Source organism: Sphingobacterium sp. WM (assembly GCF_029542465.1).
GTDB lineage: Bacteria > Bacteroidota > Bacteroidia > Sphingobacteriales > Sphingobacteriaceae > Sphingobacterium > Sphingobacterium cellulitidis.
In genome coordinates this window covers 1,787,818-1,845,488 of sequence record NZ_CP120709.1, presented here as the reverse complement: position 1 = coordinate 1,845,488, position 57,671 = coordinate 1,787,818, and the positions used below count along the sequence as shown (strand labels likewise).

Annotated in this window: 52 protein-coding genes and 1 riboswitch (2 of these 53 only partly in view); of the genes, 17 read left to right on the top strand and 35 right to left on the bottom strand. The window is 36.7% G+C overall.

Annotation, left to right across the window (positions count from 1 at the left end):
• The 5 genes in view from PZ892_RS07835 to PZ892_RS07815 are tightly spaced (at most 13 nt apart) and all read left to right on the top strand, a layout consistent with a single transcriptional unit that may run on beyond the window.
• On the top strand, positions 1 to 826 hold the 3' end of the coding sequence (locus PZ892_RS07835) for a SusC/RagA family TonB-linked outer membrane protein (protein WP_277712682.1). Its footprint begins 2,741 nt before the window's first position; 826 of the gene's 3,567 nt are visible here — the last part of the coding sequence; the start codon falls outside the window, past its left edge; its stop codon occupies positions 824 to 826.
• A gap of 13 nt (positions 827 to 839) precedes the next feature.
• A complete protein-coding gene (locus tag PZ892_RS07830; protein ID WP_277712681.1) occupies positions 840 to 2,312 on the top strand; it encodes a RagB/SusD family nutrient uptake outer membrane protein in 1,473 nt (490 codons plus the stop codon).
• A gap of 2 nt (positions 2,313 to 2,314) precedes the next feature.
• A complete protein-coding gene (locus PZ892_RS07825) occupies positions 2,315 to 3,175 on the top strand; it encodes a substrate import-associated zinc metallohydrolase lipoprotein (protein WP_277712680.1) in 861 nt (286 codons plus the stop codon).
• 9 nt (positions 3,176 to 3,184) lie between these two features.
• Positions 3,185 to 4,459, top strand: coding sequence for a DUF4302 domain-containing protein (locus PZ892_RS07820; protein ID WP_277712679.1), 1,275 nt, complete (start codon positions 3,185 to 3,187; stop codon positions 4,457 to 4,459).
• Between the two features lie 11 nt (positions 4,460 to 4,470).
• Positions 4,471 to 5,739: a DUF4302 domain-containing protein gene (locus tag PZ892_RS07815; RefSeq protein WP_277712678.1), complete on the top strand. Its 1,269-nt coding sequence runs from the start codon at positions 4,471 to 4,473 to the stop codon at positions 5,737 to 5,739.
• A gap of 97 nt (positions 5,740 to 5,836) precedes the next feature.
• On the opposite strand, the gene PZ892_RS07810 is transcribed toward PZ892_RS07815, so the two are convergent.
• The 4 genes from PZ892_RS07810 to PZ892_RS07795 form a co-directional block, all read right to left on the bottom strand.
• Positions 5,837 to 7,465 (bottom strand): IS1182 family transposase, encoded by a 1,629-nt coding sequence (locus tag PZ892_RS07810; protein WP_277712172.1) that lies wholly within the window; start codon positions 7,463 to 7,465, stop codon positions 5,837 to 5,839.
• A gap of 126 nt (positions 7,466 to 7,591) precedes the next feature.
• Positions 7,592 to 8,665: an acyl-CoA dehydrogenase gene (locus PZ892_RS07805; RefSeq protein WP_277712677.1), complete on the bottom strand. Its 1,074-nt coding sequence runs from the start codon at positions 8,663 to 8,665 to the stop codon at positions 7,592 to 7,594.
• Positions 8,665 to 9,288: a nicotinamide riboside transporter PnuC gene (pnuC, locus tag PZ892_RS07800; RefSeq protein WP_277712676.1), complete on the bottom strand. Its 624-nt coding sequence runs from the start codon at positions 9,286 to 9,288 to the stop codon at positions 8,665 to 8,667. The genes PZ892_RS07805 and pnuC overlap by 1 nt, the downstream gene beginning before the upstream one ends.
• Before the next feature lie 35 nt (positions 9,289 to 9,323).
• Positions 9,324 to 9,461, bottom strand: a riboswitch (TPP riboswitch).
• A 6-nt stretch (positions 9,462 to 9,467) separates the two neighbouring features.
• Entirely contained in the window at positions 9,468 to 10,964 is a 1,497-nt protein-coding gene (locus PZ892_RS07795) for a malate:quinone oxidoreductase (RefSeq protein WP_277712675.1), read from the bottom strand.
• A 235-nt stretch (positions 10,965 to 11,199) separates the two neighbouring features.
• On the opposite strand from PZ892_RS07795, the gene fabG reads away from it, so the two are divergent.
• Together fabG and PZ892_RS07785 are read left to right on the top strand one after the other, a co-directional pair.
• A complete protein-coding gene (gene fabG, locus PZ892_RS07790) occupies positions 11,200 to 11,943 on the top strand; it encodes a 3-oxoacyl-[acyl-carrier-protein] reductase (protein WP_094282599.1) in 744 nt (247 codons plus the stop codon).
• Between the two features lie 93 nt (positions 11,944 to 12,036).
• The gene (locus PZ892_RS07785) at positions 12,037 to 13,017 is read left to right on the top strand and encodes an acyl transferase (protein WP_277712674.1); all 981 of its coding nucleotides are present in this window, start codon (positions 12,037 to 12,039) and stop codon (positions 13,015 to 13,017) included.
• A 1-nt stretch (position 13,018) separates the two neighbouring features.
• Here PZ892_RS07785 and PZ892_RS07780 read toward each other — a convergent pair whose 3' ends face one another.
• Positions 13,019 to 13,888 carry a neutral zinc metallopeptidase gene (locus tag PZ892_RS07780; RefSeq protein ID WP_277712673.1) on the bottom strand — a complete coding sequence of 290 codons (870 nt, stop codon included), beginning with the start codon at positions 13,886 to 13,888 and terminating at the stop codon, positions 13,019 to 13,021.
• 151 nt (positions 13,889 to 14,039) lie between these two features.
• Between PZ892_RS07780 and PZ892_RS07775 the strand changes: the two genes are divergently transcribed.
• Genes PZ892_RS07775 through PZ892_RS07765 form a run of 3 tightly spaced genes read left to right on the top strand, consistent with a single transcriptional unit; the run spans position 14,040 to position 15,743 of the window.
• The gene (locus PZ892_RS07775) at positions 14,040 to 14,615 is read left to right on the top strand and encodes an alkylphosphonate utilization protein (protein WP_094282597.1); all 576 of its coding nucleotides are present in this window, start codon (positions 14,040 to 14,042) and stop codon (positions 14,613 to 14,615) included.
• A gap of 29 nt (positions 14,616 to 14,644) precedes the next feature.
• A complete protein-coding gene (locus PZ892_RS07770; protein ID WP_277712672.1) occupies positions 14,645 to 15,346 on the top strand; it encodes a thioredoxin domain-containing protein in 702 nt (233 codons plus the stop codon).
• A 19-nt stretch (positions 15,347 to 15,365) separates the two neighbouring features.
• Positions 15,366 to 15,743 (top strand): DUF423 domain-containing protein, encoded by a 378-nt coding sequence (locus PZ892_RS07765; protein ID WP_277712671.1) that lies wholly within the window; start codon positions 15,366 to 15,368, stop codon positions 15,741 to 15,743.
• 51 nt (positions 15,744 to 15,794) lie between these two features.
• Here the strand turns inward: PZ892_RS07765 and PZ892_RS07760 are convergent, their stop codons facing one another.
• The 5 genes from PZ892_RS07760 to PZ892_RS07740 all read right to left on the bottom strand — a co-directional run bounded on the left by PZ892_RS07760 (position 15,795) and on the right by PZ892_RS07740 (position 21,455).
• Positions 15,795 to 16,514: a menaquinone biosynthesis protein gene (locus tag PZ892_RS07760; protein ID WP_277712670.1), complete on the bottom strand. Its 720-nt coding sequence runs from the start codon at positions 16,512 to 16,514 to the stop codon at positions 15,795 to 15,797.
• Complete coding sequence (locus PZ892_RS07755) at positions 16,507 to 17,133, bottom strand: histidine phosphatase family protein (protein ID WP_094258057.1); 627 nt, start codon at positions 17,131 to 17,133, stop codon at positions 16,507 to 16,509. The genes PZ892_RS07760 and PZ892_RS07755 overlap by 8 nt, the downstream gene beginning before the upstream one ends.
• A gap of 12 nt (positions 17,134 to 17,145) precedes the next feature.
• The gene (mqnE, locus tag PZ892_RS07750; protein ID WP_182498704.1) at positions 17,146 to 18,345 is read right to left on the bottom strand and encodes an aminofutalosine synthase MqnE; all 1,200 of its coding nucleotides are present in this window, start codon (positions 18,343 to 18,345) and stop codon (positions 17,146 to 17,148) included.
• 61 nt (positions 18,346 to 18,406) lie between these two features.
• Positions 18,407 to 20,230: an ABC transporter ATP-binding protein gene (locus tag PZ892_RS07745; RefSeq protein WP_277712669.1), complete on the bottom strand. Its 1,824-nt coding sequence runs from the start codon at positions 20,228 to 20,230 to the stop codon at positions 18,407 to 18,409.
• Positions 20,231 to 20,399: 169 nt separating this feature from the next.
• On the bottom strand, positions 20,400 to 21,455 hold the full coding sequence (locus PZ892_RS07740) for a LacI family DNA-binding transcriptional regulator (protein WP_277712668.1): 1,056 nt from the start codon (positions 21,453 to 21,455) through the stop codon (positions 20,400 to 20,402).
• Positions 21,456 to 22,039: 584 nt separating this feature from the next.
• On the opposite strand from PZ892_RS07740, the gene PZ892_RS07735 reads away from it, so the two are divergent.
• From PZ892_RS07735 to PZ892_RS07725, 3 genes are read left to right on the top strand one after another with little or no spacing between them, the layout of a single operon-like run.
• The gene (locus PZ892_RS07735; protein WP_277712667.1) at positions 22,040 to 23,203 is read left to right on the top strand and encodes an aminotransferase class I/II-fold pyridoxal phosphate-dependent enzyme; all 1,164 of its coding nucleotides are present in this window, start codon (positions 22,040 to 22,042) and stop codon (positions 23,201 to 23,203) included.
• Positions 23,204 to 23,235: 32 nt separating this feature from the next.
• A complete protein-coding gene (locus PZ892_RS07730; protein WP_277712666.1) occupies positions 23,236 to 24,075 on the top strand; it encodes a prephenate dehydrogenase in 840 nt (279 codons plus the stop codon).
• Between the two features lie 7 nt (positions 24,076 to 24,082).
• The gene (locus PZ892_RS07725; RefSeq protein WP_094258063.1) at positions 24,083 to 24,586 is read left to right on the top strand and encodes a GNAT family N-acetyltransferase; all 504 of its coding nucleotides are present in this window, start codon (positions 24,083 to 24,085) and stop codon (positions 24,584 to 24,586) included.
• A gap of 46 nt (positions 24,587 to 24,632) precedes the next feature.
• Here the strand turns inward: PZ892_RS07725 and PZ892_RS07720 are convergent, their stop codons facing one another.
• The gene (locus PZ892_RS07720) at positions 24,633 to 25,226 is read right to left on the bottom strand and encodes a hypothetical protein (RefSeq protein WP_277712665.1); all 594 of its coding nucleotides are present in this window, start codon (positions 25,224 to 25,226) and stop codon (positions 24,633 to 24,635) included.
• 271 nt (positions 25,227 to 25,497) lie between these two features.
• On the opposite strand from PZ892_RS07720, the gene PZ892_RS07715 reads away from it, so the two are divergent.
• Positions 25,498 to 27,381 (top strand): alkaline phosphatase, encoded by a 1,884-nt coding sequence (locus tag PZ892_RS07715; RefSeq protein ID WP_277712664.1) that lies wholly within the window; start codon positions 25,498 to 25,500, stop codon positions 27,379 to 27,381.
• A gap of 51 nt (positions 27,382 to 27,432) precedes the next feature.
• On the opposite strand, the gene PZ892_RS07710 is transcribed toward PZ892_RS07715, so the two are convergent.
• The 11 genes from PZ892_RS07710 to PZ892_RS07660 form a co-directional block, all read right to left on the bottom strand.
• Positions 27,433 to 27,957 (bottom strand): hypothetical protein, encoded by a 525-nt coding sequence (locus PZ892_RS07710; protein ID WP_277712663.1) that lies wholly within the window; start codon positions 27,955 to 27,957, stop codon positions 27,433 to 27,435.
• A 10-nt stretch (positions 27,958 to 27,967) separates the two neighbouring features.
• Positions 27,968 to 31,072, bottom strand: coding sequence for a CusA/CzcA family heavy metal efflux RND transporter (locus PZ892_RS07705; protein WP_277712662.1), 3,105 nt, complete (start codon positions 31,070 to 31,072; stop codon positions 27,968 to 27,970).
• Positions 31,073 to 31,075: 3 nt separating this feature from the next.
• Positions 31,076 to 32,182: an efflux RND transporter periplasmic adaptor subunit gene (locus tag PZ892_RS07700; protein ID WP_277712661.1), complete on the bottom strand. Its 1,107-nt coding sequence runs from the start codon at positions 32,180 to 32,182 to the stop codon at positions 31,076 to 31,078.
• Complete coding sequence (locus PZ892_RS07695) at positions 32,179 to 33,435, bottom strand: TolC family protein (protein WP_277712660.1); 1,257 nt, start codon at positions 33,433 to 33,435, stop codon at positions 32,179 to 32,181. The genes PZ892_RS07700 and PZ892_RS07695 overlap by 4 nt, the downstream gene beginning before the upstream one ends.
• Positions 33,436 to 33,502: 67 nt before the next feature.
• Positions 33,503 to 34,837 (bottom strand): HAMP domain-containing sensor histidine kinase, encoded by a 1,335-nt coding sequence (locus PZ892_RS07690; protein ID WP_277712659.1) that lies wholly within the window; start codon positions 34,835 to 34,837, stop codon positions 33,503 to 33,505.
• Positions 34,834 to 35,523 (bottom strand): response regulator transcription factor, encoded by a 690-nt coding sequence (locus tag PZ892_RS07685; protein WP_094282011.1) that lies wholly within the window; start codon positions 35,521 to 35,523, stop codon positions 34,834 to 34,836. Before PZ892_RS07685 ends, PZ892_RS07690 begins: the two co-directional genes overlap by 4 nt.
• A 136-nt stretch (positions 35,524 to 35,659) precedes the next feature.
• Positions 35,660 to 37,219 carry a ribonuclease Y gene (gene rny / locus PZ892_RS07680; RefSeq protein ID WP_094258071.1) on the bottom strand — a complete coding sequence of 520 codons (1,560 nt, stop codon included), beginning with the start codon at positions 37,217 to 37,219 and terminating at the stop codon, positions 35,660 to 35,662.
• Between the two features lie 267 nt (positions 37,220 to 37,486).
• Positions 37,487 to 37,777, bottom strand: coding sequence for a cell division protein ZapA (locus PZ892_RS07675; protein WP_094258072.1), 291 nt, complete (start codon positions 37,775 to 37,777; stop codon positions 37,487 to 37,489).
• A gap of 49 nt (positions 37,778 to 37,826) precedes the next feature.
• Positions 37,827 to 38,135 (bottom strand): hypothetical protein, encoded by a 309-nt coding sequence (locus tag PZ892_RS07670; protein WP_094258073.1) that lies wholly within the window; start codon positions 38,133 to 38,135, stop codon positions 37,827 to 37,829.
• Between the two features lie 28 nt (positions 38,136 to 38,163).
• Positions 38,164 to 40,557 (bottom strand): phenylalanine--tRNA ligase subunit beta, encoded by a 2,394-nt coding sequence (pheT, locus tag PZ892_RS07665; protein ID WP_277712658.1) that lies wholly within the window; start codon positions 40,555 to 40,557, stop codon positions 38,164 to 38,166.
• Between the two features lie 178 nt (positions 40,558 to 40,735).
• Positions 40,736 to 41,923 (bottom strand): SAM-dependent methyltransferase, encoded by a 1,188-nt coding sequence (locus PZ892_RS07660; RefSeq protein ID WP_277712657.1) that lies wholly within the window; start codon positions 41,921 to 41,923, stop codon positions 40,736 to 40,738.
• Positions 41,924 to 41,973: 50 nt separating this feature from the next.
• Here PZ892_RS07660 and PZ892_RS07655 point away from each other — a divergent pair, with 50 nt between their 5' ends.
• Positions 41,974 to 42,762: a Cof-type HAD-IIB family hydrolase gene (locus tag PZ892_RS07655; RefSeq protein ID WP_094258076.1), complete on the top strand. Its 789-nt coding sequence runs from the start codon at positions 41,974 to 41,976 to the stop codon at positions 42,760 to 42,762.
• A 78-nt stretch (positions 42,763 to 42,840) separates the two neighbouring features.
• Positions 42,841 to 43,578 carry a DUF3575 domain-containing protein gene (locus PZ892_RS07650; protein WP_277712656.1) on the top strand — a complete coding sequence of 246 codons (738 nt, stop codon included), beginning with the start codon at positions 42,841 to 42,843 and terminating at the stop codon, positions 43,576 to 43,578.
• A gap of 66 nt (positions 43,579 to 43,644) precedes the next feature.
• Here PZ892_RS07650 and trxB read toward each other — a convergent pair whose 3' ends face one another.
• The 10 genes from trxB to pyrE form a co-directional block, all read right to left on the bottom strand.
• Positions 43,645 to 44,616 carry a thioredoxin-disulfide reductase gene (gene trxB / locus PZ892_RS07645; protein ID WP_094258078.1) on the bottom strand — a complete coding sequence of 324 codons (972 nt, stop codon included), beginning with the start codon at positions 44,614 to 44,616 and terminating at the stop codon, positions 43,645 to 43,647.
• Between the two features lie 16 nt (positions 44,617 to 44,632).
• Positions 44,633 to 45,577: a 3'-5' exonuclease gene (locus tag PZ892_RS07640; protein ID WP_277712655.1), complete on the bottom strand. Its 945-nt coding sequence runs from the start codon at positions 45,575 to 45,577 to the stop codon at positions 44,633 to 44,635.
• 104 nt (positions 45,578 to 45,681) lie between these two features.
• On the bottom strand, positions 45,682 to 46,707 hold the full coding sequence (locus tag PZ892_RS07635; RefSeq protein WP_277712654.1) for a cytochrome c peroxidase: 1,026 nt from the start codon (positions 46,705 to 46,707) through the stop codon (positions 45,682 to 45,684).
• Positions 46,708 to 46,772: 65 nt separating this feature from the next.
• Entirely contained in the window at positions 46,773 to 47,639 is an 867-nt protein-coding gene (locus tag PZ892_RS07630; RefSeq protein ID WP_277712653.1) for an MbnP family protein, read from the bottom strand.
• 65 nt (positions 47,640 to 47,704) lie between these two features.
• Positions 47,705 to 48,082, bottom strand: a complete 378-nt coding sequence (locus PZ892_RS07625) for a hypothetical protein (RefSeq protein WP_277712652.1) — start codon at positions 48,080 to 48,082, stop codon at positions 47,705 to 47,707.
• Between the two features lies 1 nt (position 48,083).
• A complete protein-coding gene (locus PZ892_RS07620; RefSeq protein WP_277712651.1) occupies positions 48,084 to 50,075 on the bottom strand; it encodes a TonB-dependent receptor in 1,992 nt (663 codons plus the stop codon).
• Between the two features lie 2 nt (positions 50,076 to 50,077).
• Positions 50,078 to 51,001, bottom strand: a complete 924-nt coding sequence (locus PZ892_RS07615) for a hypothetical protein (protein WP_277712650.1) — start codon at positions 50,999 to 51,001, stop codon at positions 50,078 to 50,080.
• 145 nt (positions 51,002 to 51,146) lie between these two features.
• Complete coding sequence (locus PZ892_RS07610; protein ID WP_277712649.1) at positions 51,147 to 51,449, bottom strand: hypothetical protein; 303 nt, start codon at positions 51,447 to 51,449, stop codon at positions 51,147 to 51,149.
• Between the two features lie 987 nt (positions 51,450 to 52,436).
• Positions 52,437 to 52,835 carry an SRPBCC family protein gene (locus PZ892_RS07605; RefSeq protein ID WP_094282002.1) on the bottom strand — a complete coding sequence of 133 codons (399 nt, stop codon included), beginning with the start codon at positions 52,833 to 52,835 and terminating at the stop codon, positions 52,437 to 52,439.
• Between the two features lie 3 nt (positions 52,836 to 52,838).
• Positions 52,839 to 53,486 carry an orotate phosphoribosyltransferase gene (gene pyrE, locus PZ892_RS07600; protein ID WP_094258087.1) on the bottom strand — a complete coding sequence of 216 codons (648 nt, stop codon included), beginning with the start codon at positions 53,484 to 53,486 and terminating at the stop codon, positions 52,839 to 52,841.
• Between the two features lie 22 nt (positions 53,487 to 53,508).
• On the opposite strand from pyrE, the gene PZ892_RS07595 reads away from it, so the two are divergent.
• Complete coding sequence (locus tag PZ892_RS07595; RefSeq protein WP_277712648.1) at positions 53,509 to 54,096, top strand: NUDIX domain-containing protein; 588 nt, start codon at positions 53,509 to 53,511, stop codon at positions 54,094 to 54,096.
• 54 nt (positions 54,097 to 54,150) lie between these two features.
• On the opposite strand, the gene PZ892_RS07590 is transcribed toward PZ892_RS07595, so the two are convergent.
• The 3 genes from PZ892_RS07590 to PZ892_RS07580 form a co-directional block, all read right to left on the bottom strand.
• On the bottom strand, positions 54,151 to 54,795 hold the full coding sequence (locus PZ892_RS07590; protein ID WP_277712647.1) for a gluconate 2-dehydrogenase subunit 3 family protein: 645 nt from the start codon (positions 54,793 to 54,795) through the stop codon (positions 54,151 to 54,153).
• A 10-nt stretch (positions 54,796 to 54,805) separates the two neighbouring features.
• Positions 54,806 to 56,539, bottom strand: a complete 1,734-nt coding sequence (locus PZ892_RS07585) for a GMC family oxidoreductase (RefSeq protein WP_277712646.1) — start codon at positions 56,537 to 56,539, stop codon at positions 54,806 to 54,808.
• A gap of 347 nt (positions 56,540 to 56,886) precedes the next feature.
• Positions 56,887 to 57,671, bottom strand: partial view of an ATP-binding cassette domain-containing protein gene (locus PZ892_RS07580; protein WP_094258091.1) — the end only. It continues 841 nt past the right edge of the window; 785 of the gene's 1,626 nt are visible here — the last part of the coding sequence; the start codon falls outside the window, past its right edge; it ends in the stop codon at positions 56,887 to 56,889.

Below are 57,671 nucleotides of genomic sequence, written 5' to 3'. Positions count from 1 at the left end.
GCACTCCCAAGGTATAGAGGTTTTATTTAAAGCAGACATTATTAAAAAAACAAATTGGGGCTGGAAAACGCAAATAACGAACGCCTTTAATAAAAACACAATTACCTCTATCCGGAATGAGCCATATATTTGGAATTTAGTTAATTCCGTTGGTGCGGCAAAAGAAGGATACCCCCATAGAGGATTATTTTCCATTGACTTTGTCAAATTGAATGAACTAAATGGTACACCTATTTATGTGAATGAAAATGGGAATATTTCCAACAATATTTACCTTCAAAGTATACAAACTGATTATTTAAAATATGAAGGTTCGGTTGACCCATTATTCACTGGAGGTCTTTTTAACACCTTTAATTATAAGGCATTTAATTTAAGTTTTTTAGTGACTTATAGTGCTGGAAATAAAGTTAGGCTAAACCCAATCTATAAAAACTCCTATTCTGAATTAGATGCGATGTCCTATGATTTTTTAGATAGGTTTATTTTACCGTATGATAATTTTTCACCTTCTATAGCTTCATCGAGGACTAATTCTTGGCTTCCGGGGAATCAAGTTTATAATGCCTATAATTATTCAGATGCACGTGTTGCTGATGGTGGATTTATTCGTTTTAAGCAAATATCATTGGCCTATCAATTACCAAAAAAATTATTACAACAGATAGGTCTCAAAAGTTCCTCAATCACATTAGTTGGAAATAACCTATTCCTACTTTACTCAGACCCTAAATTAAATGGGCAAGACCCAGAATTCTATGGATCAGGTGGTGTAGCCTTGCCTATTCCTAGACAATTTACCCTATCCGTAAAAGTTGGATTATAAAACATTGATGATTATGAAAACAAACCTATTTTTTATTTCAATATTCAGTTTGGTATTAGTCGGCTGTTCAAAATATCTTGACACCTCACCTGACCAAAGAACTGAACTAGATACACCCACAAAGATTGCAGAATTATTGACCTCAGCAAATCCACGAGCGAATTACATTCCATTTATGGAAACGGCTTCCGATAATGCAGGCGATAAAGGAGAAAGATCAGGAGTAACTGACCCCTTAAACAGAAGTGCATGGATCTATGAAGATATTATTTCAAATGATGAGGACTCACCAAATTTTTATTGGTTTGCGGCCTATAAGGCTATTAGTGCAGCGAATCATGCGTTAAGAGCAATTGATAAGCTTGGATTAACAGAAGAAACTAAACCTTTGAGAGGAGAAGCACTTGTTGCAAGGGCGTATGCTCATCATATGCTAGTGATGTTGTTTGCTCAGAATTATGAACCAAATGGGGATAATGAATCACCTGGAATTCCCTATGTAACCATGCCGGAAACTGAAATTGTTCAGAAATATTCGCGGAATACTGTTCAATATGTATATGATCAAATAGAGAAAGATTTGGTTGAAGGAATCCCTTTAATAGTGGATAATCGATATAAAATCACTAAATACCATTTCACACGAGCGGCAGCACATGCCTTCGCATGTAGGTTTTATCTTTTCAAGGGAGATTTAGATAAAGCACTTGAGCATTCAAATTTAGCTTTAGGTGATGATCTTTCGAATTTTATCAGACATGTCAATGATAAGGATTTCCTACAGCGGGAATACTTTTTAAAGCAACAATGGTATACGATTGCCACAAATCCGAGTAACCTTCTTTTGATTGAGGCGCCAAGCCTTTGGGGAAGGAACTTGGCTACGAATCGCTATGGATTTACAGCAACACTATTAAGCGATTTACTCGTTAAGAAAAACGTAACGAATGGAGCTTTTGCATATCCTATTTTTGGAGGCGATAGTTTTGTTTACCATGTTCCAAAATTCAGGGAAATGTTTGTAAAATCATCAATAAACGCGAATTATGGTATTGCTATCAACATTATCCCTGCATTAACAAGTGATGAACTTTTGTTAAACAGGGCGGAGATTTATGCGAGGAAACAACAATTTGATAAATGCATAAAGGATCTAAATACCTTCATCAGTAAAAAAATATACTTCCATGCAGACCAACCGGAATATATGCCTTTGCTACACAATGTAAATGCTAGGAAAATTAATGCCTTTTATGGTTCAGAGAACTTAGAGTTAAATCTGATTAAGACAGTATTGGATTTCAAAAGACGCGAATTTTTATTCGAAGGGATACGATGGATGGATATTTTAAGGATGAAAATACCCGTTCAACACAAGGCGTACGATGAAACAGTAACCTATATTTTATCGGCAAATAGTCCAAAGCGAATGTTCCAATTACCTCAAGAAGTTATTATTTCAGGTTTAGAACCAAATCCAAGATAAAAATGAAAAGCTTAAATATTATTCGAACTTACTGCTCATTATTCTTCATACTTCTATTAAGTGTCAGTTGTTCCAAAGAAGAATTACCTAAGGAACCAATTATTGATTTAGGTGGAGAGAGCTGGAAGAAGATGGAAATTGATGAATATATCTATTCACAGTTCGTGAAACCATATAACATGGAAATCAAGTACAAATGGAATCCCTATGAGGTGAATTTTTACAGGACCTTAGTTCCACCTATTGAAGGGAATGTTATTCCGGTTTTAAATACGCTTACTAACTTATGGCTGAAGCCATATGAGAAGACCGGTGGCAAGAACTTTTTCCGGAGATTTCCAATTTCAAAAGTAGTGTTAGTAGGAAGCCCAGAGTACCAAGAAAACGGTGCTATGGTAGTAGGTACTGCTCAAGGAGGGTCAAAAATCAACCTTTATGATATCAATAATTTTTCGACAAAATACAAACAGCTAATTGTCTCATTGATGGGAACTGTTCATCATGAATATGCTCATATATTTCATCAATCTATCCGATATCCTGAGGCTTGGGGCAAAATAAGTGCTCATTTATATACAGAGACATGGTTTAACACCACGGATGAAGTTGCTAAAACACAGGGTTTTGTATCCGCTTATGCCAAGTCGTCTGATAAAGAGGATTTTGCAGAAACCATTGCCTATTTATTGGTATTAGGTCAAGAAACTTTCGACCAAATGATTCGGGAGAACATTTTTGCAGAAAAAACATTTCGAGCGAAAGAAAAGATTATTGTCCAATATTATAAGGAGGTCCTAAATATTGATTTCAGAAAACTACAAGCTGAAGTAAAATCATCGATGGATAAACTGGTTACCAATTAATTATATGTTATGAAAACGAAACTTTTAATATTCAGTGTATTCTTATTTGTATTTTTTTCCTGTAAAAAGGATGATCTAGATTTTAATAGACCAGATCAGAAAATGGAAAAATTAAAAACAGAATATGAAAAACAATTGATAAGTGCAAAAAACGGATGGATCGCCTATTTATTTCCAAAAGGTGGTGGAGGATATACATTTAAGTTTAATTTCAACGAAAACAACAGGGTAAAATCTGGTTTTTCAGTATTCGAAGATTACGCGAAAAATTTAATTGAAAGCTCTTACCGTATATCCGTTGACCAATTGATTTCTTTAAATTTTGACACTTACTCCTATATTCATTATTTAGCTGACCCAGACCCCTATATCAATGGAGGAAACCCCGGAGAAGGATTAATTTCAGACTTTGAATTTTCCTTTATCAGAGTTACCACGGACACTATATTTTTAAGGGGTAACCATAATGAATCTGATATGATGCTTATCCGTGCCAAAGACAATCAATCAGAGAAATTTTTATTGGATGTATATAATAACCAATTAAAAGTCGATGCTTTTAATACGATGAAGGGGTATTACAATAAATTAACTGTTAATGGCCAAACCCATACAATCGCAATTAATACCTCTACAAATACTGTAGGATTTTATTATGAGGAGGATGGGGTCCTAAAGCACCATAACAGTTATTTTGTATTTACGGATAAAGGAATTTTATTGAAAGACCCTTTAAAAACAAAGAATCTTAGCATATCAGAAATCTCTGAAATAGTTCCAAAGCCATTAGAAAATAAAATATCACTCAAAATAAATTTAAAGGACACGTATATCGTAGAGAATGGTAATAAGCCAATTTTCATAGATAATGATGCACCTAAAAGAATGGTATTAGCTAACCGTCGATATTTTTCAGGAACAGGTTTTACGTTAAATGGTAAAATTGATGCATTTGGAATTCGCAATTTCACACAATTCAGTGCACTATTATTTATTCCTCGATTATATTTAGACCCATTAGATGCCTTTTATTTTGTTTATGATAATTCAAGTTTCTTTTTAGGTCCAATATTTAATTCTATTTATTCGAATGATGGAAAGTTAAAATTCAAGATATACTATTTATTGAACGGCATTAATCCTGACGAAAAGTCAGAAACTATTGCCAGAAACACTGCTATACAATGGTTCGAAAAAGAAGGTTACTATGTTTTTCAAATAGGTCCTGGCAGCTATGATCTAGTCAGTGTTAAGGATGGTACTTCATGGATTCGTTTCACCTAATAATTAAAGTAATGAAAAGATTTATTATATATTTTTTATGTATTTTTTTATTTGCATCCTGCGAAAAGAATACATTAAAAACCTTTGAGATTGAAAAGGTCTGGAAAGATCCTCAAGAAAAGATGGATTATTTTAAAAAGGAGATATTATCAAATAAGGATGGTTGGGAAATTAGAATTAACAATGGTTTAAATGGAGGAGTAACTGCAGGTTATATTCGGTTTGACAGTGAAAATAATGCTCAGTTTTTGGTTGACTTTTCAGACTTATATAGTTCGCTACAGAAGACTGAAGTTGATCTTTCCGTAAAAGAACGGAGTCCAAGTTTGATTTTTCCAGCAAATTCCACATTTGGCTATTTTACAACTTATACAAAGAGTATAGATTCGATTTATAATTTCAACAAGGTAATCAATGATACAATTTATCTGGAAGGAGTAGCTCAGAAATCCAGTCTGAAACTTATAAAATGTAATGCCCAAACTGCAAATCAGTTTATAAAAAATCGTTTCGAAGAGAATAAAAAAACCATCAATAGTATTTTTCACGCTGAGAAATTCTTTTTCTACTTAAATACGCTGAACAATTCATATGATCTTGAAATGGATACTATTAATAGATTTATGAAATTACAATATAAGTCTGCGGATAGTATTTCCATTGCGTCGAGTTATTACTTTTTTAATGGAGTTGGAATTACCTTAGAAAAACCAATAACTCTGGATGGTCAGAAAATTGAACATTTAAATCTTCCGGAAATAAAAAGTGGGAAACTAAATTTTCAAAACACATTTTCAATCAGTAATGAAAGTAAGCCAAAGATTTATGATCCAAAATCGATTGATAGATTTTTGCGAAAAGAACCACCTATAGTTTGGAGTTCTTTTGAAGGGTTTAGCACAAGAAAACAAAATGATATTGCTAAGATGAAAAGGATTCCACGCTTCACGGAATTTGTAATTTACCCTCGCTATGGTCTTGATTCAGCAATTAATCAAGAATATGGATTTGTAGGATTTATTTTAGGGGATTACTTTGGGGAAGGGATTGAAAATCCAATTGTGGATAAAACTGCTGAGAATTTGGTGAAATTCCGTCCATTAGGTGGTATGGGACCTCGAGCAAAAGAACCCAATACTGTTCATGCTCTAAAAGAAATTTTTAAGTATATATATAATCCTAAAGGGTTTTATATTATCCCTTATAGAACCGGCTATTATTTAGTTGATGCAAGGGATGCCTTAACATGGGCATATTTTGTCAACTTAGCAAACAACTAGCTTTAATACCCGAAATTAAAAAATGAAGAAGGTGTCTAAAAAGGCACCTTCTTTTGTTTTAATACCTTTCTTGATCTCAATTATATTTTAAACAATATTAAGCTGCAAGTCGATTTTCTGTACTTTTCATCACGCTGATAGCTTGATTTATCGCAAATAGGGAGTTGTTGCCACCAGGTTTACCAATTAAAGTTTTGCTTTCCCACTTTTTTGCCCATTTTCTTAGGTTATGGGCAATAGCCATCAATCCGAACTCCACAGTAACTTTCTCGAGTCCTTTCATACTAAAGCGGGTAAACTTGTTGTTGCTTTTCATCTGTCCAAATACCGCTTCGACTTCCACGGGTCTTTTGCTTCGATGGTATAGCCCTTGTGTCGATAGTAGTCTTTCTCTAGCTTTAGCCTTGAGCCAAGCAAGGCGGTGATTGACTTCAATCAGACGATTGCCCTGTGCTTTATGACACCCATCACGCATCGGACAGCCCTCACATCGCTGAGCTTGATAGCAGCTCACCTGGGCGGCATATCCGTTGGTACTGACCCTGGTTGTTTGTCCGACAAAGCTTAGTTTCTGTCCTGCCGGACACACATAAAAATCCTCCTGATCATTGTAATATAGGTTCTGTACCGAAAAAGGATCCTGCTTATGCTTTCGCTTCTGCTCCATATGGAAGTAATTGTACTTGATAAAAGCGGTTATATCCTGTCCTTCCAACAACTCATAGTTCTGCTCACTGCCATATCCGGCATCTGCGACGATTGACTCACTTTGTTTTCCGTAACGGGACTCAAAGCCTTCCAAATGTTCCGGTAGGGTTGTCGTGTCTGCGGTAGTCTGATGGATACTGTAATGGGTGATGAACTGTTCCTCGGTACTGATCTGTGTATTGTAGGCGGGTTTGAGTTGACCGTTCTTCATGTGATCCTCTTTCATGCGCATAAACACAGCATCGGTATCGGTCTTACTATAACTATTGCGATCCCCTAGTATTTTCAGCTGTTCTTCATATTTCTGCAATCGTGGCAAGTAGTCATCTTCGAGTTTCTTAAGCTGCTTATCGGTAGACTTATTGGCCACTTTGAGCTTTGCATTGATCGCTTTGATCTTTTCCTTCAGCTGCGTGCTGTCGATAGCCTTGCTAACTTCTTGATTGCCTAATGTAGATTGGTCTTGGGTAATCTGCGCATCAATATCGGCAAGAACCGAAGCGATGTTCGCTTCTAACTTTACCTTGTTTTTCTCAACCGATTTCTTCCATACAAACGTATAACGACCAGCTGCAGATTCGATCTTGGTACCATCAACATACTGAACTTTCAGGCTGACGTACTCCATTTCATGTAACATCCGGACGATACTTGCAAACAACTCCTGTATTTGCCCCTTAAGACGCTTCCCCCTGAAATAGTTGATCGTACGATAATCAGGGGTACTGTTGCCAGAAAGCCACATGAAATAGATGTTCTCTTGTAAGGCGCGTTCAATCTTTCGGCAAGAATAGATATTGCTTAAATAGGCGTAGAACAACACTTTGATGAGCATCCGGGGATGGAAACTAGTAGTGCCTCCCCCTTTATAAAGTCGGATAATATGATCCAGATCCAACTGATCAACAACCTGATTCACCAACCGAACAGGATGGTTCAATGGAATACGATCAAAAATATTTTCAGGAAATAGACTCGGACTATTGGATGGAAGAGCTTTGAATTGTATGTTTGCCATATTGTTTTTTGGGTGCACCTTAAGATACTAAATCTTAAGGACAAAAAACAGAAAACCCCGCCATTTTTTAATGACGGGGTTATTTTTTTTTAGAGACCTTTTTAGACAGCCCCTTCATTTTTTATGTTATACATTCAACAAACTATGCTGACTTGCTGTAAAAATATTTCTGAATACAATATTTAACTCATTCTCTCTTTGGGCTGCTCTGATTCCGAGTAATGGTAAAAGCTCGGCACAATCCATACGAATATCTTTTGCAATTTCTCTGGAAAGTGTTGCAATATTCTCGAATAAGCTAGCATCAACTTCAGCATTTGCAATTGCCTTTTCCCATAGAAAAACGGCATTATGTTTTACTTCCTTAACTTTATTTTCAAAGCTTGTTCTGATTTGATCAAGTTGTTTGAATCTTTGTTTGCTATTCTTTTCTGCCCAATTAGGCTCTTTAGATTTTTCGAAGTAGTATTTTTCGATCAGATCTAAGAATCGTTTAAACATCCCGACATAGTTCATCAAAAGGGTTAGTTCAGCAAAGGGCATAAATGGAATATTAAACAATGCTGAAGCAGAAGTTTTATTGTTAGGGTCTAGCATAAATGCATTTTCCTTTTTTACCTTTAGATTCTGAATAGAGAATGAATGGCTTGCTGTACATTCCAATCCGAAGGTATCCCAATCATATTCAATCAACACATTTTCCCGTGGCACTAAAAAGGAATAATAAAGAGGTTCTCCTGAATCTGTTTTTACAGTTTCTCCATCTTTTATGATTTCAGCATTAAAAGTAAAATGAGTTAAATGGGGTGCACCAGTTGCATAGCTCCAAAAGCCTGACACTACATAATGATCTTCCAGGTCAATGGCCTTCCCTCCGACTCTTCCACTTCCACCCAAACATATTTTAGGATCTGACCATAGTTTTTCAGAGAGTTTAGGGTCAATAAAACCTGCAAACATATTTGCTCCAGCACATAAAGTTACTGTCCAAGCAAATCCGCCATCATAATAGGCTAATTCTTCGAGTAAATCCAGACCTTGAGGAAATGGCATTTCAAGACCATTTAAATTTTTGGGAACCCATAAATTAAACCAGTTATTTCGGTAAGTAAACTCTAACTGCTCCTTTGTTAGGGATTTATGTTTAATACCTAAAGGCTGTAATTCCTTAATGATATTGATTTGTTCTTGACTAAGCATTAATTGAAATTTAATTGATCTACGTTTTGTGATTGCATAATTTTCTTCCATTTAAAGAATCCGAAAATCGCGATCACGAATAAAAATGTTGTTAGGGCAGCAAATAGATAGAGGTCTTTATGAATCAAAAGTGGGATTGCAAAAAGGTTACTGATATTTAATAAAATCCAGTTTTCAATTTTTCTTTTTGCCAGTAACCACATTCCAGCCCAAGCGGTTGAAGTCACCCAGGCATCCCAAACAGGAACATCTGAGTCTGTAATACTTCGTAGCAGGAAGTAAAACAATAAGAAGCCTGCAAAGACAATCGTTAGGACAATTTTCCATTCTGTCTTTGTTGTGTAGGATATTGGTTGCTCCTTTGCGGTTTTATTGCTCATCCAGAACCACCAACCATAGATGCTCATGACCAGATAATAGATCTGTAAGGCAATTTCTGCATATAATCCGGCAGAAAATAAAACCATCATTCCGGAAATAATTCCAAGGATTCCAAATAAATAATTTGAGACCTTATTGTTTTTGGACAATAGAACCTGGATGATACCACAGATTACGGAAAACCTTTCTAACCAAGAAGTTTCCTTTAAAGTATGAAAAATATTATTTAAGATTTCCTCCAATTTCGCTGAATTGATTATGCACTTATGGAGACAAGGGAAAGGATATAATTTATTCCTACGCCAGCATTACCTGGATCAGGTTCATTTCGATGGATCATCGAAAATGGGTATCATCTCAGCCTAAAAATATGTCTCGCCAGAAGCGAGACATATTAGCACCCCATAAGATATTATGAATATTATTTATCTATCTGCAAAATAGCAGAAGTACGATTTCTAGTTGATTGACACAATTCTGCGTCATCATTTAATTTTTTGCCCCATGAAGGAATCATTTCGCGTAATTTCTTACGGTAAGAATCGGATTTAGCGCGATCAGGGAAACATCTTTTCAACAGGTTGATCATGATAGCCACCGATGTAGATGCACCTGGAGAAGCGCCCAATAATGCAGCGATAGAACCATCTGCACTGGATACAACTTCAGTTCCAAATTCTAGGATACCACCATGTTTAGGATCTTTTTTAATTACCTGAACACGTTGACCAGCTTTTTCAATTTCCCAATCTTCCAATCTAGCCGTTGGCATAAATTGTTTCAATGAATCCAATTTATCCTGCGGTTTTTTCATGACCTCAGTAATTAAATATTTTGTTAGAGGTAGGTTATCCAATCCTGCAGAAAGCATAGGACGGATATTTGAAAGCTTAATAGATGCAGGTAAATCGAAGTAGGATCCTTTTTTCAAGAATTTGGTTGAGAAACCAGCATAAGGACCGAAAAGTAAAGCTTGTTTACCGTCGATATAACGAGTATCTAAATGCGGTACAGACATTGGTGGAGCACCAACAGATGCTTTTCCATATACCTTGGCATGGTGTTGTTTAATGATTTCTTCGTTATTACATCTTAACCATTGACCTCCCACAGGGAAACCACCGTATCCTTTTGCTTCTGGGATACCCGATTTTTCCAATAATAACAAGGAGTGACCACCGGCACCAATAAACACGAATTTTGCTAGGATTTCTCTTTTCTGGCCTGTTTTTAAGTCTTTAACCTCAACTTCCCATCTTCCGTCATCTTCACGGTCAATATCTTTTACCTCTTGATTCAAGGACAATTTAATATTGTCTTTACCATCCAAGTAGGTAATCAAATCTTTTGTTAGAGCACCAAAGTTCACATCTGTTCCGATGTCCATTTTGGTAGCGGCGATAGGCTCGTCCACTGCTCGTCCTTCCATCATCAAAGGCACCCATTCGTTCAACAAAGTTTTATCCTCAGTATATTCCATACCCTTGAATAAATTTTGTTTCGTCATGGTTTCGAATCTTGTTTTTAAGAATTGTACATCTTTTTCACCAAATACCGCGGACATGTGAGGCACACGGCGGATAAAATGGTTAGGATTCTTGATAATGTTCTTTTCTACTAGGTAAGACCAAAACTGCTTTGAAATCTCATATTGTTCAGCAATACTAATTGCTTTATCAATTTTTACTGATCCATCAGCTTGCTCTGGAGTATAGTTTAGTTCACAAAGTGCGGAGTGTCCTGTTCCGGCATTATTCCACGCATCTGAACTCTCGGCAGCAACAACATCCAAACGCTCGATTATCTCAATATTAATATCTGGACTTAGCTCATTAATTAACGTACCTAACGTCGCACTCATGATACCACCACCAATCAGAACGACGTCTACTTCCGTTTTCTTTGTTTTCTTACCCATGGTTTTTAAATGAAATACAAAATTAATATTCGGTTTATATTATAGCGAATAAATTTGTCAGAAACGTTTCAAATATTTGTGATTTTATCAATAAATACCCTTTCTCTTATTCAATTCTACCATAATCCCATTTTTTTGCAGGAATGAACTTTCTATTCCTACACATTTTTTGTATTATGCAGTTTATTTGTCACTTTTGTGGACATTCTATTATTGAACATAAATAATTAATTATATGAAATTGTTAGCCGGAAAAACCGCCTTGATTACTGGGGCATCCAAAGGAATAGGTCGTAAAATAGCGGAGGTATTTGCTGAGAATGGAGCAAACGTTGCTTTTACTTACCTATCTTCTGTAGAAAAAGGCCAGGCTCTAGAAAAAGAACTTGAACAATTTGGAACAAAAGTAAAAGGTTATCGTTCCGACGCTTCCAAATTTGATGAAGCTGATAAATTAATCAATGATATCGTAGCTGATTTTGGAACTTTGGACATTGTTGTAAATAATGCTGGAATCACAAAAGACGGTTTGTTAATGCGTATGACCGAAGAAAATTGGGATGATGTAATTAACATCAACTTAAAATCAATTTTCAATGTTTCTAAAGCAGCATCTAAAGTGATGATGAAGAACCGCAAGGGTAGCATCATCAATATGAGTTCTGTTGTTGGGGTTCAAGGAAATGCTGGACAAGCTAACTACGCAGCGTCTAAAGCAGGAATTATTGGATTCTCCAAATCATTGGCAAAAGAATTAGGCTCAAGGAACATCCGTACAAACGTTGTTGCTCCAGGATTTATCCGCACAGAAATGACTGACGTTTTAGACCCTAAAGTGGTTGAAGGTTGGGAAGCAAATATTCCATTGAAAAGAGCAGGTCAACCAGAAGATGTAGCAAATGCTTGTCTTTTCTTGGCCTCAGATTTATCATCATACATCACAGGTCAAGTAATTCCTGTATGTGGTGGTATGTTATAAGAGTATTTAATTATTCAAACAAAAAGAGACTTCTATTTGGAAGTCTCTTTTTGTTTGAAAGCTTTTGCTGTTTGTTGTTGTATATTTGCAGCAATGGAAATAGCTAATAAGATATTCAATATACAATCTGAGGAAGAATTCAATCATTGTGCCCTTGAAGTTTTCAGATTTCAAGCTCAAAACAATAAGATCTATCAGCAGTATATTGATATTTTAGGTATTAATCCGAAAGATATAATCCACTATAAAAATATTCCTTTTTTACCTATCCAATTCTTTAAATCCCAGGATATAATTGTGGAAGGATTAATTCCTGAAGTTACCTTCTCGTCATCAGGCACTACAGGCATGATCACTAGTAAGCATCTTGTTGCAAAATCCAGTTTGTACATTGAAAGTTTCAGAAAAGCATTTGAGGAATTCTATGGAGATGTGAAGGATATAGCGATTTTAGCCTTGCTCCCATCCTATCTTGAGCGTTCTGGATCTTCGTTGATCTATATGGTTGATGATTTAATCAATAGATCAGAGAAAGCTGAAAGTGGTTATTTTTTGTATAACCATGAAGATCTTTTCAATCGCCTAAGCGAATTAAGGAATTCAAAAACAAAAACTGTGTTGTTTGGAGTAACTTATGCGCTCTTAGACTTTATCGAGAATTTCAATATTGATTTTCCTGAATTAATCGTCATGGAAACCGGTGGTATGAAGGGTAAGCGAAAAGAAATGATCAGGGAAGAGTTGCATGAAATTCTTTGTAAAGGTTTTAATGTCCCTAGTATACATTCTGAATATGGCATGACAGAATTGTTGTCTCAAGGATATTCAAGTGGAAATGGGCTTTTTAAAACACCGAATTGGATGAAGATATTAATCCGTGACACCAATGATCCGCTAACACTTTTGGACAACAAAAAAACAGGAGCAATAAATGTCATTGATTTAGCCAATTATTTTTCCTGTTCTTTTATTGCGACTCAAGACTTAGGGAAATTTCATTCCGATGGGTCCTTTGAGATATTAGGTAGATTTGACAACTCTGATATCCGAGGTTGCAATCTTCTTGTTCAATAATTTATTGTAAGCTAGGGTCTTCAAAGGTATTTCCAGCATTAATATCGCCAGTTTCATATCCTTTTTTAAACCAATACATCCGTTGTTCAGAAGTACCATGGGTGAAGGATTCAGGATTAGCTTGTCCATAAGCTTGTTCTTGAATATGGTCATCTCCTACAGCTGCAGCTGCACGCATCCCATCCACGATATCATCATAGTTAATCTCCACATCAGTTAGTTTATTTAAGTGATGCGCCCAAACCCCAGCATAGAAATCCGCTTGAAGTTCAGTCATAACCGAAATCTTATTGTTTTCACGTTCGCTTAATTTAGAGCGAAGGGCATTAGTTTGAGATAATACCCCAAAAATATTCTGAATATGGTGACCAACTTCATGCGCAATTACATAAGCAAGCGCAAATTCACCCTTAGCACCATATTTTTGAGAAAGCTCACGATTAAAGCTTAAATCCAAATATATTTTCTGATCTCCTGGACAGTAAAATGGTCCAAATGCAGACCTTCCAACCCCACAACCTCCGGTTTCAATACCTTCAGTATAGACCAGTAACGTCGGTTGAGGATAAGATTTTCCATTATCTTGAAAGATTTTAGCCCAGACATCGTCGGTACTAGTTAATACAACTCTGGCGAAATCCATCAATTTATCCTCCTCAGGAGTAGATTGATATTCTCCTTGTTCATTAACAGATCCTTGCTGTCCCGAACCTTGCATCTGGTTCAATAAATCGTTGGGGTCTCCACCCATCAAAAAGCCGATAATCAATACTATTACACCACCTATTCCCCCAAGAGTCAACTTTTGCCCACCAGACATCCCTCTACGATCTTCGATATTACCGCCGCGGCGGCCGCCTTGCCATTTCATAAATATTTCTTTATTTAATTTTAGTTTGTATTTGGTTACACTACAAATTCTTTGCCATTGCTATTATCTGGAGGCAATGTTGCTTAAAGGTACAATTCATTCCCCTCATTTAAAATGCTTATCTTTGAAATCATTATATATTACCAAACATATGTTATTAGACGATCTGAAAAATAGAAGTGAGAACCAATGCGAACTTTGTCGCTCGACCGAAAACCTTGATATTTACGAAGTTCCTCCTACCTCAAACGCTTCCTTAGATAACAGCATTTTGATCTGTTCTGTTTGCAAAGGGCAAATAGAAAAAACTGAACAGATAGATCCTGAGCACTGGAAAGTTCTTGGAGAAACCATGTGGTCAGAGCACCTTCCGGTTCAAGTGGTTGCTTGGAGAATGTTGAGCAGATTGAGAAATGAGGCTTGGGCAGCAAATAATTTGGATATCCTTTACCTTGATGATGAGACTCTAGAATGGGCTAAGAAAACCGGAGACCATGAAGCCGAAGCTACAGTTGAATTTCATCAAGATTCTAATGGAACGCGATTATTCGAAGGTGATACCGTTGTATTGATCAAGACATTAGATGTAAAAGGTTCAAGTATTTCAGCTAAATTAGGAACGGTTGTTAAAAATATTCGACTTGTTCCTGACAATACAGAACAGATTGAAGGCAAGATTGAAGGCCAAACAATCGTTATATTAACAAAGTATCTTCGCAAGGGCTAATCCTTGGTTATACTAGAAAAACATTTGTAATGAAAAAAATATTATTTACCGCATTGATTGGAATTGCTTGTTTACAAGTGAATGCACAAGAAAAGATTGATGCTAAGAAAATGGAGGAGGTTATTGCTAAACCTCAGACACAACTATTAGATGTAAGAACAGCTGGTGAGTATGCCGGTGGACATATCCCTAATTCGGTAAATGTGGACTGGAAAGAGAAAGAAAAATTCGAAGAATCGATCAAGAATTTGGACAAAGATCAACCAGTATATGTTTATTGCTTAGGTGGTGGTCGTAGTAAACAAGCTGCTGAATTCTTAACAGAAAAAGGATTTAAGGTTTATGATTATTCCGGTGGAATGATGGATTGGAGGAGTGCAGAAAAACCTGAAATAAAACCAGATAACGCGAAGGAAGCCAAAGAATTAAGCACTGAAGATTTCGATAAGATTATCAATTCTTCTGAATTGGTTTTGGTTAATTTCTCAGCAGTTTGGTGTGCTCCTTGTCAAGAACTAAAACCAACAATTGATAAAATTGAGAAGGAACAAGCTGGAAAGGTAAAAGTTGTTCGTATAGATGCTGACCAGAACAAAAATCTGATGAAAGTGTTGAATGTGCGTGGTATTCCTCAACTAATCCTTTATAAAAATGCTGAACAAGCGTGGAATAAAACAGGTGTAGCTACCGAAGCTGAGATATTGGCGCAAGTTAAGAAAGCAAAGAAGTAATAATAAATTTCAACATATAGTGAATCAAATCGCATTAATTTCAGGTGCCGTTTTAGGGATTTTATCCATTATCCTAGGAGCTTTCGGAGCTCATGCACTTAAGAAAGTTCTTTCAGAAGAAAGGTTAAGTTCCTTTGAAGTAGGTGTTCGGTATCAGATGTATGCCGCAATTACATTACTTATTATTGGTTTCCACCTAAACTTCGATTCAGGTGTAGAAAACTGGGCTTATTATGGAATTTTCTGGGGCTGTATCTTATTCTCTGGAAGCATCTATATCCTTAGTTTTAAAGATAAATTAAAAGCAAACATGAAATTTATTGGCCCAATTACCCCATTGGGAGGCCTGTTAATGATTGTCGGTTGGTTAATGCTGTTGATTTCATTCATTAACTAAAAAAAACTAGCACATAAAAAAAATGGCTTCCATTCAATTGGAAGCCTTTTTTTATAACTCTCTATACCATTCAAGGAATTTTTCTATTGCTTTTTTCTTTGCCTCATCTAAATGATAATTCAAGCTTTCATTTAGATAATGATGGTAGTCGAAATTTGGAAATACTGGCAATCCTGGAATGACATCATCTGGTCTAGAAACACCGTCTTTCAAAGCCTCATTAAATTTCTGTTCAAAGCTATCAGGTAGCTTTTTATTCGATACCCAAACTGCATAAGCGAACGGCAATCCGGTTAATTCTTTCCAGTAATGTCCCATATCATAAGCGTAAGGAACATTTTCCTTTTTTCCAAAGGTACGATCACCAATCAGGACATACGCATCAGCCTCACCTTCTGTCACAACCTTGACATCTTTCTTCCAATAATGCTTCAGTAAAATCCTAGCTAATCCGTTAGAAGTTCTGGATTGCTTATCCAATAATAAGGTTTCAATCTCTTCAATTGGTTTGGAGGAAAAAATAAAAACCGAATCAACATAGTCTAGAGATCCAATACAATAATCTCCAATAAAGTGATATTCTTCTAAATTCGTGAGCGCAGCTACTGGGATAATTCCCATGTCCGACTCGTCTTCAATTACTTTTCGAGCACACTCTGATGGGTAATCCACCGAGAGCTCGATATCATTCATTACATCTGAATTTCTTATTCCTTGTAAAAAAGGGAGTGTATTGGTATAAGAAACTGCAGATACTCTAATTTTATTCATTTAACAAACCTTCTAAATGCTTCGTATTATAATAATCAACTATAGAAAAATTGTTGTCAGCGAATTCTAATTTATATAATGCAGTATTCGTATGGGGGAAATCATCCATTTTACAAACGGGGACATCTGTTAGGTGGCAAAGCATAATTCTCAATGCCCGACCATGCATACACACTAATATGGTTTCTTCTTCAGGTTGTTGCAGCATGTAATCAATAGCTTCCTTTTGTCTATAAACCAAGGCATTGGGAGATTCACCGTTTTCTATCGCTAGATCAAGATCATTGTTTCTCCATGAGTTTACAACTTTTTCAAATCCTGAAAGAATATCTTCAGTCTGCTCCTGACCTTCATAGATTCCCCAACTAATTTCATCCAATCCAATCAATTGTTCCATTGGAACTCCATTTTTCAAAAATGGCGCGACCGTTTGATGTGTCCGAATTAATGTGGAAGTGTATATTTTGTCAAAGGGGACATTTTTATAGGAGTCGTAGAAAGCCTGTGCCTGTTTTAGTCCATTATCATTTAAAGGACTATCAACACCCCTACCCTGAACTATTCCTTTCAGATTAAGATCAGTTTGACCGTGACGGATAAAATAAAATGTTTTTTTCAATTTGACCCAGACTTAAGAATTTACCACTGGCAACGAATAATATTGTTTTTTCGGGCTAGTTTCCTCAAAAACAAAGTCTTTATAATCTGTTACCACATTATAAAGCGTATCACGCTCAATAGGATGTCTTCCTACATTTTTAATCAGTTCCACTAATTCTTTAGTACTCATTGCCGGAGTTTGCTCTTCAGCACCAGCCATACTATAGATTTTTGTGGTATCATCCAAAGTACCATCAATATCGTCCACCCCAAAGCTCAAAGACATCTGTGCTGTATTTCTAGAAATCATCGCCCAATATGCTTTAATATGTGGGAAATTGTCCATATAGATCCTTGCAATAGCATAGTTCCTCAAATCTTCGATTACAGAAACCTCAGGAACATGATCCATTTGGTTGTCTTTGTTTCTAAATTTCAAAGGAATAAATGTTTGGAATCCACCGGTTTTATCCTGGAGGTTTCTCAAACGATCCATATGGTCTACGCGATGCCAGAATTCTTCAATATGTCCGTATAGCATGGTTGCATTGGTGTGCATTCCTAATTTATGAGCTTGCTCATGGATATCCAACCATTGATCTGCTGTACATTTATCATGAGCAATCTTTTCACGGACTTCCGGATGGAAAATTTCAGCTCCTCCTCCAGGCATAGAATCAAGCCCGCAGGATTGAAGAAATTTCAATCCGTCATAGTGACTAAGTTTTGCTTTTTTAAAGATGTAATAATACTCTACTGGTGTTAATCCTTTGATATGGAGTTCCGGTCGATGTTCTTTACATCTTCTAAAAAATTCAGCGTAAAATTCTAGATTTTGTTTAGGGACAACACCCCCTGTGATATGAACTTCAGTGACTGGCTCGCCATCGTATTTTTTCACGATGTCCATCATGCCATCAACATCCATTTCCCAACCGTCGGTTCTATTCTTAATCAATCTTGAATAGGAACAAAACTTACAGTCATATACACAAAGATTAGTGGGTTCAATATGGAAATTACGGTTGAAGTAGGTGTAATCTCCGTGTTTTTTCTCTCTGATATAATTTGCTAATACTCCTAAATATCCTAATTCTGCGTTTTCAAAGAGGTAAACCCCTTCTTCAAATGTAATACGCTCGCTATTAAGTACCTTCTCTGCAATTAGCTTTAATTCTTCTGATAAATTTTTGTCGTTCAATAAAAACGATAATTTTTCTGTTGCTTCCATTTCGCAGTCCTTACTATACAAATGTATGAAAACATAGCCGAAAAAGCTAAAATTTGAAGCTCTAAGCTTCTACAAACTGTTGCATATCAATCAAACGTTTATATAGACCGTTTTGCGAAATTAATTCCAGGTGAGATCCAACTTCAACAATCTGTCCGGCTTCTAAAACAATGATCTTATCCGCATTTTGAATCGTACTCAGTCTATGTGCAATAACCACCGTAGTTCTGTTTTCCATTAATTTATATAATGAATCCTGGACCAAGCGTTCTGATTCCGTATCCAATGCCGAAGTAGCTTCATCCAACAACATAATTGGAGGATTCTTTAGTACCGCACGGGCAATACAGATCCGCTGACGCTGTCCACCTGATAATTTAGACCCCCTATCTCCAATATTTGTTTGATAGCCTTGCTCTGTACCCATGATGAAATTATGAGCATTGGCAATTTTCGCAGCTTGAATAACTTGTTCTTCTGTGGCCTCAGCATTTGCAAAAGCTATATTGTTGAAAATGCTATCATTAAATAAAATAGATTCCTGATTTACAACCCCAATGATTCTTCGCAGGGAATCTTGTTTTAAATCTTTGACATCAAGTCCATCAATGGTAATTGAACCAGAAGAAGCATCCATAAATCTCGGAATCAAATCCACCAAGGTAGATTTTCCACCTCCAGAAGGACCAACAAGTGCTACAGTCTCCCCTTTATTGATGGTAATATTGATATCCTTCAATACTTCAGTTTCCTCATACGCGAAATTCACATTATTGAATTCAATCTTACTATCGAAACGATCAATATCTAGGGCATTCGGTTTATCAGCAACTTGATTTTTCTCATCTATCAATTGTAATACTCTTTCCCCTGCCGCGATACCATTATGGATATTACTGAAAGCATCCGTTAATGCTTTTGCAGGACGCATTACTTGAGAGAAAATTGCAATGTAAGCGATAAATTCTGAAGCTGCCAAATCTCCTTGACCACTTAAAACCAAATGACCACCGTATAATAGGATTACAGCGACCATCCCTACTCCTAGAAGTTCAGAAACTGGAGATCCCATTTGTTGACGACGTACCATCCTTCTATTGATCTTTGCGTACTCATCATTTTCAGAATTAAATCTGCCTTTAATAAATTCAACTGCATTGAATGATTTAATGATCTTAATCCCTGACAGAGCTTCCTCCAATAAGGTGATCATATTCGCATAAACACGTTGCCCTTGTTGAGCTTGTTGCTTTAAAGTCTTCACAATCTTTGAGATAAAGAATGCAGAAACAGGAATAACCAATAATGAAAATAAGGTAAGTTTAGCCGAGATAAGAAATAACATAACAACATATGCTATCAATTGAAGAGGTTCTTTAAACGCCACCTGAAGAGTTCCGGTTACAGAAAATTGTACGACCTGCACATCGGAAGCTATTTTAGAGATGATATCTCCTTTTCTTTGATTTGAGAAATAACCTAAATGAAGGTTCATCACATTATCAAATACTGACTTTCTTAAATTTAATAGGGTATGAATCCGGAGGTTTTCCATGATTCTTTGGGAGAGATATCTGAATAGATTACTTATAAAAACCGATGCTACAATAACAATACAGATATATTTTAAAGCATCATAGGGACCTAATCGGTTATTAAGATCATAAGCGAAATAATTAAAATAACCCATTACATCAAAACTTTCAGGTTTGGCAACTGGTTCAATGACCGCATCCTGAGAGTTAAAAAGAGTGTGTAATAAAGGAGCTAAAAGAGCTAGATTCAAGGTGCTGAACACCACCATTATCAAAGTACATATGATATAAGGTATAGCATATTTCTCAATGGGTTTTGCGAACGAAAGTAGTCTAAAGTATGTCTTCATGCAGATTACTAAGATTACAAATGTAAGAAAAAATGTAACCTAAGCTGTTTTTCAGCGTCAATGGCATCAAAATGTTGCAATCAAATGTCAATAAACTATTCCTAATAACCTCTTTATTACACACTGTTTCAATTACTTATATATACTCAAAAGTACTCGGTGAATAAAATTAATTTTCATAGTACCGATAATTCTCTCTAGTCACTATATCGATTGGCATATATTGCAATTTCACCACTTTTCTTTTGGCAATAAAAAATTCATACAGCGCCAAAAATGCTTTATAACCTTGCTCCAAAGGCTTTTGACAGATTAGAAAATCTATAAAACCATCTTTCAAAAACTCAATATTTCGAGTATGGTATCCATTTCCCACCAATTTTATATCTACAATACCTCTTGTTTTCAGATAATTGGCAACAAGGTAAGCCCTGGAGTTGGTAACATAGATTAATTTGGGGTTCTTAGTTTTTAAATAATCATCCATAAAAACTGCGAATTCGCTAGGATCGGAAATCTCAATGTTGTAACTATCTATTGAGCAATGGTATTTCCCATCCAGAAAATATTGCTCAAATCCTCTTATCTTTTCCATCAAATGTTCAGTATTATCATTTTCTCGCACAACATTCACGACAAGGATTTCATCTTTGGGGTTGATTAAATACTGACATAAATGACCTACAACGCGTCCTGACTGCACCAGATCCTGACCAATATAACTTAAAGGATGAACTTTTGGAATTTGAGACTCAATGAATACAAATTGAATTCTTCGTTCAACACATTTTGCAGCAAACTCCCGAGTCTCATTAATAAAAATCGGAGCTACAATAACTCCGTCAATATGTTTATTCAATAACTCCTCTGTCTGTTCTATAAAACTCAATCGATCATCACGATCAAAAAAGTAATATCGCAAATCCACTCCAAAATCTCCAAATTCAGATAATGCTTCCTCTATTCCTGTCACTGGAGCATTCCAATATTCTGCTTCACTACATTCCTTTGGAATCAAAATCCCAAATTTGTAAACCCGTTTGGAAGCTAGTCGCTTCGCCAAGATATTCGGCTTATAATCCATTTCCTTTATTATGGACAATATCTTTTCTTTCGTTTTTTGTGCAACTCCCGTTCTATTATGAAGAACTCTATCAACTGTAGCTATAGATACATTTGCCCTGCGAGCAATCTCCTTGACACCAGATAATTCAGATACTTTCATACGCCTTGATAATTAAAGAAATTTTTTTACTTTTTATTGTTACTAATCAACGTTCAAACGAAAATACACTTTTAAATCATTAAATATTATTTTCTTTAGAATTAAATTTATATTAAAACACGTTTTTTTACAATAAAATAAATTTGAAGCCAAAGTTAATTTCTTAAAACGTATATTATTTTATCTTTTCAACGAATTATTTCGCGAATAAAATCAATTTTTACATATTATTCAGGAAAAATAATGACCAATATCAAAAATAACGGTTCATTTGATATAAACGCGACATTACCAAAATATCTTGTAATAAAATAAAATACACTAGAATTTAAAATGTTTAATTTACATATAATTTACCTAATAATTATTTACACAATAAAATTCGACCGAATAAAGCCAAATTTTACTGCTGAAAAATAGAAGGTTCGCAAGAAGAAGATCAGGAAAAATTAGAGTCCTAGGAGAATCATTAAAAAATTCCCTAAAATCAGTCATTAATTATTCAAAAAGTGGGTTTATTATTTATGATAATTGAAATAAAACCATTAAGATTTTATAATTTTATCGGCAAATTAAATTAAATAATGGAAATAGAAGTAGCGAAACGACTTCAACGAACGGAAGAATACTACTTTTCGAAGAAGTTAAGAGAGATCGATGAGATGAACAGGAACGGTGCGCAGGTGATCAACCTAGGCATTGGCAGTCCTGATCTCCCTCCGCATCCTGAGGTTATCCAAACCTTACAGGCGCAGGCAGCATTGGCAACTACTCATGGTTATCAAAGTTATAAAGGTGCAGCAGCACTTAGAATAGCCATGGCTGATTGGTATGCTCGATATTATCGCGTTACACTAAATCCTGACACCGAAATCCTACCATTAATTGGATCTAAGGAAGGTATTGTTCATATCTGTATGACTTATCTTCAAGAAGGCGATGAGGCTTTAATCCCTAATCCGGGATACCCTGCCTACTCAAGTGCAGTAACCATAACAGGTGCTACACCGATAAGCTATGAACTAAAACCTGAAAATAATTGGCTACCAAACTTTGATGAGCTTGAGGCCAGGGATCTGAGTAAGGTTAAATTAATGTGGATTAATTATCCGCATATGCCGACTGGAACGCTGGCAAATCGCGAATTCTTTGAAAAGATCATTGAATTTGGTAGAAAACATCAAATTCTAATTTGCCATGATAACCCATATAGCTTTATTCTGAACGATCATCCACAAAGTATTTTGGAAGTTCCGAATGCTCTGGATGTAGCCATAGAGTTAAACTCTTTAAGCAAATCTTCAAATATGGCAGGCTGGAGAATTGGGATGCTGATTGCTAATGAACATAGAATCGGTCAAATAATGCGGTTTAAAAGCAATATGGACTCTGGTATGTTCTTACCCTTGCAATTGGCTGCAGCAAAGGCTTTGAGTCTTGATAAAGAATGGTACACACAGTTAAATGAAGAATATAAACTTCGAAGAGAAAAGGTTTTTCAAATCATGGATCTTTTAAATTGTACTTACGATAAAAACCAAGTGGGTTTATTTGTTTGGGCAAAAATTCCTGAAAGCTTTGAGAATTCTTATAAACTATGTGATGATGTACTTTACAATGCAAAGGTATTTATTACTCCAGGCGGAATCTTCGGTTCTGTCGGTGAGAAATACATTCGCATTAGTTTGTGTGCCAAAACAGCGGTTTACGAGCAGGCTATTGACAGAATCAGTCAAGCATTAGCTTAAACCTATTTATTAATTATTGAATCATATTTGAAATGAATATAGCAATTGTCGGAATAGGACTGATTGGAGGTTCCATCGGTATCCGACTTAAGGAAACAAATTTCTTCGACAAGATTATTGGGGTCGAAAAAAGTGAAGTAAATCAGAAGAAAGCATTGCAATTAGGCTTGGTGGATGAAATCCAGACACTATATGAGGCAATGAAAACCTGTAAGGTTATCGTATTGACAATTCCGGTTGATGCAATTATGACCTTACTTCCTAAATTATTAGATATTGCAACCGATCAGGTCATCATTGATATGGGATCTACAAAATCTAATATTCTAAATTTAATAAAAGATCATCCAAATCGTGGAAGATATGTTGCTGCCCATCCGATGGCCGGAACAGAATATTCAGGTCCTGAAGCAGCAATTCCAAACCTTTTTAAAGATAAAATGATGGTGTACGTGGAAGCATTCCGCTCTGATGAAGATGCATTTGAACTTGCTGATGCCGTTACTGAACAATTAGAAATGCAAACCTCATTTATGACAGCAGAAGAACATGATATGCATACGGCTTATGTGTCTCATATTTCCCATCTGACCTCTTTTGCCCTTGCTCTAACCGTCTTAGAGAAGGAAAAATCACAAGGTAGGATCTTTGAACTTGCAGGATCTGGTTTCCAATCAACGGTCCGTTTGGCAAAATCTTCTCCTGATATGTGGACTCCTATTTTTAAACAAAATAGAACCAATGTTTTGGAGGTATTAGAAGAACATATTAAGCAATTGCAACATATCTACGAAAAAATCCAAAATGAAGACTATGAGGCAGTGCATAAATGGATAAAAAAGTCCAATAAAATTAAACGAATCATTAAATAAGTGTTATATGTTGGAGAGAAAAACTTTAAGCAATGATTTAGTGAAACTCATTCCCATGATCAAGAATGATTATGAATGGGTATTCGCTGCTGCCTCTGACCCCGCAATTTGGGAACAACATCCGGATAGTAACCGCTATACTCCTGTTGGATTTACCAGATATTTCCAAAAATTGATCGATACGGATATCCCCTATTTGATCATTGATAATAAAACAGACCTGGTCATTGGGGCAACCTCATTTTATCAATATGATAGAAATGAAAAGTCCATCGCAATTGGGTATACATTCTTAGCCAAGGAATACTGGGGCGGGGAATATAACCAATCGGTAAAGGATCTAATGATTGATTTTGCCTTTGAAAAATTAGATACTGTAATATTTCATGTGGCAGCAGAAAATACTAGATCTCAAAAAGCGTTGGAGAAAATTAATGCCAAGAAAATTCATGAAATTGAAGAGAAAAGCGGACTGAAATACGTTTATGCAATCTATAAACAAGACCGATAATAATCGATTTCAAAGATATAATTCGAACAGTAAAAAGGAGAAATGGTTAACCATTTCTCCTTTCTATTAATATCATCAGCATCAAGCTCAAAACAAATCGTTCATCATCCACTTCTTTGTCTGTCAACTTGTTGACGATAAATTTCCGACCAAAGAATGATGGCTCCTTAGTAATCTCAAATACCGCCTCGTCATTATTATCTCGTAGAAGGTAGGAAGGGTTAAAAACATAACCTGAAAGCATCCCTAATAAAGGCAACTCACCAAAAAGCCCATCCCAAAATTTCACCCAAGGATTCTTTTCCTTTATGGTATGGTCTTGTTGATCATTCGCATCCATTAAATTAAAAGTGGACCGCCAAAGAGATTTAATCGATTTTCGCCTTACTTTCCCTATAACCTTCCCATTCTGATCAGTGATAGTGAAAGTCTGTTGAAAATCAATTAATTTATTCGATTTCAATTCATATAATAACTCAGCCTTGCTCTCATCCCGATAGACCATAATATGATCACGAATGGTAAAAATCTTCTCGCGAACATAATAGATGCTATTCCCTAAAGCATCTTTTGCCGAAAAATCATTCGCCAAACTTGTTACGCGAAACCGAAAATGTAATGGGTATTGAAGGTCTTTCATAAAATAAAAATAGAGAATAGATTTGATAATTTTCTAACCCCTTTTTTACATTTTATTAATAAGCTTATTGAGCACTTTACCTAAACCTAATTTAATATTAATATTATCATAACATCCCCACTCTACTTTTGCTCTTAATCTTAAAACAATTGTAATATAAGTTTGAAACTATTCAGAATCTTAAAGTTCGCTTTCAACCTTATTTATTAAATTTATTACAAATTGAATTCTAACTAATTTTGTTTAGCTGGAAATTCATTAAAATCAACAAATGAAAAAATTAATCTATAGCCTAAGCTTGGGAATAGCGCTTTGTAGTAGTCCTTATTCCTTTGCTCAAGTAAAACCAATTGCATTTCTACCTAATGCTCATTCCCATAACGATTATACTCGTAATAATCCCTTCAATCAAGCCTATGGCTTAGGTTTTGGCTCTATTGAAGTAGATCTGTTCCTAAAGGACAATGAACTCTATGTTGCGCATGACCCTGAAGATATCACAAAAGAAAAAACCTTTACAAAACTCTATCTACAACCGATTTTAGATGCTTATAAAAACAGTACGGATGGCTATTTATTTCCAAATCAAGGTCAGTTGCAGCTTCTGATAGACCCTAAAACCGAAGGTGCACCTATCTTGGACCTGCTGACTAAAATCCTTAAACCCCATCGCGAATTATTTGACAGCAAAAACAATCCTAAAGCGGTCAAACTCATTATTAGCGGAAATAGACCAAAGCCTACTGATTTCCATAAATACGATGATATTTTTTATTTCGACGGAACATTAAATGAAAAATACAACAAACAGGAATTGGAAAGAATCGGTTTGATCAGTGCTAGTTTTGGCTCCCTATCCAAATGGAATGGTCTAGGTAGACTTACAGACAAGGATTTGTCAATCGTAAAAGGCAAAGTGGACTCTGTTCATAATATTGGTAAAAAAATACGCTTCTGGGCAGCCCCAGACACAAGGACAACTTGGCTTGAATGGCAGAAAATTGGAATTGACTTTATCAATACCGACAAACCTTTTGAGCTTAGTGAGTTTTTAATCAATGCACCGAAAACCACTTATCAAGAAAAGGAGGTCTATCAACCCTATAAAATCAAAGAAAAATTCCAGGCGGGATTGAAACCTAAGAACATTATCCTTCTGATTTCTGATGGTGCTGGACTATCCCAATTATGGGCAGCAGCATTAGCAAACAGAACGCAATTAAATGTTCTAAACATGCCCTTCACAGGTTATCTGATTACCCAACCTACTGATAATTACCACACGGATTCAGCTGCTGGAGGAAGCGCAATAGCTACGGGATATAAGACTAAAAATCGCCATATAGGCGTGGATAGCCTTGGAAATAAAGTTCAGAATATTCCTGATCGATTATCATCTATAGGAATGAAAACCGGTATTATCTCCAATGATGAACTAATTGGAGCTACTCCTTCTGCTTTCTTTACCCACGTACAAGAGAGAGATTTTTCAGATCAAATCGCACGCGATATCCTGGATTCAAAACTTAATTTATTAATGGCAGGAAATAGTAATTCATTTAAAAAGAACAATGGCGAACTATTGACTGACTTAAAGAAAAAAGGCTTTGAGGTACACGAAGGTTTAGATAACCTTAGCAAATCCAAGGCTAATCAAACCATTATTTTTGAAGAAGATAAAGTCGATCATAAATGGAATAAACTGGATAAGGATCAATCTGATTTAAAAACTTCATATAGATTTATCGAGCATGCTTTGCAACCTTCCATTGAGCACCTGAACAAAAACAACAATAAGGGATTTTTTCTTATGATTGAAGGTGCTAAGATTGATGGTGGAGGCCATAGTAACTCAACAGGCTTTAGCATCACTGAATACCTAAGTTTTGACAAATTAGTAGGTCAGGCATTGGAATATGCAGATAAAAACAAAGAAACTTTGGTTATTGTTACTTCTGATCATGAAACTGGTGGAATGATAATTCTGGATGCAGATTCTAAAAATGGAAAAGTCTCAGCAAACTTCGCTACAAATGACCATACTGGAATCCCAGTTCCTTTGATGGCCTTTGGTCCCGGAGCAGAAAACTTCCAAGGATTTAAAGACAACACTGAAATAGCAAAAATTATTTATCAGCTTAAGAACTTAAAGTAATATTCATAAAAAAAGGATGGCTAATAACCATCCTTTTTCATTTTAAATATTTTAATACTTCCATTTAAGTTTATCAAACACTTTTGACCATAACCAAATCGGACCTATAGTCAATAAACTCAAAAAAGAAGCATTCCCTTTTTTCACTTTCGAACTGCTGAAAAACAAACCTAACAAGCTGATAACAGTTATAATACTGCAAACCAAAATCACGCTTGGTCCACCATCTCGCTCTACGTATTCCAATTGAACAATGAAATAACTCATTATCCCAATGCAGAATAACACGGCATAGGATAAGGTTGGAGCTAACTTCAAATAACTGTAAACCACAATGGCAATGAAGAATGATCCCCAATTTAAAAAGGTATGAGCATTCATTTTAACTAGAAAATCAAATTGAGGAAATGGAATCATCCAAATCAAGCCCATAATGGCAAAGAAAGCCAAAAACAGAAAAATACTATAAACTATAAGATTACCTTCCCCGTAAGTTTGGTCCAACTCATTAAAATACCGCTCAACAGGTCTTGTATTTTCTACTTTTTTATTGCTTTCTGGCGCCTTTTTCTTCATGCCTGCAAAGTTAACTATTCTTAGCTAACATTTCACTCTTTCTATAGGCATAATAGAAGACCACAGGCAATACCGCAAAAGATAAAATCAAACAAATCAATAAACCGCCCACAATCATAATAGCGAGGGGCTTTTGAATCTCAGAGCCCATACCACTGGATAATGCTGCTGGCAATAAACCCATCGACCCCATCAAAGCAATCATTACAATCGATCTAATCCTGCTCTTAACGCCCATATCAATAGCTTCTCTCAAGGAATTCTTTTTGAGGTAATCCTTCATTACCGCAATCAGAATAATTCCATTAATGGTATTTACTCCAAAAAGAATGATCAATCCAATACCTGCAGAAATTCCAAAGATTGTCCCAGTAAACCATAAGGATAGAAAACCACCAATAAAGGCAAATGGAATCGTAATAGCAGCAATCGCAGTATCTTTCATATTACCAAAATTGCTATACAATAGAACTAATATCAATAACAAGGAAATTGGAATCACCGTCATCAACTGCTTCGTAGCCCTTTCCTTACTTTCAAACTCACCTGCCCATTCCATATAATTCTCTTTTGGAAGCTTGATTTCTTTCGCCACAACCTCCTTCGCCTCTTCAATCGTACTTCCTAAATCACGTCCTGAAATACTGAATCCTATTCCGATATAACGGCTATTCCCTTCACGGTAAATAAATGCTGGCCCAGTCACATAACCTATACTAGCAATCTCCTTCAAGGGAATATTCTCGCCCGTACTACTTGGGATAAGGATATTCCCAATTTTTTCTGGACTATCCCTGTATTCTTTATTGAAACGTAATACTACATCGAACTGCTTGTCTTTCTCATAAAATTTCGTCGCAGCCTGACCACCAATCGTCATGGCTATCACCGCTTGAACATCTTTTGTAAAAACACCGTATTTCGCCATTTTGGAATCATGCAACTGAATCCGCAATTCTGGTAAACCAATATTCTTATATACGTTAATATCCGTGATCCCTCGAACCTTAGCAATTGAAGCAGATACCTGATTCGCATAATCCTCTAATCGATACAAATCATCCCCAAATATTTTTATCACCAATGAACTCTTAACCCCAGCTACATACTCCTCAACGTTATCTTGGATAGGTTGGCTAAAACCAAAATTAATTCCCGGATATTGATTTAACTTAGTCCTCAATTCTTCAATAATATCCGCTTTGCTCAATCCTCTATCCCATTCACTTTCATCCGTCAACTGAACGTTGAATTCAATATTGAAGAATCCGGTTGGATCAGTTCCATCGTTCGGACGACCCGTTTGGGTTAATATAAAGTCGATTTCAGGACAGGTGGAAACCATCAATTCCTTCATCTCCTTGGTCAAACGGCTGGATTCATCCAGGTTAATGCTATTCGGTAAAGTCGCTCGGATATAAATCGCTCCTTCGTTCAACTGTGGTAAGAATTCCGAACCATAGTTCATAAACTTTATTGAACACAAAGCTAATAACCCAATAAATAAGCCTAAGGTCACTCGCTTATACTTCAAGGCATAGCTATATAACCCATATATGCTCTTATGAAAAAACTTCGTAATGAAATTTTCCTTCTCTTCCATGCCCTTTGTAAATAACAACTTACACATGGCTGGAACATAGGTAAGACTTAGAATCAAAGATCCTAATAAGGCATATCCTAATGTAAAAGCAAGTGGTGTAAACATCTTACCCTCAACTTTCTGAAAAGAAAAGATAGGCAACAACGCAACAATCAATATCATTAAAGCAAAGAAGATATAAGATGCTACACTTCCCGCACTCTTCTTGATAACACCCATTTTTGACATCTTCGCAAAGCGTTCTGGACCAACTTTATGAGATAACGTAGCCAATGCCACGAATACAGTTTCCACAATAACCAAGGTACCTTCCAATAGTAAACCAAAGTCCAAGGAGCCCATTGAAATTAAATTCGCTGGTAAGCCCTGAATCTTCAACATGATAATGGCAAATAAAAAGGAAAGCGGGATAACCGATGCCGCAATAAATGTGGACTTCCAATTATACAGGAAAATAAATACGATTAATGATACCAGCAGTACCCCCTCGACAATATTCTTTGAAACCGTTTTTACGGTACTGTCGACCAGTAAAGTCCGATCAACGGCTGTTTCAATCTTAATCTGATCACTTAAGGTCCTGCTGTTAAGTTCCTCAATCTTATCTTTCAACCGCTCAATAACCTCCGATGGGTTCTCCCCTCTCAACATCACCACAATCCCTTCTACAACATCGTCCTGCTCATTAAATCCAACTTTACCTAATCTCGGTTTGTTGGAAATTTCAACCTCCGCTACATTCTTGATCAAAACCGGCGTAGAACCGTTTAACTTGATGGTGATATTGCCGATATCTTCTATCTTATCCAACAAACCTACACCGCGAACTACATAGGCCTGATCCCCTTGCTGAATTACATCTCCACCAACATTTATATTGGACTTAGAAACAGCTTCGAATACATCTGAGGGTGTAAGGTTAAAATTCTTTAATTCTGTCGGATTGATCTTGATTTCATAAATCTTCTCCTCGCCCCCAAAGCTGATCACATTCGCAACCCCAGGAACGGAAAGCAATTCCCTCTCAATTACCCAATCCTGAATTGCCGAAACTTCCTTGATCGGCAAATCACTCTTTAATATATACCTAAAAATCTCACCTGTAGCCCCTGAAGGAGGTTCCACTGATATGGATGTACCTTCAGGCAAATCAACAGAAGCTAGTTTATTGGAAACATATTGTTGCGCATAGAAATCCTCTACATCGTCCTCAAACTGAACCGTCACTACCGACAAACCAAATAACGAAATCGAACGAATATTAGACTTCCTCGGAATGCTGTTCATCTCTTTAGAGATTGGCAAGGTCACTAGCTTTTCAACTTCCTCAGCACTTCTACCTGGCCACTGCGTAATAATTCTGGCTCTCGTATTCGTAACATCAGGAAATGCTTCAATGGCTGTATGCTTCAAGGCATAGATTCCCGCAAATAATAATACAAGAGTGGCAAATAATATGAAAGTGGTATTCCGTAAGGAAAACGTCACTAAATTCTGAACAAACTTCTTCATCCCTTACAAATCCTTTAGCTGTTCAAAAATTAATAATGCGTTACTTCCTATAATCTGATTAGATCCTGATAATTTATTCCTTACATAAGTGAACTCTTCATTACTTGCTATGATATCTACCTTTTGAGGCTCTATATGACAATCATCCTTATATAACAACATGTAATACTCATTATTACTAAAAACCAAAGCCTTGTTTGGAATAGCAAAAGCCTTTTCATCCTTCCTTTGCTTATCAATAATAATGTCTGCACTTAATCCAGGCATCAGGTTCAAGTTCTGGTTCTCAAGCACCACTCGTGCTTTCATAACATGCTCATTCGCATCAAAAACATTGTAGATCTTGTCAATCTTTCCAGTATAAATTTGATCCGGATACGCGATGGTCTTTACCTTTACCTGATCCCCAGTCTTAATATATCTCAGATTGCTAGCATAAACATTCAACATCACCCAAACTTCCTTTAGATTCGAAATCGAAAATAAAGGATCACTCTCCTGTGTGATAATTTGTCCCTGACTGATATCCTTTTGAATGATATATCCGTTTTTAGGTGCTAAAATCTGAAATGTACCTTCGCCAACTGCATGATAAAGCTGCAGGGATTGATTAATTCTATTCAATTCGATTTTTGATGATTCCAATTCATGCTCAACCTGAAGTAATTCAGGCTCTGAAATCATCCCATCTTTTAACAAATCTCTTTTTGTAACCAATAATTTGGACAATAGATTTATCTGGTTCTCTTGGGCTTTCTTTTGCTGGAATAAACTTTGAATCTCCGTCGATTTTATAGTTGCAAGGACTTGCCCCTTCCGAACTTGATCCCCTAACTCAAAATCCACCTTCTCAACAACACCAAGTAATAAACTTCTAAAAGTGACCAGATCATTTTCATTGTACTCAATCTTTCCTGACAACGTGAGTTGTTCAATGATTGGTCCTTCCTCAACTCCAACAATATCTGTCGATTTCTTCAATTGTGGATTGATACAAAACTGTTTAACACTATCGGTCTCACTAAAATGTTGCTTCTGGCTGTTTCCACAGCCAGTGCAACAAACAATAAGGGTAATTATTACTGAGGGTAATGCTTTTAATATTTTCATTGTAAATCCTTGCCTACTAAATATTGTAATTCTTCAATGCTCTTTGAATACTTTTCTTGTAACTCTAAAAATGCTTGCTGAGCTTCTCGCTGCGCCTGTGCAAAATCTATAAACTCTATTAAAGTAACCTGACGCTCTTGTAGGTATTTGATATAGTTTTCAAGTACCTCAACCTGCCCCTCATCATGATTCTTCTGCCACTGCTCTAGGTTGCAGGAATAGATTTCTAGCCTATTCAATATCTTATCAATCTCATTCCCTAAGGTTAATTGTCCCATGGAATAGCTGACTTGATTTTGTTCTACTTGAATTTTTGCAGCCTGAATATTTCCTTTGTTTCTATTAAAAATGGGCAAATCAATATTCAGCCCGAACCCAATGAAATTATTCATCACATTCCCACCTCTTTCATAGTTCATCAAGAGATTGAAATTAGGTGTTCTATGAGCTTTTTCTAATCGTAACTGACTTTCTGAAATCTGGATTTCATTATTTAGAGTCTGTAAATAGATATTCTGACTAAGTGCTTGCTCCTTTAAATTAGAGGGTAGTGTTTTGAATTTAGCCATGGAAAACTCATCAAAAACAATGTTTTCTACTTTCAGTTCTGGCATCTGAGTTAATATCCTCAATTCCTGTATCCGATCATTCAGCTCCGTTTTAAGGTCTAAAAGCTCTTTTTGAATCCCTATCAACTCCGAATTCACCCTGAAATAGCTTACTTGAGAGATATGCTGTTTTCCAGCCTGAATTTTATATTGTTCATTTAATTGGCTAAATAAACGATGCACGGTATTCAATTCCTTCTCCTGCAATTGCAATCTTCGAATACTGTGTAAATTATTCCTTAAATCCAGCCGCAATTGCCTCAGAACTTCTTCAAACTCCAATTGCGAGCCTTCTTGCTCGGCTTTCTTGATCGCAATTCTTTTCTTCCGCTTACCTGCAGTTTCTATCAATTGCTCCAACTCCATATTCAATTGCTGCTTACTCCCATAATTGCCAATTAGATTTGGCATCGTCTCGAACGACTTATTCGCCCATAAGTTTAAATTATCAACCGTAAGCGTTGGATTAGGCCATAGTTTTTCCTGTATTAGCAAAGCCTCTGCCTTGTTAACATCATATTTTTTGGCAATAAGTTGTAGATTATTTTTTTGGAACAGATTCTCCAAATCCGCTACCGAATAGGTCTGTGCCTGTAACAAACAGAACCCACAATTAAACAATAAGAATAGATAGAATTTCCTCACCTTTAATATTTTGTACAAACCTAGGGTTCGCAGATTAAGGTGATTTTTAATTTAGATTAGAATTCGATTAGAAAATTAAGGATACCTGAGTGCCATTCCCTGTACTCGTTATCTCCAAATCAATTTTATGCAGCATAAAAATAATATTGGCCATAGAAAGTCCAATGCCTTTTCCTGAGTAATTCCCGGTATTTTCCCCTCGAAAGAAATTCTGCTTTACTTTTTTCAGATCCTCCTTGGAAATTCCAATTCCCTGATCTTTTACCTGGAGAACCAATCTTCCGTCCTGCTCTAGAATAACAACAGTAACCTTCTTATTTTCAGAATATTTTATCGCATTTTCGATAATATTATTGAACGCTAATTCCAGCAATTTCTCATTGCCCTCCTGAAAGAGTAAATCATTGCGCTCCACTTTGATTTCTACTTCAATATCTGCATGATAAAAAAGGATCGCATTTTCTATGACCTGCCAGATGATTTCGTCAATTCTTACCCTGGAAAACTCAAAACTCGTCTTTGCACCTGACAGTAACATCATCTGCTCCAAGGTTTGTTCAAGATCATTGATGTATTGCTTTAACTGAACAATGACCTCCTCATATTCAGCAGCATTTCTCTTCCTCTGATTCGTCACCTCCAAAGTCCCCAATAAAGCTGTAATAGGTGTCCGCAATTCATGTGACACATAGTCTATAAAATTCTTTTGAACATGGAAGGTCTGGGATATCCGATCCACAAAATGATTGTAAGTATTTACCAAATCTTGAATTTCGGAATATGAGCGATCCAGATATATAGGCTTGTCAAAATTCTTACTATCTCTTTCCTTTATCTGATTGATGACCTTGATAATAGGTTGATAAGCAATATAACCTAAAAACCGGGAGAAAAAATAAATAATCAATAATCCTATGAGAAAGGAAATAATCAAAATATGAAGCAGGGATTGCATTTGATTATTAAAATCCTCCTTGGATTCCCGGGTAACAATTACAAAATCACCCTCATTATCCTCATAATAAATACCATTATAAAAGTAGTGTTCTGTTGTAAAAAAGGAATTCTTTTCGTTTCTAACGGTCTCAATGAATTTCTGAGGTATATCTGAAATACTCACCATATCCCCCGCAATCTTCCCATTTTTACTATCGAAAACCGCAATATTCCTCCTGGAAATTGTTTTCTGTAATTGCTTTTGAATATTCTCATGCTCCAAACTGCTAAGCTCATCTCTTTCAAGGTAATAGATGGCCGATAATAAGGACTTGCTTTCCAAACTCTGCTGTTCAGACTTTTCCATCTGAACGTAATACAAAAAATAAATTCCAACAGAAATCAATAGCGTGATCACACTAAAGATTACCAATGAATAAAGTGCTAACCGATGCTTTAATTTCATGAATCAGCTTTAAACATATATCCAACACCCTTTATGGTGTAAATAAACTTTTGATCCGAACCTTCTATCTTATTTCTTAAATAAGAAATATAAACATCCACCACATTGCTATGATTATTGAAGGTAATTCCCCAAACAGCATTTAAAACCTGCATCCGACTTACTGTTCTATTCTTATTCTCCACAAGGTACATCAGAAGCTTAAATTCACGCGGCGATAACTCAACTAATTCAGAATTCACATAGATCTTATATTGATCGGTGTCAATTTGTAGATTGGCAAAGGTTAAAACAGGATTTTTCGGCTGATCGCGCAGATGATATTGTCTTCGTCTACTCAATGCATTGATCCTCGACAATAACTCCTCGAAATGAAAAGGTTTGGTTAAATAATCATCAGCACCATAATCCAAGGAACTCACTTTATCTTGAATGCTATTCAATGCACTCAACATCAAAATCGGAGAAAAAACCTGCTTATATCGTAAGGTCTGAACCAATTGTATTCCATCTATCCCTGGTAACATGATATCGAGAATAATCACATCCCAGTTAATTTTTAAATTTTCTTCCTGCAAGGCATCTTCAGCATTCTTACATAAGGTCACTAAGAATCCATTTTCTTCTAATCCCTTTATTAGAAAAGAACTTATTCGCTGATCATCTTCTACAACTAATACTTGCATATACGCTAATTACATCAAAGTTAGCTATTTAACCAAATTAAACAGGTATTTAAGTTGAATTCTAATCAAATTCTAATGTTGCCGAAACAAAAAAGGCCCATCTTTCGATGAGCCTCCTATGAATGAATTCATTATTTTATTTAGCATAAGAAACGGATCTCGTTTCTCTAATTACGGTCACTTTGATTTGACCTGGATAAGTCATTTCCGTTTGAATACGATTTGAAATATCGGCCGCTAAAATTTCTGCCTGTGCATCTGATACTTTTTCACTTTCAACAACGACACGTAATTCACGTCCTGCTTGAATTGCAAAAGTTTTCTCTACTCCAGGATACGATAAAGCTAGATCTTCTAGTTCTTTCAAACGCTTGATATAACTTTCTACCACTTCACGTCTTGCACCTGGGCGTGCTCCTGATATAGCATCACATGCCTGAACGATAGGTGAAATCATGGAAGTCATCTCGATTTCGTCGTGGTGTGCTCCAATTGCATTACAAACATCTGGATGCTCCTTGTATTTCTCGGCTAACTGCATCCCTAAAATTGCGTGTGGCAATTCTGGATTATCATCGGGCACTTTCCCGATATCGTGCAACAGCCCCGCACGCTTCGCATGCTTAACATTCAATCCTAATTCCGCAGCCATCGTAGCCGCAAAATTTGCAACCTCACGCGAGTGTTGTAACAAATTCTGACCATAAGAGGAACGATATCTCATTCTTCCTACCATACGAATCAATTCCGGATGTAAACCATGAATTCCTAAATCGATAACCGTACGCTCACCGATCTCTACAATCTCATCCTCGATTTGAGTGCGTGTTTTTGCAACAACTTCCTCAATACGAGCTGGGTGAATACGACCATCTGTAACCAATCGGTGTAATGATAATCTCGCAATCTCACGACGTACTGGATCGAATCCCGAAAGAATAATCGCTTCCGGTGTATCATCAACAATGATTTCAACCCCTGTCGCTGCTTCTAAAGCTCTAATATTACGTCCCTCACGACCAATGATACGTCCTTTGATCTCATCATTCTCAATATTGAAAATGGAAACTGTATTTTCAATCGCCGATTCTGTTGCCGTACGTTGAATCGTTTGAATAACGACTTTCTTCGCTTCTTTTGATGCTGTTAATTTCGCCTCATCAACAATATCTTTGATTTGCATGATCGCCTGAGAACGAGCTTCCTCACGTAATGAGTTTACTAATTGTTCTTTAGCTTCATCAGCCGACAATCCTGCAATACTTTCTAATTGCTTGATATGCTGACCTTTTAATTGCTCAACTTCATCCTTTTTCTTGTCGTTGAACTCAATCATCTGATCCAATTTCTTAGTCTTACTATCTAATTCCTGCTTCTCGCGGTTTAGATTTTCCAACTTCTGGTTCATCGATTGTTCCTTCTGACGGATGGTATTCTCTTTCTGAGATATAGTATTATTCTTTTGGCTTACTTCCTTTTCATGCTCTGCTTTCAATTGTAAAAACTTCTCTTTCGCTTCCAATTGACGCTGCTTCTTGATATGTTCCGCTTGCTGCTCGGCATCCTTTACAATTTGGGCTGCCTTATCATTCGCCGATTGCTCCTGCTTCTTGAACAACATCTGTAAAAGATATCGCCCAATAAAAACACCAACAACCAGTGAAATTATTATTGATATAGTAGTTGATAACTCCATTTGTTATTATTTATAATTTAATATGTTAATGTAATAGCGTTTTTCCAAAAAAAAACCGCAATTAAATAAATCAGGTACCATGTATTATTAAACTTCGATTACACATGATTTGAGCGTATGATCATGACCTAGATGGCTTACGCAAAATGGCCTACATCTTTAATATTGCTCGTGATATTGAAGCGTTAAGTTTAAAATAGTGACAACCCGAATTTAATTGCGGCAAATTCGTCGTTACAAGCTCTAAATTCTAAGAACGTAAACGTTTTATTTCTTGAAGAAATCCGTCAAAATATTGTCCAGCTCATGAATGGAATTTTCAATACCCGAATCCTGGGTCTTCGTATTCCGCTCAGCCTTGATCATTCCCGTCGCGTATTGTAAAACACACATCGATAATAAATCCTGCTTATCACGAACTGCATAATTATCCTGCAATTCCTTAATCTTTTCGTTTATTAGCTTCGCAGCATATCTAATTACCTCTTCCTCCTCCGTCTCTACACGTAATGGATATACTCGATCTGCTATATTTATTTTTATGGAAATCTCTCCCATTTTCTTTGAGCTTAATAACGTAATAAGTCTATTCCTCTTTCCCCATTCCTTACTTCAACAGACTTATACATCTGTCTATTTCTCGCACAAAATCGTTAATTTTTCGTTTTGTGTCAAGTACTTTTTCATTTATAGCATCTTTATCAATCTCCGAATTGTCTAATGTCTTCGCAACTGCCAAAGCTTTCACCTTGTCTTCCAGTTGTTTAACCTTATCCGAACTCGTCTCAAATGCAACTTGCAATGATTGAACTTCTAGCTTTAACAAGTCATTCTCCTCTTGCAAGGCTTCACACAATTGAATAAGATTTTTCGTTTTCTCAACGATAATATTCATTTGGGAAGATAATGACGCCATAGTATTTCGCAATTAATGTATAATGATTTTAGCGCACGGATGCACCTACTTCTTTCTCAAAGTTAATAATTAATTTTTGAATAATCGCATCAATTTGTTTGTCTGTAAGTGTTTTTTCTTCATCCTGAAGCACAAAACTCAATGCATAGGACTTCTTACCAGACGCTAATTTTTCGCCCTTGTAAACATCAAATATCTGAACCTCCTTCAACAACTTACGCTCTGTTTTTGTGGCAATTAATCGCAACTGTTCAAATGTTACTGAATCATCCAATAACAAGGCTAAATCACGACGTACTGATGGGAATTTAGATACTTCCTTATAGGTAATCTTATTTTTCTTGATGACTTTAATCAGTAAATCCCAGTCAAACTGCGCAAAAAATACAGGCCCATCTACATCAGCCTTCTTCAAATTCGCCTTAGATACAGCTCCAAATGATACTAAAACCTTCTCACCTTTTCTGTAACTCAAGCCGTAGTCAAAGTAGGTGCCTTCGTAATCTTCAACACGGATACCCTCAACCCTTAAACGCTTGATAATATCATCTACCGCAGCCTTTATATCATAAAAACTAACTGATTTACCACTCGCATTCCACTGTTCTAGTTCTTTTTTACCAGCAATGGCTATTGAGAATAATTGTTTCTCAACGTATGATCCATCTACTAGGTTGTAAGACCTTCCATATTCAAAAACCTTCAAATCCGCACTCTTGCGTTTTTGGTTATATCCAATCGCAACTAACGCAGAAAACAATAGATTCTGACGCATTACATCTAGATCACTACTCAATGGATTCAACAACTTAACAGCTGTTTCACTGTTTTCCAAGTAATCATCCTTCGTCAATGAGTTCGCTAGAATCTCTCTGTAACCATTTGCAACCAATAAATCCGCAATTTGGTTTAATACAACCTCTTTGTCTGGCTTCTCTGAAGTATTTAATGATGCCTTGATTTGTGTCTTTAAATCGATATTATTGTATCCATAAATACGTAAAACCTCTTCTACAATATCGATTTCACGCGTTACATCTACCTTATATGGCGGCACTAAGACATCAAATCCCGCCTCCGTTTCATTCTTGATTTCAATTCCCAAATTGACAATGATCTCACGAATCGTTGCCGCTGGAATATCTTTCCCAATGACACGTTGAATATTCAAATAACTTACCGGGAATTCAAATGGCTGTATTGCTGTTGGATATAAGTCTACAATCGAAGATGAAACTTCCCCGCCTGCTACCTCTGCAATCAAAATAGCCGCTTTTTTAAGCGCTTCAATCGTAATATCTGGATTCGTACCACGCTCAAAACGGAATGATGAATCCGTCTTTAAAGCATGTCTCTTTGATGTTTTACGAACCGAAACCGGATTGAAATATGCAGATTCAAGGAAAATCGAAGTACTAGACTCCGTTACTCCTGAATATTCTCCTCCAAAAACCCCAGCAATACACATCGGCTTTTCAGCGTCTGCAATCACTAAATCCTCTGAAGACAACTTACGCTCAACCCCATCCAATGTCTTAAAACTCTCGCCTTCCTTCGCTTTTCTTACAATAACTTTATTCCCAGCAATCTTGTCCTGGTCAAAAGCATGTAATGGCTGACCTAAATCATGTAAAATATAATTGGTCACATCAACAATGTTGTTGATCGAACGAACACCAATAGCTTTTAATTTATTTCTTAACCATTCTGGTGACTCTCCAACCTTAATATTCTTGATATTTACTCCTGAATATCGTGGCGCATCCTCCAATGATTCTACTACCACTGAGGTCCCTGTACCACTTTGATCCTGATAAGCTGATAAATCAACTGCCTTCAAGGATGATCTGAAATAGGCTGCCAAATCCCGAGCTACCCCTAAATGGGATGCAGCATCAGCACGATTTGGTGTTAAACCAATTTCATAACAATAATCATCCTCCATCTGGTAATATGATTTTACCAAACTTCCAACTGCAGCATCACTGTCTAATTCAACAATTCCTGCATGTGAAGTACCTAATCCGATCTCATCCTCACCACATAACATCCCTTCGGATACTTCACCACGGATCTTAGATTTTGTGATTTTAAATGGCTCCCCATTCGTTGGATGACAAGTCGTACCTACTTGGGCAACGATTACCTTTAAGCCAACCCGAACATTGGGTGCACCACAAACGATATGTAATAATTCTGGACCTCCAACATTAACGGTGGTAACCTTCAACTTATCTGCATTAGGATGTTGCTCACAAGTAATAACCTCGCCTACAACTAATCCATTTAATCCACCTGGAATACTTTGCTCAACTTCCAAGGATTCTACCTCTAAACCTATATCTGTTAGAATTAAGGAAAGTTCCTCTGGAGTCTTATCTATATCAATAAAATTCTTTAACCAATTATAAGAAATTCTCATCGCTACAATTTTTCAAGACACAAAGATAGAACTTTGTGACCTAAATGCACAGGTTTTTTGGACTATTATCAGGATTTACAATATTCCAATCCGTTTAATTTAATCCCAACCTCAAAAATTTATTTATTAACCCTGAAATCTGTCTAATTTATTACTTTATTTACTGGACCTTAATTTATTATTTTTCAAGTCCACAAAGACGTTCTAAATGCTGATATCCAATACCAAAGTATTGCTTCAATTCTTGAATCTTATTTAATATCTCAGATTGTTTTTTACTGTCTGTCGATTTCTTTAACCCCACCAACATTACATTTTTTGGGGTATGTTGATCGGAGATAAACTGCATCACTCGCATCTCATAACCATAATATTCCATGATCAAAGACCGAATGCTATCAGTCAACATTTCAGCATGTCGTTCCAAAAATATTCCATACTTGATCATAAAGTCCAAATCATTCTTAGCCTTCCCAGCCTCCAATTCCCGTCGAACTTGCTTATGGCAACATGGTGCAACCACTATCAATGATGATTCATTCTGAATCCCCTTAAATATGGCATCATCCGTCGCAGTATCACATGCATGTAAGGCAATCAAAACATCAATCGGCCCCTCCGATCTGTAATCTTCAATGGTCCCTTCTACAAAACTCAAGCCTTCAAATCCAGAATCTTTTGCTACCTGATTACAAAAGTCAACCAGATCTTTCCGGAATTCAACTCCTACCACTTCCACATCCCTTTGTAAATTATTCTTTAAGTAATCATACAAAGCAAACGTCAAATAGCCCTTCCCGGCCCCCATGTCAACAACTTTCAACTTTTTCTCACTAGGTAAGTTGACCAAGGAACTACTCAATAATTCGATATAATGGTTGATTTGCTTCCATTTGTCCTGAGCATTCTTATACACCTTTCCATCTGAATCAGTTAAATTCAATTGATGTAAATAGGGTTTAGAGGAACTCGTTAATTTCCGTGCCTTCTGATGATCATGGGAATAAGATTGACCTTCTCTTTCGACTACCTTTTCCTGTTGCACTCGCCACTCCGCTTTTTTATTCATCTGAAAAACCAAATTCTCTTCTATCAGTTGAACATTCACCTGACGAAAGCCTTTAAACCCACCTAATTCTTTTATTTCACCGATAGCATCCTCAATCGAATAGTTTTTCGTGATGTCTTTTGTTTGATGACGATAAACAAAAGACAACATCAACTCTTGCTTGATTTCTACAGGTTTTATATAAATGTTTTTCAAACTGGTTTCTGCCCCTTTGTAATTTCCTAAGGAAAGCTTGATTAAGCTTTTATTCTCAATTAGTAAATTCAAATCCAACAAAAACTTCTCGAATACTGTCATAATATTTTTATTTCCCTGCAAAGATACGTCCTTTTAATGTACATTTGTGTATGCCGAATCCTACAATAAAAGCCGTTTTCTTTGATATTGATGGAACTTTATTAAGTTTCAAAACCCACCAGGTTCCGGAGTCTACCGTAGAAGCTATTAGACTCTTACAAACCCATGGAATAAAAACCATAATCTCCACCGGAAGATCCATCAATAGTATCGACCATATTAAGTTCTTGGATTTTGATGGATATATCACTTTTAATGGCGGCTATTGCCTGACGAATACCTTTGAGGTCTTACATAAGCAAACCATTAATAGCAATGATATTCAATCGGTCATGGATTATGCGAAGGAAAAACCTCTATCCTTTTCTTTTATGTCGGAAAAAGAAATTACAATTCACGATGTAACCCCAGAAATTGCTGGTATGTATGCACACTTGAATCTGCCTGTTCCGAAACTTGTAAATATGGATACAGTCGATACCAGCAGCATCCTTCAAACGAATATTTTCCTGGGCCCTGATGAAGAGAAAGAATTTATGGAAACCGTCATGCCAAATTCTCTGGCTTCAAGGTGGACTCCTCTATTTGCAGATGTAAACCCAAAAGGATTGAGTAAAAAAGTAGGGATTGACATTTTCTGTAAACATTTTGGAATCAATATTGAAAACACAATGGCTTTTGGTGATGGCGGAAATGATATTACCATGCTGAAGCATGTGAACTTAGGAATAGCAATGGGAAATGCAAATCCGGAAGTAAAACAGATTGCGGATTATGTTACGAATGATGTCGATGATAATGGCATCTGGAACGCTTTGAAATATTTTGAAGTTTTATGAAAAATACCTTAAATTAGGTATTGGAATTATCGATATAGCTAAATATATTTGAGAGACAAACTCAAATTATTAACCCACATGAAAATTTATCCGAAACTAGGACGAACGCTGTTATCATCCTTCCTTCTACCCGCATTACTTATTCCAATTAATTCAAAGGCTCAACAAAACACTGTAAAATTCAATTTATTACCTCTGGTAGGTAAAACCTTTTCTTTCGAATACGAAAGAATGGTTGCCCCTAAAATGAGTGTAAATGCTAGTGTTGGCTTTCGCCCAAAATCTTCAATCCCTTTCAAAAATTTATTGACTGAATTCATCGATGATGAAGCATTCCTTGATGAAACTAAATTAGATCACTTTACCTTCTCCCCTGAATTTCGATTCTACACCAGCAGAAAAGGATCAAATGGTCAAGGTTTTTATATTGGTCCATTTTTCAAATATGGAAAATATAACCTAACTACAAATTATCCATATGAATCAGACCAAGGCAATATTGAACATATCCCATTAAATGGGGGGATTAAAACCTGGGGATTTGGTTTTGCCATTGGCTCTCAATTTAGATTATCTGATGCCGTTTTCCTGGACTTTAGAATCTTAGGTCCACATATTGGTAAAGCTACGGGAACAATTTCAGGAAAAATGAACCTTTCACCTGAAGAACAACAGGAATTAAGAAATGAACTTGAAAACCTGCAAAATGATATCATCAAAATTGAATCTAACGTAAATTCAGAAGGAGCATCCCTAAAGGCTAATGGTCCTTGGCCTGGATTCAGAGCCGGCCTTTCCATCGGATATAGGTTCTAATACCCTTATAAAAAAACAGGCATAGAATTTAGATTTCTATGCCTGTTTTTTTAATTAGATATATATTTAAGAAAGAACTACGTCTTCCTTAGCCATTAAATATCGTTCTGCTTCTAATGCTGACATACAGCCCGTACCTGCAGCAGTAATTGCTTGACGGAATACATGATCCTGAACATCACCACATGCAAATACACCTGGAATATTCGTCGCAGTACTATCGGCTTTGGTAATTAGATATCCTGTTTCATCCATGTCTAAAATACCTTGGAATAATTCCGTGTTCGGCTTATGACCAATCGCTACGAAAAATCCAGTAACATCAATATCTTGAGTTACATTCGTTTGATTATTGATGACACGGACAGCATTTACAACCTGTCCATCACCTAGAATCTCAACAGCCTCGGTATTATATAAAACCTCGATATTTGCCGTATTATTCACACGGTGTACCATAGCCTTCGATGCACGGAACTCATCCCTACGAACCAACATGTAAACCTTTCTACATAATTTAGCCAAGTAGGTTGCTTCCTCCGCTGCTGTATCTCCAGCACCTACAATCGCAACATCCTGACCCTTATAGAAAAATCCATCACAAACAGCACATGCTGATACGCCGAAACCGTTGTATTTCTCTTCAGATTCTAAACCTAACCATTTTGCTGTCGCACCTGTAGCAATAATCACAGTCTCTGCTTCAATGGTCTTTATTCCATCAATCTCTACTTTGTGAATACCACCATCATTCGAAAAGTCTACCTTGGTCGCATAGCCAAAACGAACATCCGTTCCAAATCGCTCTGCCTGAGCACGTAAATCCTCCATCATGACCGGACCTGTAATTCCTTTTGGATAACCCGGAAAGTTATCAACCTCCGTGGTCTGAGTCAATTGACCCCCAGGGACCATACCTGTATAAACAACCGGTTTTAAATCTGCTCTCGCCGCATAAATAGCCGCCGTATAGCCCGCAGGCCCTGATCCTATAATCAAACAGGAAACACGTTCAATCTCTTGTTCTTTGTTAATCATATTATTGTATGGTTCTTTATTTTTTAAATTTATCTTGTAAACCCCTTAACATATCATTCGTAATGGGCTTACTGGGCTCCGGCTTCCGATCCGGACGCTTAAAATCCTTCGAAGCATTCTCCGGCGTCGACGGATTGTTCTGTCTAGCCTCTTTTTTCTTGTTCTTATGTTCGTTCCAGATCCCCTCTAAAACCTTCTTCGTATATAATGGAAAATCACCATTCTGCATCCAAGCATAATAACTCGGCTCGATGTCAAATACATCAACGACTTTTTTCCCCTTATGTTTTCCAAAATTTATCGTTGGGTCACCTTCTTCATCAAAAATTAGGCGTCCTGCAAAATCAACCGGTTTAGTCAAATTCGTAAAGCTGTGTAAGGCCTCAACATCATTGATAACAGGTTTCGAAACTACACCATGCTTATCCTCATATTCAACATCTTCATATTTGGCCAATTGAGCCTTTAAAACCTCATAAGTTGCTCGAACATCAGCTTCTGCAGTATGCGCATTATCCAAATTCTCATTGCAATAAAACTTATAGGCCGCCTTCAAGGTTCTTTGCTCCATCTGATGAAAAATATTTTGAACATCAACAAATGAACGTCCTTCTAAACTAAAGTTCACGCCAGCACGCAAAAACTCCTCCATCAACATGGGAACATCAAATTTATTCGAATTATACCCCGCTAAATCTGAATCCCCAATAAAATCTGCAATCTCCTGAGCACGATCACGAAAAGTCGGCAATCCTTTTACATCCTCATCATAAATCCCATGAAACATAGAAGATTCCGCAGGAATAGGAATCTCAGGGTTCACCTTCATCGTAAGGGTTTCTTCTACTCCACCCGGATTTACTTTTAAAATCGATACTTCTACGATTCGATCATTCGATACTTGGACACCCGTAGTTTCCAAATCAAAAAATGCCAACGGGCGCTTTAAGTTTAACTCCATTATCAATCTATTAGTTCAGAATTGCAAATATGACAAAAATACAAAATCTATCGCTCACAATTGACCAATAAAACTAACATAAAGTGTTTTAAATGTAAAATCAGTTATTTCTGAGCCACAAAGGAATGATCACTCAACGTTTTTAGAAAAACGATGATATCTTCCTTCTCCTCAGCACTCATTGGTATTCTATTTCCATTTTCCTTGAAAATCGGATCTAAGTTCTCCGAATCTATCACCCCGCTATCCATATAATCTAACACTTCTTTTAAAGTCTTAAATTGCCCAAAACTTCCGTATGGTGCAGTAAATTCTATATTCCTTAAGCTCGGAACCCTGAATTTCATCAAATCTGAATGTAATCCCGTCACTCTCGCTCGACCAGCTTCCTCCTGATTTGGATTCAATGGAAAACCTATATTCCTGAAACTTTGATCAGTAAATAATGTTGTAGAATGACAACTCTCACACTTCGTCTGAAATAAAAGATAACCCCGCATTTCTGCTAAAGTAAAAGTTTCTTTCTCATGCTCTACAACCCTATCATACTTACTGTTAGAACTTATTAATGTATATTCATATTGCCCAATACTTCGATAAATCCTCTCAGCAGTGATCTCCTCATCTGCAAATGCTTTCCGAAATAATTCCTTATACTCTGGATCTTGCTGTAATTTTCCAATGACCTCCATTATCGACGAATTCATCTCCTCATGGGTAATAATAGGAACCAAAGGCTGTTTCTCTAAAACTAAAATATTACCATCCCAATTATAATGATTCATAAAAGCCATATTCTGAATTGGAGGTGTATTCCTAAGCCCTACACGATTGTTTATCCCAATAGCCTTAGGATTGCCATCTGCAAAAGCCTTCGTAGGCTGATGACAAGATGCACAGGAAATAGTATTATTACCACTGAACCTCTTTTCATTAAACAGCCGCTCCCCTAATTCTACCCCATATTTGGTTGGTCTATTTGCTTGAACAGACGTATTCATCAGCGGAAATCCTTTTGGTATTTCCAATGCTATCTCTGGATTATCAAACGGAATAGCATCTATTTCTTCTTCCCGACCGCAAGAAACAATCAATAAAATGATAAAAAATAGAAATCCTAACTTTTTCATATAACCTTAATGAAAAACCAAATAAACAAGCCATCCCTATTGAAATAAGGATGGCTTAGGCTTATTTAATTCTCTACTTTGCTAACAGAAAACATACCTGTCAAATCGCTAACACCATTTCCTCCTAAATTGTCCACAAACTTTACCATCTGAACGGCTGTATGGATATTTGGAGTCGCATTATCCTTACCACCTGTTCCTGTAGTCAAGGTAATGGTGTTGGTCTTACCACTCAACAATTTATCGAAATCTGCATTAATGCTGATTTTTGGAGATGAACTTCCTACAACGGCAGTACTGCTCAAGTTCAATGAAATCTCACGGTATGCATCTACCCCTTGAGTGTAAGCTCCTTCTTTACCTTCTACAGTGCTTCCTGTATGAATGGACATCTGCTTATTGTCAGAACCATAAAACCCTTCCAGCTTCGTAAAACGATATCCAGCTCCCCATTCCCACATCATCTTCGTATCATTTGCTCCTGCTGATTTATAAAAATTAGGAAATTTGGTCTCATCTAAAGTATTCAACTCTTTTTTAACCCCTAATCCAAACTTAATCTGCTTATACTCTCCATTTGGAATGTTCGTCAATACGTAATCTAAAGACTGCGGTTTAGCCTGATCGATTACAGTAGCTCCTTTATCTAAATCATTGATATTGTATGGAATCTCTGTTCCCTCTGCTTTTACCAAACGAATGTTGCTAATAACATACTTGATCTCTGAAAAATGATGTAATTGACCTGAGGCAGATGTATTCTTACTAGCTGTAGTAGAATTGGCATCCCCTAAGACAATAGCTTTGCCCTTGAACGTATTGTCAAAATGTAAAGTAATATTATTGGCAACAGGATTTACATTGTCTTTTGAACAGGATAAAATGGTAGAAACAGCAAATAAAGCAACGATAATTTTTATTGAATTTTTCATTAGAATAATCTCTAGTAATTTTTTAAATATTTGATTTTTATTATTTTATTATTATTTAGTTAAACTTATACTACCATAATAATAGGTGGTGGAATAAAAATCTCTCGCATCGGCTCATTATAATTCCCTTCTTGATAAAGAATAATTTCTTCAGCCGATTCTATTTCGGTTTCATCTATTTTATACTCAAATACCGAAACAACAAATAACTCTACCCTGGGATAATTCTTAATGTTGGCAGCGTCTGATTGCTCTTGAGAATCTAATTGTTTTCTTAAATGACATAGACCATGACATTCCATTCCTGGCCTATTTTTATTGACACAGTATGCCTTTTCTATGCGTTCCTGATTGAGTTTGAAATGCATTACGATAATAGCCTGCTGGAATCCCAGGAATAAGGATAAGACTATTAAGAAAACACTAAAAACCCGAACCATCATATTAAAAGCTAAGTTTTAAGGAACTGAATACATTCCTTCCCATTCTTGGAATATTACCCCAATCTGCATAGGTGCTGTAATATTCATTAAATATATTCTCAGCACCCACCTGAACAACGGCCTTATATTTCCCAAGATTCAAACTATAATCTGCCGAAACATTCCAAACCTTATAGGCTGCAGTTAGATCTTCCCCATATTCAGGACTGTAATTATTTTGTGCAAAATCCCCATTCAATGAAGTTTGAACACTAAAATCATGAAACATATAGTGCAAGGAGGTCTGATAACTCAAAGGCCGGATAAATGGTAAATTCCCTCCTCTTTCATCCTTTGCTCTCGCATAAGTTACATTGCCTTTCCAATGCAAATGCTCCAAAATATCATAATGGGCATTCAAACTAAGATTAAAAATCTGTGCATGATCCAGGGAAGTATAGCCTTTAACACCTACTGACTGATAGTTCATCGGACTTCCTAAACTTAGTATCTGACCAACTATATAATTCTGTATATAGAAATAGTTGACCTTCGCATCAATTCCCATTCTGTCGGTTTTAAATCCGGCACTCGCATTGGCTTCATAGGATATCTCATTCTTTAAATCAGGATTCCCGATATAATCATAGCGGTCAAAACTGTTGTAGATATAATAGCCATACCCTTCTGAAACAGATGGCGCACGCTGACCATAACCAGTTCCAACCGTGAAATTGAACTTATCAACCTGAAGGTCATAGCTAGCATGTAATCCTGGAAGTAATCTATTTTTCTCCTGTGGCGTTCCAGGATGGAAAATCCAGTTAAACTCCACATATTTCGAATGATTGTAATTCCAACCCAGAGATCCCCCAAAGTTCAACCTGCTATGCTCTGAAAAATCATAAGAGTTATTCATCGCTACACTAGCAAAGCGACTGGTTACCCAAGGCCAACTATAAGCAAACATGGTTTTCTTACTTCGATCTTGCGGATACATCGTCATCTCAGCAATGGATAAGTTATGATAAGCATTTAGCTGTATATCTGAACTATAACTACCTTTTTGTAAATTAATACTTGAGACTAAACCATAGGTGTTGCTCCAACCTGGCATATCCATATGCACCAAATTTTCTGGCCTCTTGGTGTCATCCATATAATGCTCTATCGCATTAAAGTACACCTTCGTATCCCAAACTTTGATGATCCCGTCCTCAAATAATTGTTTATATGCTGCTGAAGTTATCAAGGCTCTGGATAACCACAGATCCATTGGAAGTGCAGGATATCCAACATCATTGGCCTGATCGAAAATCGCATCCACACGGATGGAAGATAAGGTACTCGTTTTATATGCCAACCCCAACGAACTATTGAACTTGCGATATTGCGAATGTTTGACCTCATCATTGTTTCCATCATAGTAATTACCAGCTTTCCGATAGGAAACACTTGCGTCGGCGACAAACTTTTCGCTACTATAAGACAGATTTCCCAAATTGAAAAACTGCTTATTATTAAACTCAAAGCCTGTTTGATAAGACCCTTTATATTGAGCAATGCTATCAAAAGCTGAACTTTTCCTTTTCAAATCGATACTCCCGGAAACAGTAGCACCATGCATACTACCCTGCTGTCCTGATTTTATATCTATCGTTGAAAGGTTGTTGCTCTCCACATAGGAAGTTATAGGGTCCATCTTATCCGTACAAGCACCGAAAATATGCATCCCGTCAATGGTGATCGTAGAACGCTCGGAACTCATATTGTTTAACATAGGCTCCCAAGCATAGGCCCCACGCTTGATAAAACTAATTTTATCAGAAGAAGCTAAAAACTCATCCACTGAAACGGCCATCTTCATGTCCGTTTCAATTTTACGCTTTCGTAAGCCCGTAACTTTTACTTCTTCAATATTTTGAATGGTATCTTTCTTGTTTTTTAAAGTATCCTGCGCATATATTTTTACACTTGCCATCAACATCAAAAAAACGATTGTAATTTTATGCATGCTTAGAATAGTATATCGATAAACAATTCACTCTTTTTACCTTCAACACCAGGTGTGAAATCCTTTGGCACCTCAGTACCTTTCAGAATCTTTCCGTTTTGATTCATCAATATGAAATTCAAGGTCCAATTTCCCGTCATCGTATAATTCACTACACCATGGTAAAAGCCATCTTCTACCTGTGTTAAATCCTTGTTATTGGGCGAAGAGTGATTCCCCATAGAGGGCTCAGGCATCCTTGGATCCAACTTCAAGGTAAAGCCATTAACCATGGAATAATCAAACTGACCAGGATCAGGAAAAGTCCCCACGGGTCCGCCCTTGGGCTTATTATATTTATAAATCCCAGCAACCAATGGATTCTCAGCAACCTTGGGATTTCGTGGACCTAATAAGGCGATAAAATATTCCTCATCATCATTCCCAATAAAACTGGTCATATTCAAATTCTTGTTGCTTTGTTCCTTGACAGTAACAACCTCATTTAAATTAATTTCCTGATTCCCAATCTTCGCCTTCAGGTATAGATTCCATTTATATTCTGCCGAACTTATATCTGAATACACAGCATATCCTGCATAAAACTTATCCTGTTGATTATACTTTAATAGATATTGATGGGGAGTTGAAACTGCTTTTTCTTGTCCCTTATTTAAAATTGGAAGAAACCGCAATTCCGCTGTATTGATTTCAGCATTATTTTGTTTATTAAAAACTCTTAGATGAAGTTCATTATAACCCTTATAAAACGTTCCATTCAAAGCTTCAATACTAATTCTATACCCATCCTTCTCAAAAGAATAAGCCTCTTTGAATTCTAATTTCTCAGGTTCTTTTGTGCCTATTTCTGCTTCATAATCTGTTTTTTCTTTGGTACAGGATATGAACAATAGGAACAGAGAAATAAAAACGATTATTTTCTGCATGATAATAAAGTGTTGTAATTAAATAATTATTGAAGTGTAGCGATATAGATTTGATGGAATGATGACAACATAAACAGCAACGTATATTACCGTTGGCATCATATTACAAAAACATCAAATTATTGCTGATTCCTAAAGCATGGAATTATGCAATCGGAGGACGAAATATTGGGGTATTGAACTGATAACTATATTCAGAAATATAGATAGGAAGAGGTTTCTCAAAAGGTTCCTCGATAGTAACTGGCTTAATTAGCGTACTAAATTCCTTATGAACATAATGCGAGCTAAATTCATAGACCACAAAATTCTTCTTGGATTCCTTTTTCTCTTTTTCCTGGATTTTCTTCATCAAGATACACTGTCCATTACAGTGCAAGTCTGGGCGACTCTTATTGATACAATTTGCAATATAATCAGGAAGGTGAATCTCATATTCCATCGTCATGATACTGCGATAAAAGGACTGCAGTGTCAAACTTACTAAGAGAATATATGTAAAAAAGAGTTTCAAACCTTGTTATTGGTATTTAGCAAATATGCCACAAAGATAAGGAAAGATTTTATCATAATAATAAAGATTATCTAAATAAGTATCCAGCCTGGTAGGGGCATATCGCATACGCCCATCCACGAAAATTTACACATTCATTAACCAGCCCCATCGGGGCGACATATTTGTATCAACCGTGGCAGAAAACAAAGAGCCCGCTCCCCAAACAGCAATCGCTAAAGCGATTGCTGTTTGGGGAGCGGGCTTATCTTCATGTTACATTCTTTTCTACAAACATTAAACTCCTCCGGAGTTTCACTCCTCACAGCCCACATTCACCCTATATTTTAAAACACAAAAGGCTACATATTTCTACAATACCTATCCCCCAAAAACAGAATCCGCATCTTCGATGCGGAATGACAATTACATAATTACATTTGGATTTTTGGGGAAAAGGTTCTTCGGCTTTGCTGAAAAACCTTTTCCCCCCTAAACCCCAACACCATTTTCCTGTCTTTCTGAGCGTAGCGAAGAATCTATTTCTATCCAGCCCGGTAGGGGCGTATCGCATACGCCCTTTTAATATTTAATATTTAACCCATTCCATTCAACCTATAATTAACTGTCGTATCGCATATTCCCATTTACGAATATTTACACATTCATTAACAAGCCCCAGAGGGGCGATATATTTGTAGCAATGGTCATTTTCCAATATACCAGCCCCAGAGGGGCGACATATTTGTAGCAACCCAAAGGAATAAAACATAGAGCCCGCCCACCCAACAGCAATCGCTTTTAGCGATTGCTGTTGGGTGGGCGGGCATATTTTCATGTTACATTCCTTTCTACAAACATTAAACTCCTCCGGAGTTTCTCCCAACAAAAAAAGAGCAATTTTCATTGCTCTTTTCTTATATCATTCGGATAATACTAACACTATCCTAATACTTCTTTCAATTTACCGACTTGAAAATCAACCAATTTCTGAAGAGGGCCTGATGCCATCATTTTCATCATCATATTTAATCCAGCTTCGATTACGAAAGTTGCATTGGTACTGTTTTCCGATGTAGGTTCCAATTTCCAACGTAAGGTCAATGGAAATGGTGCCTCCTCGATAGGAACACTTACCAATTCTTTGTTCTCTAGGCGTTCACTGATACGCAATGATAATTTAGCCATGTTCTTGATCGTAAATCTCGCCTCATCAGCGGTAGAGGTCCACTTCTCAATGTTCTCAGGCATTAATTGCTCATGATGATTCATATCAGCAAGAAAGGCATAAACCTCAGCAACAGGTTTGTTGATTTCTACGGTGTTTTGAATAATAGTCATAGTTTATGATTCTGGATTCCAGTTAGCAGGATCAATTTTCCACTTCTCTAATAGTTCAATATCCGATTCAAGGATATAACTATTTGAAGCAGCAACATGAATTAAGGCATCATAGTTACACAAACTGTGGAAAGTACATTTCGCCTCCTCAAAGTTCTTACGAGCAACTTCTAAGCCATAGGTGAAGATTGAAACCAATCCAACAACATTACAGCCCGCATCTCGCAACGCTTTAACCGCTTGCAAACTGCTCTTGCCGGTAGAAACTAAATCCTCAATCACAACAACACGTTGTCCACTGATAACCTCGCCTTCAATTAAATTCTGACGACCATGGTCCTTCGCACTGCTACGAACATAAGAAAAAGGTAAACCTAAATCTTGCGCTACCAAAACGCCCTGAGGAATCCCAGCTGTAGCAACTCCCGATATCATATCAACCGACCCAAACTCCTCTTGAATCAATTGGGATAGCTTCTGACGGATATACGTACGGATCGCAGGATGCGATAATGCAACCCGATTATCACAATAAATTGGTGACTTCCATCCAGACGCCCATGTAAAAGGGTTTTTAGGTTGTAATTTTATTGCTTTAATTTGCAATAAGGATTCAGCAACTTTTTGTTCAACCTCATTTAAATAATTCATGGCACAAATTTATAAAATTTATATGAACCAATCTCTGTTAATTTTGGCAGATTTTACCCCTCGTATTAAAGAAAACGTTCAAACAATTGGTTTACAAGACATTGATCTGGAAAAACTTTTCAACGATTCCGCTCATAACTCTGATAAATCCGTTTACCTATACATACATCCTGACATCAGAAAAGTTTTTAAAAAGATATTATCAACAACCCGAATTATTAAAGCTGCAGGCGGATTGGTAACCAATGGGAATGGTGAATACCTTTTTATTCACAGATTAGGGAAATGGGACCTCCCGAAAGGTAAGGTGGAAGAAGGTGAAAAAATGAAAGATGCTGCCCTCCGTGAAGTCGAAGAAGAATGCGGCATCGAAGTCGATTACCTCGGCAAAAAAATCGCTACAACCTATCATACCTACTATATGCGCAATAAATTTGTGCTTAAACAAACGAATTGGTACAATATGGGCGTCAATAAAATCCCAAAACTTACCCCGCAACTCGAAGAAGATATTGATCAGGCTGAATGGTTAAAAGCATCCGACCTTAAAAAAGTTAAAGACAATACTTACCCATTAATCTTGGAAATCGTCGATACGATTAAAAAATAAAAAAGCAAAGGAGCTGAAAAATCAGCTCCTTTGCTTTTTTATTTTTTAAAAGACTTATCCAAAGAACTTCTCCGGATCAAAGCCATATTGTTTCAACACATCGGCCGGAACCCCATTCCAAACTCCGGGTTTATTACCTTGGTATCCGATATCCTTTACTCCCATCTCACTGGTAAAAAATCCAGTGGATGTCAGGTCGCGCATCAATGAGAAAAAGGAAACTCCTTGTGCCATTTCAGGCTTTGCTTTTTGAGGATATGCAATCTCATCCACAATGGCAATCTGCTCCTCTTTCTTGCATTTTAGAAAGGCATTTCCATATGTCTTTTGACACTGAACATCAAGCCATTTCAATCCTCCACGTAAAGGAGTTTGATAGCTTGGGATATCCTTCGACATAAACTCGATAAAAGCCGGAACTCCTGCCTCTGAAGCACTGCCGGATACCTCATCCTTCGGAATAATAATATCAACTAAAACAGTAATCGTAGCCAGCTCATGGTCATTAAAAAACTTCTCCGCCATTAAGGCTTCGGTTCTCTTATATTCAAACTCCTGAACTCCAGGTAACTTATCTGAATTGCCAGCAGCAACCTCTCCAGTTTGTTTCGCACTTTTATCATCCTTACATGATGCAGCCAAAACACCTGAACCTGCCGCAAGTAGCCCTAAGGCTTTTAGTGAATCTCTTCTATTCATCGCTCTTGGGTTATGCTAATTTTTTATTCTCTTCTAAAATATATTCTGCCGTACGCATCGACAACGCTAAAATCGTCCAGGTAAGGTTTTTATCTCCTTGTTGCACAAATGGTCCCGCATCAACTACATAAACATTCTTACAGTCATGCGCTTGACCCCATTTATTAAGAACCGAAGTCTTTGGATCATTGCCCATACGCGTAGTTCCTCCTTCATGAATAATCTTTCCTGGAGCCTCCAAGCCATACAAAGTATCTGCACCCGGAATATTTGAAGTGACAATAGCGCCCATTTCATGCATAATAGATTGAAAAGTCTCCTGCATATGTTTTGCCTGTGCAATCTCTTCATTTGCCCATTTATAATGGAAACGAAGCACTGGAATTCCAAACTTATCTACCTTATTCGGATCGATCTCACAGTAATTATCCTTTCTCGCCAAAGCAGTACCACGACCAGCCATTCCTACATTCGCGCCATAGAAACGACGATAATCATTCTTTAATCCTGCTCCATAGCCCCCCATCTCCTTCTTCTCGCCATTCTTCCCAGGAACCATTCCATTGACACTAGGAACCCAGTTCATAAATCCATAAGATGGCATATGCAACCCACCACCATACTCAATATGATAACCTCTAGGGAAATTCAATTTCTTATTATCACCCCACCATGGTGAATAGATATGTACACTACCGGTACCATCCTCATTATATCTTTTTCTATCTAATAATTCAGGGATAAAACCGCCTAAACTAGCACCTGTAGAATCATGGAGATACTTCCCTACTAATCCACTGCTATTTCCAATTCCTCCAGGATGTGATTTTGATTTAGAGTTCAATAATAAACGAGCACTCTCACAAGCACTTGCGCCTAAAATCACCTTCTTCCCTTTTACTGAATATTCTTGCAAATCTTTGGTATCAACATACGATACGCCAATTGCTAATCCTTCATCATTCGTTAAAACCTCACGAACCATCGCGTTATCAATAACCTTCAAGTTCCCGGTTTTCATCGCTGGAATAACCAAACATGAGGAGGATGAAAAGTCTCCATACACCTTACAGGACCTTCCACATTGTCCACAATAAAAACAGGTTCCCCGACCTTTAATTTCTGAAGATGACTCGGTTAATACCGCTCCACGTCCCGGAATAACCGGAACTCCCGCTTTCGCGGCTCCTCTATGAATGAATAGTTCATTTAACCTTGGCTTAGGTGGTTTCATAAAGATCCCATCAGGCTCATTATGAATTCCTTCTACTGTACCATAAACACCAATCATCCTATCTACGCGGTCGTAATAAGGTTTTACTTCATCATAGGAAATTGGCCATGGATCAGTGATTCCATCTGTTGGTTTGAAATCATCAGGTCCCATACGCAATGAAATCCGGCCCCAGTGATTGGTTCGACCGCCTAACATCCGCGCGCGAAACCATTCAAACTCTGTCCCCGCAACTTTACTATAGGGTTCCCCATCTAACTGCCAACCGCCATAGGCCGCATCAAAATCACCAAATGGTCGTGTAACTCCAGCGCCGCGACGCAGAGATTCCCAAGGCCAACGCATTTGTAAGGCATCTTTCGCCGGATCAAAAAATGGCCCCGCCTCTAACATCAAGACTTTAAGACCTGCATTCGCTAGAATATAGCCCGCCATACCCCCTCCAGCTCCTGATCCAACTACAATGGCATCAAAAACCTCAGGATTTTCTTTTATTTGAAAAACACTCATATAATTTTGTGATGATTTAAATTCGGTTTAACTGATCGCATTTGTCTGCTTATACATTTTAGCAAACCTAAATATAGTAATTCTATCCTCTTTTTCAATAAATCAACTCATAAAATTTTTGATACCTTTTGCCCTTAATAATTATTAAAATAGTAAAGACATGACGAATCATTCCTTAAAAGATTATTAAAAGCTGAACTCCTTTCCTTATTTCTTACCAATCACCCCCATAAAAATTCCCAAATTCAAGCCAGCAAGTAACAAGAGCAAATTTTTATTCCTTGAAATTTGAGCAATAAAAAAAGGGACCTGATGTTTAGGTCCCTTTTCCGTAGTATTAATATTGTTTATCTATACATTTCTTCGCGTTGTGCCTTTACAGCATCGGAATTAATGTATTCATCATAGCTCATCAACTTATCGATAATACCATTAGGCGTAAGTTCGATAATACGATTTGCTGCAGTTTGTGTCAACTCATGATCTCGTGAAGTAAACAATACAGATCCTCTGAAATCATTGATTCCATTGTTCAAAGCCGTAATTGACTCCAAATCCAAGTGGTTGGTTGGCTCGTCGAATATCAAGAAATTCGCTCCTTGAAGCATCATTCTTGAAAACATACAACGCATCTTCTCACCCCCTGAAAGAACTGAACATTTCTTCAATACTTCCTCTCCTGAGAACAACATCTTACCTAAAAACCCACGGATAAATTGCTCATCAGCGTCAGGTTTGGTGGTGTAATCTCTCAGCCAGTCTACAAGGTTCTCCGTACGGCCATCAAAAAATGAAGCATTTTCAATAGGCATATCGGCTGGAGTAATTGTAATTCCCCACTTAAATTCACCAACAAAATCTTGATCCCTACCTGTAAGAATATCATAGAATGCCGAAGTCACCAAGTTGTTTTCTGCTAGAACAGCAATCTTATCCCCTTTATTGATCATAAAGCTGATGTTCTTAAAGTATACTTCACCATTGACGGTCTTACCTAAGTTCTCTACAGTCAGAATTTGATCTCCTGGCTCTCTATCCATCAGATTGAACATAATCGCTGGATATTTACGGTTTGAAGGTTTAATATCTTCAATATTGATCTTATCCAAAGCCTTTTTACGAGAGGTAGCTT

Bases quoted from the DNA above. Each gene is read 5' to 3' on its own strand.
- PZ892_RS07830 (WP_277712681.1), top strand. From the start codon at position 840: ATGAAAACAAACCTATTTTTTATTTCAATATTCAGTTTGGTATTAGTC.
- PZ892_RS07825 (WP_277712680.1), top strand. From the start codon at position 2,315: ATGAAAAGCTTAAATATTATTCGAACTTACTGCTCATTATTCTTCATA.
- PZ892_RS07820 (WP_277712679.1), top strand. From the start codon at position 3,185: ATGAAAACGAAACTTTTAATATTCAGTGTATTCTTATTTGTATTTTTT.
- PZ892_RS07815 (WP_277712678.1), top strand. From the start codon at position 4,471: ATGAAAAGATTTATTATATATTTTTTATGTATTTTTTTATTTGCATCC.
- PZ892_RS07810 (WP_277712172.1), bottom strand. From the start codon at position 7,465: ATGGCAAACATACAATTCAAAGCTCTTCCATCCAATAGTCCGAGTCTA.
- PZ892_RS07805 (WP_277712677.1), bottom strand. From the start codon at position 8,665: ATGCTTAGTCAAGAACAAATCAATATCATTAAGGAATTACAGCCTTTA.
- PZ892_RS07795 (WP_277712675.1), bottom strand. From the start codon at position 10,964: ATGGGTAAGAAAACAAAGAAAACGGAAGTAGACGTCGTTCTGATTGGT.
- fabG (WP_094282599.1), top strand. From the start codon at position 11,200: ATGAAATTGTTAGCCGGAAAAACCGCCTTGATTACTGGGGCATCCAAA.
- PZ892_RS07785 (WP_277712674.1), top strand. From the start codon at position 12,037: ATGGAAATAGCTAATAAGATATTCAATATACAATCTGAGGAAGAATTC.
- PZ892_RS07780 (WP_277712673.1), bottom strand. From the start codon at position 13,888: ATGAAATGGCAAGGCGGCCGCCGCGGCGGTAATATCGAAGATCGTAGA.
- PZ892_RS07775 (WP_094282597.1), top strand. From the start codon at position 14,040: ATGTTATTAGACGATCTGAAAAATAGAAGTGAGAACCAATGCGAACTT.
- PZ892_RS07770 (WP_277712672.1), top strand. From the start codon at position 14,645: ATGAAAAAAATATTATTTACCGCATTGATTGGAATTGCTTGTTTACAA.
- PZ892_RS07760 (WP_277712670.1), bottom strand. From the start codon at position 16,514: ATGAATAAAATTAGAGTATCTGCAGTTTCTTATACCAATACACTCCCT.
- mqnE (WP_182498704.1), bottom strand. From the start codon at position 18,345: ATGGAAGCAACAGAAAAATTATCGTTTTTATTGAACGACAAAAATTTA.
- PZ892_RS07745 (WP_277712669.1), bottom strand. From the start codon at position 20,230: ATGAAGACATACTTTAGACTACTTTCGTTCGCAAAACCCATTGAGAAA.
- PZ892_RS07740 (WP_277712668.1), bottom strand. From the start codon at position 21,455: ATGAAAGTATCTGAATTATCTGGTGTCAAGGAGATTGCTCGCAGGGCA.
- PZ892_RS07735 (WP_277712667.1), top strand. From the start codon at position 22,040: ATGGAAATAGAAGTAGCGAAACGACTTCAACGAACGGAAGAATACTAC.
- PZ892_RS07730 (WP_277712666.1), top strand. From the start codon at position 23,236: ATGAATATAGCAATTGTCGGAATAGGACTGATTGGAGGTTCCATCGGT.
- PZ892_RS07725 (WP_094258063.1), top strand. From the start codon at position 24,083: ATGTTGGAGAGAAAAACTTTAAGCAATGATTTAGTGAAACTCATTCCC.
- PZ892_RS07720 (WP_277712665.1), bottom strand. From the start codon at position 25,226: ATGAAAGACCTTCAATACCCATTACATTTTCGGTTTCGCGTAACAAGT.
- PZ892_RS07715 (WP_277712664.1), top strand. From the start codon at position 25,498: ATGAAAAAATTAATCTATAGCCTAAGCTTGGGAATAGCGCTTTGTAGT.
- PZ892_RS07710 (WP_277712663.1), bottom strand. From the start codon at position 27,957: ATGAAGAAAAAGGCGCCAGAAAGCAATAAAAAAGTAGAAAATACAAGA.
- PZ892_RS07705 (WP_277712662.1), bottom strand. From the start codon at position 31,072: ATGAAGAAGTTTGTTCAGAATTTAGTGACGTTTTCCTTACGGAATACC.
- PZ892_RS07700 (WP_277712661.1), bottom strand. From the start codon at position 32,182: ATGAAAATATTAAAAGCATTACCCTCAGTAATAATTACCCTTATTGTT.
- PZ892_RS07690 (WP_277712659.1), bottom strand. From the start codon at position 34,837: ATGAAATTAAAGCATCGGTTAGCACTTTATTCATTGGTAATCTTTAGT.
- PZ892_RS07685 (WP_094282011.1), bottom strand. From the start codon at position 35,523: ATGCAAGTATTAGTTGTAGAAGATGATCAGCGAATAAGTTCTTTTCTA.
- rny (WP_094258071.1), bottom strand. From the start codon at position 37,219: ATGGAGTTATCAACTACTATATCAATAATAATTTCACTGGTTGTTGGT.
- PZ892_RS07675 (WP_094258072.1), bottom strand. From the start codon at position 37,777: ATGGGAGAGATTTCCATAAAAATAAATATAGCAGATCGAGTATATCCA.
- PZ892_RS07670 (WP_094258073.1), bottom strand. From the start codon at position 38,135: ATGGCGTCATTATCTTCCCAAATGAATATTATCGTTGAGAAAACGAAA.
- pheT (WP_277712658.1), bottom strand. From the start codon at position 40,557: ATGAGAATTTCTTATAATTGGTTAAAGAATTTTATTGATATAGATAAG.
- PZ892_RS07660 (WP_277712657.1), bottom strand. From the start codon at position 41,923: ATGACAGTATTCGAGAAGTTTTTGTTGGATTTGAATTTACTAATTGAG.
- PZ892_RS07655 (WP_094258076.1), top strand. From the start codon at position 41,974: ATGCCGAATCCTACAATAAAAGCCGTTTTCTTTGATATTGATGGAACT.
- PZ892_RS07650 (WP_277712656.1), top strand. From the start codon at position 42,841: ATGAAAATTTATCCGAAACTAGGACGAACGCTGTTATCATCCTTCCTT.
- trxB (WP_094258078.1), bottom strand. From the start codon at position 44,616: ATGATTAACAAAGAACAAGAGATTGAACGTGTTTCCTGTTTGATTATA.
- PZ892_RS07640 (WP_277712655.1), bottom strand. From the start codon at position 45,577: ATGGAGTTAAACTTAAAGCGCCCGTTGGCATTTTTTGATTTGGAAACT.
- PZ892_RS07635 (WP_277712654.1), bottom strand. From the start codon at position 46,707: ATGAAAAAGTTAGGATTTCTATTTTTTATCATTTTATTGATTGTTTCT.
- PZ892_RS07630 (WP_277712653.1), bottom strand. From the start codon at position 47,639: ATGAAAAATTCAATAAAAATTATCGTTGCTTTATTTGCTGTTTCTACC.
- PZ892_RS07625 (WP_277712652.1), bottom strand. From the start codon at position 48,082: ATGATGGTTCGGGTTTTTAGTGTTTTCTTAATAGTCTTATCCTTATTC.
- PZ892_RS07620 (WP_277712651.1), bottom strand. From the start codon at position 50,075: ATGCATAAAATTACAATCGTTTTTTTGATGTTGATGGCAAGTGTAAAA.
- PZ892_RS07615 (WP_277712650.1), bottom strand. From the start codon at position 51,001: ATGCAGAAAATAATCGTTTTTATTTCTCTGTTCCTATTGTTCATATCC.
- PZ892_RS07610 (WP_277712649.1), bottom strand. From the start codon at position 51,449: ATGACGATGGAATATGAGATTCACCTTCCTGATTATATTGCAAATTGT.
- PZ892_RS07605 (WP_094282002.1), bottom strand. From the start codon at position 52,835: ATGACTATTATTCAAAACACCGTAGAAATCAACAAACCTGTTGCTGAG.
- pyrE (WP_094258087.1), bottom strand. From the start codon at position 53,486: ATGAATTATTTAAATGAGGTTGAACAAAAAGTTGCTGAATCCTTATTG.
- PZ892_RS07595 (WP_277712648.1), top strand. From the start codon at position 53,509: ATGAACCAATCTCTGTTAATTTTGGCAGATTTTACCCCTCGTATTAAA.
- PZ892_RS07590 (WP_277712647.1), bottom strand. From the start codon at position 54,795: ATGAATAGAAGAGATTCACTAAAAGCCTTAGGGCTACTTGCGGCAGGT.
- PZ892_RS07585 (WP_277712646.1), bottom strand. From the start codon at position 56,539: ATGAGTGTTTTTCAAATAAAAGAAAATCCTGAGGTTTTTGATGCCATT.